Annotated in this window: 49 protein-coding genes and 2 pseudogenes (2 of these 51 only partly in view); 21 read left to right on the forward strand and 30 right to left on the reverse strand. The window is 55.6% G+C overall.

Features of this window, described 5'->3' with window-relative positions:
- Both Pla52o_RS15150 and Pla52o_RS15155 read left to right on the forward strand, forming a co-directional pair.
- On the forward strand, window positions 1-3450 hold the 3' end of the coding sequence (locus tag Pla52o_RS15150; protein WP_197169261.1) for an MBG domain-containing protein. It extends 9183 nt beyond the left edge of the window; the window shows 3450 of its 12633 coding nt (coding positions 9184-12633); the start codon falls outside the window, past its left edge; its stop codon occupies window positions 3448-3450.
- Window positions 3451-3552: 102 nt separating this feature from the next.
- Window positions 3553-4941, forward strand: a complete 1389-nt coding sequence (locus Pla52o_RS15155; RefSeq protein ID WP_197169262.1) for a tetratricopeptide repeat protein — start codon at window positions 3553-3555, stop codon at window positions 4939-4941.
- A gap of 350 nt (window positions 4942-5291) precedes the next feature.
- Here Pla52o_RS15155 and Pla52o_RS27455 read toward each other — a convergent pair whose 3' ends face one another.
- Window positions 5292-5855, reverse strand: coding sequence for a hypothetical protein (locus Pla52o_RS27455; protein WP_231612371.1), 564 nt, complete (start codon window positions 5853-5855; stop codon window positions 5292-5294).
- A 29-nt stretch (window positions 5856-5884) separates the two neighbouring features.
- On the opposite strand from Pla52o_RS27455, the gene Pla52o_RS27460 reads away from it, so the two are divergent.
- On the forward strand, window positions 5885-6031 hold the full coding sequence (locus Pla52o_RS27460; protein WP_231612372.1) for a magnesium chelatase subunit ChlI family protein: 147 nt from the start codon (window positions 5885-5887) through the stop codon (window positions 6029-6031).
- Window positions 6032-6141: 110 nt separating this feature from the next.
- Here the strand turns inward: Pla52o_RS27460 and Pla52o_RS15170 are convergent, their stop codons facing one another.
- Both Pla52o_RS15170 and Pla52o_RS27925 read right to left on the reverse strand, forming a co-directional pair.
- Window positions 6142-7311 (reverse strand): sialidase family protein, encoded by a 1170-nt coding sequence (locus Pla52o_RS15170; RefSeq protein ID WP_146595448.1) that lies wholly within the window; start codon window positions 7309-7311, stop codon window positions 6142-6144.
- Between the two features lie 121 nt (window positions 7312-7432).
- Window positions 7433-7675, reverse strand: a pseudogene (locus Pla52o_RS27925) (hypothetical protein); the annotation flags it as partial.
- Between Pla52o_RS27925 and Pla52o_RS15175 the strand changes: the two are divergent.
- A pseudogene (locus Pla52o_RS15175) lies at window positions 7565-8497 on the forward strand (nitrilase family protein); the annotation flags it as partial. The pseudogenes Pla52o_RS27925 and Pla52o_RS15175 sit on opposite strands and share 111 nt — an antisense overlap.
- A 127-nt stretch (window positions 8498-8624) precedes the next feature.
- Here the strand turns inward: Pla52o_RS15175 and rplL are convergent.
- The 3 genes from rplL to rplA form a co-directional block, all read right to left on the reverse strand.
- Window positions 8625-9035, reverse strand: coding sequence for a 50S ribosomal protein L7/L12 (gene rplL, locus Pla52o_RS15180; RefSeq protein WP_146595450.1), 411 nt, complete (start codon window positions 9033-9035; stop codon window positions 8625-8627).
- 57 nt (window positions 9036-9092) lie between these two features.
- Window positions 9093-9617, reverse strand: a complete 525-nt coding sequence (rplJ, locus tag Pla52o_RS15185; protein ID WP_146595451.1) for a 50S ribosomal protein L10 — start codon at window positions 9615-9617, stop codon at window positions 9093-9095.
- 73 nt (window positions 9618-9690) lie between these two features.
- The gene (gene rplA, locus Pla52o_RS15190; protein WP_146595452.1) at window positions 9691-10368 is read right to left on the reverse strand and encodes a 50S ribosomal protein L1; all 678 of its coding nucleotides are present in this window, start codon (window positions 10366-10368) and stop codon (window positions 9691-9693) included.
- 267 nt (window positions 10369-10635) lie between these two features.
- On the opposite strand from rplA, the gene Pla52o_RS15195 reads away from it, so the two are divergent.
- From Pla52o_RS15195 to recJ, 4 genes are all read left to right on the forward strand, one after another.
- The gene (locus Pla52o_RS15195; protein ID WP_146595453.1) at window positions 10636-11031 is read left to right on the forward strand and encodes a 4a-hydroxytetrahydrobiopterin dehydratase; all 396 of its coding nucleotides are present in this window, start codon (window positions 10636-10638) and stop codon (window positions 11029-11031) included.
- 290 nt (window positions 11032-11321) lie between these two features.
- Window positions 11322-11654, forward strand: a complete 333-nt coding sequence (locus tag Pla52o_RS15200; RefSeq protein WP_231612373.1) for a hypothetical protein — start codon at window positions 11322-11324, stop codon at window positions 11652-11654.
- A gap of 128 nt (window positions 11655-11782) precedes the next feature.
- Window positions 11783-11950 (forward strand): 50S ribosomal protein L33, encoded by a 168-nt coding sequence (gene rpmG, locus Pla52o_RS15205; protein WP_146595454.1) that lies wholly within the window; start codon window positions 11783-11785, stop codon window positions 11948-11950.
- A gap of 153 nt (window positions 11951-12103) precedes the next feature.
- On the forward strand, window positions 12104-13903 hold the full coding sequence (gene recJ / locus Pla52o_RS15210; protein ID WP_231612374.1) for a single-stranded-DNA-specific exonuclease RecJ: 1800 nt from the start codon (window positions 12104-12106) through the stop codon (window positions 13901-13903).
- Between the two features lie 541 nt (window positions 13904-14444).
- On the opposite strand, the gene Pla52o_RS15215 is transcribed toward recJ, so the two are convergent.
- From Pla52o_RS15215 to Pla52o_RS15225, 3 genes are all read right to left on the reverse strand, one after another.
- The gene (locus Pla52o_RS15215; protein ID WP_146595455.1) at window positions 14445-15290 is read right to left on the reverse strand and encodes a hypothetical protein; all 846 of its coding nucleotides are present in this window, start codon (window positions 15288-15290) and stop codon (window positions 14445-14447) included.
- A gap of 258 nt (window positions 15291-15548) precedes the next feature.
- Window positions 15549-16805: a purple acid phosphatase family protein gene (locus Pla52o_RS15220; protein WP_231612375.1), complete on the reverse strand. Its 1257-nt coding sequence runs from the start codon at window positions 16803-16805 to the stop codon at window positions 15549-15551.
- Window positions 16806-16809: 4 nt separating this feature from the next.
- Window positions 16810-17760: a hypothetical protein gene (locus Pla52o_RS15225; RefSeq protein ID WP_197169264.1), complete on the reverse strand. Its 951-nt coding sequence runs from the start codon at window positions 17758-17760 to the stop codon at window positions 16810-16812.
- Between the two features lie 598 nt (window positions 17761-18358).
- Between Pla52o_RS15225 and Pla52o_RS15230 the strand changes: the two genes are divergently transcribed.
- From Pla52o_RS15230 to Pla52o_RS15250, 5 genes are all read left to right on the forward strand, one after another.
- Window positions 18359-19699, forward strand: coding sequence for a hypothetical protein (locus tag Pla52o_RS15230; protein ID WP_231612376.1), 1341 nt, complete (start codon window positions 18359-18361; stop codon window positions 19697-19699).
- A 275-nt stretch (window positions 19700-19974) separates the two neighbouring features.
- Complete coding sequence (locus Pla52o_RS15235) at window positions 19975-20196, forward strand: small basic protein (protein WP_146595456.1); 222 nt, start codon at window positions 19975-19977, stop codon at window positions 20194-20196.
- 299 nt (window positions 20197-20495) lie between these two features.
- A complete protein-coding gene (locus Pla52o_RS15240; RefSeq protein WP_231612377.1) occupies window positions 20496-21584 on the forward strand; it encodes an acyl-CoA desaturase in 1089 nt (362 codons plus the stop codon).
- A gap of 234 nt (window positions 21585-21818) precedes the next feature.
- Complete coding sequence (locus Pla52o_RS15245) at window positions 21819-22106, forward strand: RNA-binding S4 domain-containing protein (RefSeq protein WP_231612378.1); 288 nt, start codon at window positions 21819-21821, stop codon at window positions 22104-22106.
- Between the two features lie 98 nt (window positions 22107-22204).
- On the forward strand, window positions 22205-22513 hold the full coding sequence (locus Pla52o_RS15250; protein WP_231612379.1) for a cupin domain-containing protein: 309 nt from the start codon (window positions 22205-22207) through the stop codon (window positions 22511-22513).
- A 67-nt stretch (window positions 22514-22580) separates the two neighbouring features.
- Here the strand turns inward: Pla52o_RS15250 and Pla52o_RS15255 are convergent, their stop codons facing one another.
- The 5 genes from Pla52o_RS15255 to cls form a co-directional block, all read right to left on the reverse strand.
- Window positions 22581-22913: a hypothetical protein gene (locus Pla52o_RS15255; protein ID WP_146595458.1), complete on the reverse strand. Its 333-nt coding sequence runs from the start codon at window positions 22911-22913 to the stop codon at window positions 22581-22583.
- Between the two features lie 429 nt (window positions 22914-23342).
- Entirely contained in the window at window positions 23343-23516 is a 174-nt protein-coding gene (locus tag Pla52o_RS26940; RefSeq protein WP_197169265.1) for a hypothetical protein, read from the reverse strand.
- A complete protein-coding gene (locus tag Pla52o_RS15260; RefSeq protein ID WP_146595459.1) occupies window positions 23513-24412 on the reverse strand; it encodes a universal stress protein in 900 nt (299 codons plus the stop codon). The genes Pla52o_RS26940 and Pla52o_RS15260 overlap by 4 nt, the downstream gene beginning before the upstream one ends.
- 703 nt (window positions 24413-25115) lie before the next feature.
- Window positions 25116-26117, reverse strand: coding sequence for an Acg family FMN-binding oxidoreductase (locus tag Pla52o_RS15265; protein ID WP_146595460.1), 1002 nt, complete (start codon window positions 26115-26117; stop codon window positions 25116-25118).
- Window positions 26118-26282: 165 nt separating this feature from the next.
- Entirely contained in the window at window positions 26283-27764 is a 1482-nt protein-coding gene (gene cls, locus Pla52o_RS15270) for a cardiolipin synthase (RefSeq protein ID WP_146595461.1), read from the reverse strand.
- Between the two features lie 394 nt (window positions 27765-28158).
- Here cls and Pla52o_RS15275 point away from each other — a divergent pair, with 394 nt between their 5' ends.
- Window positions 28159-28587 carry a universal stress protein gene (locus tag Pla52o_RS15275; RefSeq protein WP_146595462.1) on the forward strand — a complete coding sequence of 143 codons (429 nt, stop codon included), beginning with the start codon at window positions 28159-28161 and terminating at the stop codon, window positions 28585-28587.
- Window positions 28588-28647: 60 nt separating this feature from the next.
- On the opposite strand, the gene Pla52o_RS15280 is transcribed toward Pla52o_RS15275, so the two are convergent.
- From Pla52o_RS15280 to Pla52o_RS15315, 7 genes are all read right to left on the reverse strand, one after another.
- A complete protein-coding gene (locus Pla52o_RS15280; RefSeq protein WP_146595463.1) occupies window positions 28648-29109 on the reverse strand; it encodes a hypothetical protein in 462 nt (153 codons plus the stop codon).
- Window positions 29106-30401 (reverse strand): Ni/Fe hydrogenase subunit alpha, encoded by a 1296-nt coding sequence (locus tag Pla52o_RS15285; protein WP_146595464.1) that lies wholly within the window; start codon window positions 30399-30401, stop codon window positions 29106-29108. The genes Pla52o_RS15280 and Pla52o_RS15285 overlap by 4 nt, the downstream gene beginning before the upstream one ends.
- Window positions 30398-31213 carry an NADH-quinone oxidoreductase subunit B family protein gene (locus tag Pla52o_RS15290; protein WP_146595465.1) on the reverse strand — a complete coding sequence of 272 codons (816 nt, stop codon included), beginning with the start codon at window positions 31211-31213 and terminating at the stop codon, window positions 30398-30400. The genes Pla52o_RS15285 and Pla52o_RS15290 overlap by 4 nt, the downstream gene beginning before the upstream one ends.
- Entirely contained in the window at window positions 31210-32058 is an 849-nt protein-coding gene (locus tag Pla52o_RS15295) for an FAD/NAD(P)-binding protein (protein ID WP_146595466.1), read from the reverse strand. Before Pla52o_RS15295 ends, Pla52o_RS15290 begins: the two co-directional genes overlap by 4 nt.
- A gap of 56 nt (window positions 32059-32114) precedes the next feature.
- The gene (locus tag Pla52o_RS15300) at window positions 32115-32627 is read right to left on the reverse strand and encodes a four helix bundle protein (RefSeq protein ID WP_146595467.1); all 513 of its coding nucleotides are present in this window, start codon (window positions 32625-32627) and stop codon (window positions 32115-32117) included.
- Window positions 32628-32895: 268 nt separating this feature from the next.
- The gene (locus tag Pla52o_RS15310; protein WP_146595469.1) at window positions 32896-34029 is read right to left on the reverse strand and encodes a two-component system sensor histidine kinase NtrB; all 1134 of its coding nucleotides are present in this window, start codon (window positions 34027-34029) and stop codon (window positions 32896-32898) included.
- 24 nt (window positions 34030-34053) lie between these two features.
- Window positions 34054-35529 carry an ATP-binding protein gene (locus tag Pla52o_RS15315; protein ID WP_146595470.1) on the reverse strand — a complete coding sequence of 492 codons (1476 nt, stop codon included), beginning with the start codon at window positions 35527-35529 and terminating at the stop codon, window positions 34054-34056.
- Window positions 35530-36096: 567 nt separating this feature from the next.
- Here Pla52o_RS15315 and Pla52o_RS15320 point away from each other — a divergent pair.
- The 3 genes from Pla52o_RS15320 to Pla52o_RS15330 all read left to right on the forward strand — a co-directional run bounded on the left by Pla52o_RS15320 (window position 36097) and on the right by Pla52o_RS15330 (window position 40297).
- The gene (locus tag Pla52o_RS15320) at window positions 36097-37215 is read left to right on the forward strand and encodes a two-component system sensor histidine kinase NtrB (RefSeq protein ID WP_146595471.1); all 1119 of its coding nucleotides are present in this window, start codon (window positions 36097-36099) and stop codon (window positions 37213-37215) included.
- Window positions 37216-37410: 195 nt separating this feature from the next.
- Entirely contained in the window at window positions 37411-38814 is a 1404-nt protein-coding gene (locus Pla52o_RS15325; protein WP_146595472.1) for a sigma-54-dependent transcriptional regulator, read from the forward strand.
- A 556-nt stretch (window positions 38815-39370) separates the two neighbouring features.
- Entirely contained in the window at window positions 39371-40297 is a 927-nt protein-coding gene (locus tag Pla52o_RS15330; RefSeq protein WP_146595473.1) for a universal stress protein, read from the forward strand.
- Between the two features lie 68 nt (window positions 40298-40365).
- Here Pla52o_RS15330 and Pla52o_RS15335 read toward each other — a convergent pair whose 3' ends face one another.
- On the reverse strand, window positions 40366-40833 hold the full coding sequence (locus Pla52o_RS15335; protein ID WP_197169266.1) for a CBS domain-containing protein: 468 nt from the start codon (window positions 40831-40833) through the stop codon (window positions 40366-40368).
- Window positions 40826-41281 carry a hypothetical protein gene (locus tag Pla52o_RS15340; RefSeq protein ID WP_146595475.1) on the reverse strand — a complete coding sequence of 152 codons (456 nt, stop codon included), beginning with the start codon at window positions 41279-41281 and terminating at the stop codon, window positions 40826-40828. The genes Pla52o_RS15335 and Pla52o_RS15340 overlap by 8 nt, the downstream gene beginning before the upstream one ends.
- Before the next feature lie 462 nt (window positions 41282-41743).
- On the opposite strand from Pla52o_RS15340, the gene Pla52o_RS15345 reads away from it, so the two are divergent.
- Together Pla52o_RS15345 and Pla52o_RS15350 are read left to right on the forward strand one after the other, a co-directional pair.
- On the forward strand, window positions 41744-42214 hold the full coding sequence (locus Pla52o_RS15345) for a Crp/Fnr family transcriptional regulator (protein ID WP_146595476.1): 471 nt from the start codon (window positions 41744-41746) through the stop codon (window positions 42212-42214).
- 25 nt (window positions 42215-42239) lie between these two features.
- Entirely contained in the window at window positions 42240-43334 is a 1095-nt protein-coding gene (locus tag Pla52o_RS15350) for a 4Fe-4S dicluster domain-containing protein (protein ID WP_197169267.1), read from the forward strand.
- 258 nt (window positions 43335-43592) lie between these two features.
- On the opposite strand, the gene Pla52o_RS15355 is transcribed toward Pla52o_RS15350, so the two are convergent.
- The 6 genes from Pla52o_RS15355 to Pla52o_RS15380 form a co-directional block, all read right to left on the reverse strand.
- Window positions 43593-44615 (reverse strand): dihydroorotate dehydrogenase, encoded by a 1023-nt coding sequence (locus Pla52o_RS15355; protein ID WP_146595744.1) that lies wholly within the window; start codon window positions 44613-44615, stop codon window positions 43593-43595.
- Window positions 44616-44787: 172 nt separating this feature from the next.
- Complete coding sequence (locus Pla52o_RS15360) at window positions 44788-45738, reverse strand: universal stress protein (RefSeq protein WP_146595478.1); 951 nt, start codon at window positions 45736-45738, stop codon at window positions 44788-44790.
- Window positions 45739-45828: 90 nt separating this feature from the next.
- Window positions 45829-46857, reverse strand: a complete 1029-nt coding sequence (locus Pla52o_RS15365) for a universal stress protein (protein ID WP_231612380.1) — start codon at window positions 46855-46857, stop codon at window positions 45829-45831.
- Between the two features lie 123 nt (window positions 46858-46980).
- Window positions 46981-48735: an HDOD domain-containing protein gene (locus Pla52o_RS15370; RefSeq protein ID WP_197169268.1), complete on the reverse strand. Its 1755-nt coding sequence runs from the start codon at window positions 48733-48735 to the stop codon at window positions 46981-46983.
- Window positions 48736-48775: 40 nt separating this feature from the next.
- Complete coding sequence (locus Pla52o_RS15375; protein WP_146595480.1) at window positions 48776-49873, reverse strand: HD domain-containing phosphohydrolase; 1098 nt, start codon at window positions 49871-49873, stop codon at window positions 48776-48778.
- Entirely contained in the window at window positions 49873-53946 is a 4074-nt protein-coding gene (locus Pla52o_RS15380; RefSeq protein WP_231612381.1) for a PAS domain S-box protein, read from the reverse strand. Before Pla52o_RS15380 ends, Pla52o_RS15375 begins: the two co-directional genes overlap by 1 nt.
- Before the next feature lie 638 nt (window positions 53947-54584).
- Between Pla52o_RS15380 and Pla52o_RS15385 the strand changes: the two genes are divergently transcribed.
- Complete coding sequence (locus tag Pla52o_RS15385; protein ID WP_146595482.1) at window positions 54585-55652, forward strand: GGDEF domain-containing protein; 1068 nt, start codon at window positions 54585-54587, stop codon at window positions 55650-55652.
- Window positions 55653-55672: 20 nt separating this feature from the next.
- On the opposite strand, the gene Pla52o_RS15390 is transcribed toward Pla52o_RS15385, so the two are convergent.
- Entirely contained in the window at window positions 55673-56374 is a 702-nt protein-coding gene (locus Pla52o_RS15390; RefSeq protein WP_146595483.1) for a GntR family transcriptional regulator, read from the reverse strand.
- Window positions 56375-56607: 233 nt separating this feature from the next.
- Between Pla52o_RS15390 and Pla52o_RS15395 the strand changes: the two genes are divergently transcribed.
- Window positions 56608-57671: the 5' portion of a sialidase family protein gene (locus Pla52o_RS15395; RefSeq protein WP_231612382.1), read on the forward strand. 193 nt of this gene lie beyond the right edge of the window; the window shows 1064 of its 1257 coding nt (coding positions 1-1064); the start codon lies at window positions 56608-56610; its stop codon lies beyond the right edge, outside the window.

Consider the following 57671-nt stretch of genomic DNA (forward strand, 5'->3'; position numbering starts at 1 on the left):
GGATTCAAAGCAACTAACTACGACGTCACGTTTGTTCCGCTCACCAACGGCCTGACGATCAATCCCGCCGCATTGACGATCACCGCCAACGACCAAACCAAAACGTTTGGGGATGCCTTTGGTTTCGTGGGCGACGAGTTCACCTCCAGCGGACTGCAAAACGGCGAGACGATCGATGGGGTGACACTCGCAAGCGCCGGTGCTCCAGCCACAGCCGATGCCGGCAGCTACGGCATCACCGCTTCGGCTCCTACAGGTGGTGGCACCTTTGACGCCACCAACTACGACATCACTTTCAATGACGGAACCTTCACCGTCGACAAAGCAGCTCTATCGATCGCCGCCTTGGCGCAGGGCAAGACTTACGGTTCGAACGTTCTCGATCCAACTGCCTTCCAAGCTTCCGGGTTGCAGAACGGTAACAGCATCTCGCAGGTATCATTCGACTCCACCGGACAACCCGCAACGGCAAGCGTTGGCAGTTACGACATCGTCGCCGATGGCATTGTGCAAAGCGGAAACGGATTCAAAGCAACCAACTATGACATCGCGTTTACATCCCTCGCCAACGGCCTGACGATCAATCCGGCCGCGCTGACGATCACCGCCAACGACCTAACCAAAACGTTTGGGGATGCCTTTGGCTTCGTGGGCGATGAGTTCAGCTCCAGCGGACTGCAGAATGGCGAGACGATCGATCTGGTGACACTCGCAAGTGCTGGTGCACCAGCCGCGGCCGATGCCGGCAGCTACGGCATCACCGCTTCGGCTCCTACAGGTGGTGGAACCTTTGACGCCACCAACTACGACATCACTTTCAACGACGGAACCTTCACCGTCGACAAGGCAGCTCTATCGATCGCCGCCTTGGCGCAGGGCAAGACTTACGGTTCGAGCACTCTCGATCCAACTGCCTTCGAAGTTTTTGGGCTACAAAACGGTAACACGGTCTCGCAGGTATCGTTCGATACTGCCGGACAACCAGCAACGGCAAGCGTTGGCAGTTACGACATCGTCGCCGACGGCATTGTGCTAAGTGGCAACGGATTCAAAGCAACTAACTACGACATCGCGTTTACATCCCTCGCCAACGGCCTGACGATCAATCCGGCCGCGCTGACGATCACCGCCAACGACCTAACCAAAACGTTTGGTGATGCCTTTGGCTTCGTGGGCGATGAGTTCAGCTCAAACGGACTGCAAAACGGCGAGACGATCGATGCAGTGACACTCGCAAGTGCCGGTGCACCGGCCACAGCCGACGCCGGCAGCTACGGCATCACCGCTTCAAATCCAACGAGCGGTGGAACCTTTGACGCCGCTAACTATGACATCACTTTCAACGACGGCACGTTCACCGTCGGCAAGGCCGCTCTATCGATCGCCGCCTTGGCGCAGGGCAAGACTTACGGTTCGAGCACTCTCGATCCAACTGCCTTCGAAGCTTTTGGGTTGCAGAACGGTAACAGCGTCTCGCAGGTATCGTTCGATACTGCCGGACAACCTGCAACGGCAAGCGTTGGCAGTTACGACATCGTCGCCGATGGCATTGTGCAAAGCGGAAACGGATTCAAAGCAACCAACTATGACATCGCGTTTACATCCCTCGCCAACGGTCTGACGATCAACCCCGCTGCATTGACGATCACCGCCAACGATCAAACCAAAACGTTTGGGGATGCCTTTGGCTTCGTGGGCGATGAGTTCAGCTCCAGCGGACTGCAGAACGGCGAAACGATCGACTTGGTGACACTCGCAAGCGCCGGTGCACCAGCCACAGCCGATGCCGGCAGCTACGGCATCACCGCTTCGGCTCCTACAGGTGGTGGAACCTTTGACGCCACCAACTACGACATCACTTTCAATGACGGAACCTTCACCGTCGACAAGGCAGCTCTATCGATCGCCGCCTTGGCGCAGGGCAAGACTTACGGTTCGAGCGTTCTCGATTCAACTGCCTTCCAAGCATCCGGGTTGCAGAACGGTAACACGGTCTCGCAGGTATCGTTCGATACCACCGGACAACCTGCAACGGCAAGCGTTGGCAGTTACGACATCGTAGCCGATGGCATCCTGCAGAGTGGCAACGGATTCAAAGCAACTAACTATGACATCGCGTTTACATCCCTCGCCAACGGCCTGACGATCAACCCCGCCGCACTGACGATCACCGCCAACGACCTAACCAAGACGTTTGGGGATGCCTTTGGCTTCGTGGGCGATGAGTTCAGCTCCAGCGGACTGCAGAACGGCGAGACGATCGATCTGGTGACACTCGCAAGTGCTGGTGCTCCGGCCGCAGCCGATGCCGGCAGCTACGGCATCACCGCTTCGGCTCCTACAGGTGGTGGAACCTTTGACGCCACCAACTACGACATCACTTTCAATGACGGAACCTTCACCGTCGACAAAGCAGCTCTATCGATCGCCGCCTTGGCGCAGGGCAAGACTTACGGTTCGAACGTTCTCGATCCAACTGCCTTCCAAGCTTCCGGGTTGCAGAACGGTAACAGCATCTCGCAGGTATCATTCGACTCCACCGGACAACCCGCAACGGCAAGCGTTGGCAGTTACGACATCGTCGCCGATGGCATTGTGCAAAGCGGAAACGGATTCAAAGCAACCAACTATGACATCGCGTTTACATCCCTCGCCAACGGTCTGACGATCAACCCCGCCGCATTGACGATCACCGCCAACGACCAAACCAAAACGTTTGGGGATGCCTTTGGCTTCGTAGGCAATGAGTTTGCCGCGAGCGGACTGCAGAACGGCGAGACGATCGATGCAGTGACACTGGCAAGTGCTGGTGCTCCGGCCGCAGCCGATGCCGGCAGCTACGGCATCACCGCTTCGGCTCCTACAGGTGGTGGAACCTTTGACGCCGCTAACTATGACATCACTTTCAACGACGGAACCTTCACCGTCGGCAAGGCGGCTCTGATGATCACCGCGCTGAATCAATTCAAGCCGGTCGGCAACTCCATCACGCTCGATCCGTCGGCCATATCGACTGCGGGTTTAATGAATCACGACACGATCGATGGGGTGACGCTGGCCAGTCCTGGTAGCATCCATGACGCGCCGCTGGGTGTCTACGAGATCACACCCTCGGATCCTTTTGGTAACTTCGACGCGGACAACTACAACATCACGCTCGTGGAAGGGAAACTGATCGTCAGCGGCATCGGTTCGGGGCAATACGCCTACGACCAATTCATCCGCTACGACGACTACAACCGATCCATCGAATCATTGATTCCAAGCGTCCAGCAAGGGGCGATCACTTTCAGTTATCCGCTGATCGGCGGACAGCCCCCGATCGAGTCTGAAGCGGGCGAGAATCTTAGCGACGGTGTTGAGGATACTGAGGGTGCAAACGACGCGGGAGACCTGGAAATTTCCGAGGTCTTCATCCAACAGGAAATACGTGTCCGCAGCCAAGATTAGGCATTCTCCTTAAACCTCCAATGTTTTGTGGCATCCTGCAAACTTCGTCGTAGGATTTGGAGCCCCCCCCTTTCTTCTGGCTACCCTGACCCAATGAACGCCATGACCATTCAATCATCATTCTCGCTTCCGATTCTCTTCCTCCTCGGCACGAGTGTGCTTGTCGCTCAAGATGACTCGGAGCCCGCGGTTGCCAGTGAACCTGCCATCACGGCCGAGATTCAGAAATCGCATCCTGCTCAAGCTACTATCGGCGAGGCTCTGCAGCAGTACGGCCGCGGCAATGCGGAACAAGCTTTGAAGTTGTTGGTCGCTGCCCACAAATCCCATCCCGACCTCGCCCCTGGCGAAGTCATCTTCGCACAACTGGCCTTTGCCACCAATCAACCCGTAGCGGGTCGCAAGGCACTAGAAATGGCCGCGATCCATCATGCCGATGATCCGGAACTATGGAACATTCTGGCCGACCTAGCGCTGCGTGGTGGACGACTGGCCGAATCCGAAGTCCTTTTCCAGCATGCGTTACAGGTAGCCGAAGGCTATTCGGACAACGAGGCTCGACGAGCAAAACAATCGATCAACGCCCAAGCCGGGTTGGCATCGATCTATGAACGGCGACAGCAATGGACGTCCGCCGAAGAGCATCTGCGAAAGTGGATCGATCTGGCCCCGAAGAACTCCCAGGCTTGGCAACGACTCGCGGGCGTCTTTTTCAAGACGCAGCAATACGATATCGCGGAGCAAACGCTGGTCAATCTCAGCTCATTTGACAAGGCCCAGCCGATTCCCGAAGTCGCGATGGGATTGATGTATCAACAGGCGGGTCAACACGAAAAGGCCGAACAAGCGATGCGATCGGCACTCGAGAAGGACGCCGAAGGATTTACAACGCAACTATCGGTCGCTCGATGGGCTCTGTCGGCAGGTGATCAGGAAACATTGCAGAACTGTGCCGCCAAGGCGAAGGAATTGAACCCCGAATCGCCAGCCGTCGATGCATTGCTAGGAATGGCCCAGCGTTTCGCCGGAAATCCAGCCCAAGCGGAAGCCATTTTCAGTGAGATGCTCGACAAAAATCCGGCCAGTTTTGACGCCACCAACGGATTGGCAATGGCTCTGTTGGAACAGGATGACGAGCCAAAGCACCACAAGGCTTTGCAGCACGCCCAAATGCTCGTGAAAAGCAACCCCGATCAACGTACCACGCGGGGCCGTGCAGCGGCGGCCACGTACGCTTGGGCACTCTTTCGTCTGAATCAATCCGAAGCGGCCGCCAAGGTCATCAACAGCGTGATCACCAGCGGCGAGATCTCGCCGGAAACCAGCTACTTTGCTGCGGCTATCGCAAACCAAAATGGCGAACCACAATTAGCCCAAGAACTTCTCAAGGGCGCATTGAGCAGCCACATTGCGTTCGCTCAAAAAGCAGCTGCCGAGGAACTCTTGTTTGAGATTTCTAATCAAGGTCCCGACAGCGACAAAAAGGACTAACCTTTATCGCGGCAAACGTGCAGATTCCCCCCCATCGCGCACGCGTCAAATCCCGAATTAATGTGCGTATTGGCCGATTGGGCCGATTGGTGCCACCCACTTATCGCTCTTATCGCTTTCAACTATCGTTTTGCTAGCTTGACCTGCTCGTGCTAGCAAGATTTTGGTGGTAGCGTCAACTCCGCCACACTTGGGATCGCCCCACGAGCTCGAACCCGCTGGGGCGCGCTGAGGAACGAAAGCTTGACGAAGAAAAGGTGGCCGGTACGAATGGCACGGGCTTAGTTCCTCGAGGCACTTAAGTGCGTGGGTTTGGCAGAATGACTTTCAGGGTCGAGGCGGTTTGGTTTTTAATCATTTTGCCCTTCAATCATTTTGCCAATTTTTATTGCAGGGTCACCAAGAGGAAATCTAGGTGATTGGCACCGACTGTCACATTGCCAAGACACTTCCAACGATTTAGTAGCCCAGGCGTAGACCACTTTGGCAGCAGCAGATTCAACGGTGGGGATCGCGTTGAGCGTAGCGATCAATTGAACCGCGTCGCCATCCGCCTTGGGAACAACCCGATAGACCAACTCGATCGCGCCCCCGCGACGAGCCATTTCTGCGGATGCCAGTTGATAACTCTCGCAAAACTGCTTCAGTTCCGATTCCCAACCCTGGGTGGCGCTCAACCCAACTAGTAACGTCAATCGCCATGCCTTCGGTTTATATCCGTTGCCATATATCTCGTGACTTTCGGTTTCGGAACGATTGAACTGAGTCGCCAGTGCAACGACCAGCAATCCAAACCCGGCAACCCAATACTGTCCCGCGCCAACCGCCATACCGACAACCACCGCTGCCAATTCGAAAGCAACGTCACGTGTCGCCGGCACCGCGGTGCGGAAGCGGACGGTCGACAGCGGCAAATCTGGGTGCCTGGCACCGATTGCCCCGATTGCCCCCATTATCGGCGCGAGCGCACGACAAGATCCTGCGAGTCGCTCGAACGATCGCCGACGTTGCTGGCGATGAGTCGATCGATGAAACGCACCTCGCCGAAGCGATCGGCTACCGCAGCCTGGACCGCGACTTCTGGAGCTAACACGTAGCCCGCGTAGTAACGCGGACGCTCGATACTTTCTCGTCCATTTCGAAACGCGGATTCTCGCTGGCCAAACCAACAGAGGCCCCATCGCTGGTAACGGGATGGGATCACTCTTGACCGCTGGTCAGGGCGTCTAACTCAATCCGGGTGATCTGCGATTCGGCCAGTCCGTTGTTCTTGGTGCGGTCTCCGGCACAGTGGCCTAACAGGATTGCATCCTTGGTGAAGTCCATCGCGGTGTAACAGTACCATCCGTCGGGATTGTCAAACAGCGTGATCGATGGATGCCAGGTCTTGCCTTCATCCTCGCTGATGGCGAGCGACAGCGGAGTGCGTTTTCCGCGCAGCTCCGCTGCAATGTTCGCGTGATCATTCCATACGCAAACCAGTCGATCGCTGCCAGGAATGCGTTCGATGGTGGCGGGTGACGTGGGAGACTGGAGCGTGGAAGGAGCGAGTGCCGACCAAGTTTCCCCACCATCGGATGAATGGCTGACCAGTTGGCTGCCGGCATTCGAGCGGACAAACATCATCACGCGACCATCGCGAAGTTCGACGACGCCGGGTTCCTGCGCAAGATTCCGCTTGCCGCTGTCGGGGGCATGCGCTTGCAAGATCGACTGACTTCTTCGCCACGTGCGGCCCGCATCGTCGCTTAGGTAACAGAGGACACGTCCTACCCAATCAGGCTTTTCCCATTCAGGTGAATTGTGCAGTGCCACGGGCGCCACCAACCGTCCATCCTTCAGCTGAATCACGCGATCGTTGTTCAACACATAGTAGCCAACATCTGCATCGGGAATCATCGCCACCGGTGGGCTCCAGGTCGCAGCCTCATCCTTGCTGAAGCGAACCACGGGCCGACAATCCTCGAGTGAATGCTTGGTCAAATAGAACATCGCGATACGCCCATCGGCCAAACGCAGTAGCGACACCGACATGACATTGAACCCCGCTTCGTTCTCCAAAATCCGAGTGTCCGTCGCATCCCACGACTTGCCTCCATCCGTCGAATATCGCCCCGCCAGAAAGGCCGAGGCATGATCGTCGCCGCCACCCGTGAAATGGGTATAAACAAATAGCACACGGCCATCTTTGAGCTCGATAAAATCGCCTTCGCTGTTTCGTGGATTGGAGGCCGTCGGCGGCAGCCGTAGCGTCACCTCAGGAGTGAGAGCCGCATCCTCCGCGAGCGCGCTGTTGGCGATCGACACGAACGCCAACGACAGGATCAATTTGAGTGAAAAACAGGAGAACACAGGGGATGGGAAACGCATGGGCGGGAGACCTCGTCTGATAAAGAGCGTTTGTGGAAGGGCAAGGGCAAGGGGCGGCAGAGAAGGGTGTCCACTCGGCGGAACTGCGAGCGGGATACCCTGTGACAATCTTAATCGCTTTTCATCCGAACCGGATAAAATCCCCACTCCCCACTCCCCACTCCCCACTCCCCACTCCCCACTCCCCACTGAGCATCAAATGACAACCCCCGCCCCACCCCAAGCAGGCCCAAGAACGCTTCGTGTTGCTTCGGTTCAATTCGAGGCATCGCCAGCGGACAAGGAGGCCAACTTTGCCAAAATCGAAGCGTTCGTTCGCCAAGCCGCCGAGCGGGGCGTGCGATTGGTCGTTTTTCCGGAGTGCTGTATCACCGGCTATTGGTTCATCCGCAACGTCAGCGAAACGCAACTCGCCGAGATTGCCGAGCCGATCCCGAACGGGCCGAGCACCCAGCGGTTAATCGCCTTGGCCCACAAATACGACATCACCGTGGCGGCGGGCTTGTTCGAAGCCGGCGAGCAAGGCGAATTCTACAACAGCTATGTGGTCGCGCTGCCGGACGGAACCACCCATTGCCACCGCAAGCTACAAGCGTTCGAGCACCCCGCCATTCGCAGCGGCGCCGCGTACACCGTTTTCGACCTACCGGAGGGTTTCCGAGTGGGCGTCTTGATTTGCTACGACTGCAACCTGATCGAAAACGTCCGGATCACCGCATTGCGTGGCGCAGAAATCCTGATTGCTCCTCACCAAACGGGCGCAGTTCGCAGCAAAAATCCCCATTTGATGGGAATCATCGACCCGCAACTGTGGAACCGTCGGCATGAGGATCCCGATGCGATTGAACGCGAGTTTCGTGGCGACAAGGGGCGAGGATGGCTGATGCGATGGTTACCCAGTCGTGCGCACGACAACGGCATGTTTCTGATCTTCAGCAACGGCGTCGGCGTCGATGACGACGAAATTCGCACCGGCAACGCGATGATCCTCGATCCCTACGGCCGCATCCTCAGTGAGACATGGAAGGCTGAAGAAACCATGGTCGTCGCCGACTTGGATCACAGTCTGCTCGCCGATGCGACGGGCCGAGGTTGGATCCAGGCTCGTCGGCCTGAACTCTACACTCCGTTGACCGTTCCGACGGGGCTTGAACGCGATACGCGCGAGTTGAAATTCAAGGAATAGCCGAGAACTTCACCGAGAACGAGGAGGAGAAGAAGAACGAGGAGAAGTTGGCCAACATCCAACACGAAAAGCCCTGGTGATGAATCACCAGGGCTTTCGTTTATATAAAAAAGGGCTGAACCGCGAACTACTTGAGTTCGATCGATCCACCAGCTTCTTCGATTTCAGCCTTGATCTTGTCGCAATCTTCTTTCGAAGCTGCTTCCTTCAAGGTCGCTGGGCAGCTTTCAACCATCTTCTTGGCTTCCATCAGCGAAGCGCCGGTCAGGTTCTTAACGACCTTAACCACGTTCAGCTTCTTGTCGCCGAAACCGGTCAGGATGATGTCCCATTCGGTCTTTTCTTCGACAGCCGCACCACCACCATCGGCAGCAGCAGCCATGACGACTCCACCACCGGCAGCAGGCTCGATGCCGTGGACATCCTTCAAGTAGTCGCTTAGCTCTTTAGCTTGCTTCAGGGTCATACCGGCGATCTTGTCGCCCATTTCTTTCGCTTCGGCGCTGAACTCGGCGACCGCGGTGCCTTCATCGGACATTTCTAATACCTCAAAAACAGTTGGTGATTTGTTACGGAACGACTAACAAAAGAGCAACTACTCGTCGCCTTCTGCGATTTTCTTAATTTGACTGTTAAGCTTCTTGCCCGGACCGAGAAGTGCGGCCGACAATTGCGATCCAGGACCAAGAATTTGACCTGACAACATCGAAATTTGCTCTTCACGATTTGGCCACTTGCTGACTTCCTTCAAGCGATCCGCATCTAGCTTTTCGCCATCCATGACACCGCCAGCAGCGGTAAACTTCGCATACTTGCTGCTGTCCTTGTCAAGTCGAACAAGCTCCTTGACAAGAGAGACGAAATCAGTCGCCCCCCAGCAAACAGCGACTTGCCCTTGAGTTCCCTCAAAAGCATTTGCCAGCGAAGACCCTTCGGTCGCTCGCCGAGCAAGAGAATTCTTGACGACCAGCATGCGAATATTTTTCGCATCGAGTTCGCCACGAAGTTCGTTGGTAGTGATGGCATCCATCCCGACATAGCTCACCAGGACAGCGTCTTCAACACCATCTAGTTCGCGTTTGATGTCGCGAGTCACCAATTCTTTGACGTATTTACTCATCGGTTGGGTTCACTTAATTGCGATTTGTGCAACAGAACGTCTAGTTCAAAAGCCTGATAATCTAAAAGACTTGCTAGTACGCAACTCTCACACTGGGGCTCATCGTTGCACAGATGGCAACGCCTTTGATATAAGTGCCCTTTACGGATTGTGGTTTCATGCCAGAGACGAAATCAACGAACGCGGTAATGTTTTCAGATAGCTTCTCTGAATCGAAGCTCATCTTGCCAACCATCGCGTGAACGTTGCCGCCCTTGTCGTTACGAAACTCAACCTTACCCGCCTTGTACTCGCCAACAACCTTGGCAACATCGGGGGTAACCGTTCCGGCACGCGGGCTCGGCATCAAACCACGAGGGCCAAGGACGCGTCCGAGCGGACCCACCAAACCCATCATGTCAGGGGCGGCGATACACACGTCGAAGTCGGTCCAACCGTCTTTGATTTTCTTGGCTAGGTCTTCTTGACCCACTTCGTCGGCACCGGCTTCTTCAGCAGCCTTCGCCGCGTCGCCTTTAGCGAACACAACGACGCGTTGAGTCTTTCCGATCCCGTTTGGCAAAACAATGCTGCCACGGATGATTTGATCAGCTTGGTTAGGATCGACGCCTAACCGCATATGAACTTCGACCGTTTGATCGAACTTGGTCAAATCGTATTTCTTGAGTGCGTCGACTGCTTCGCCTAGCGGCAGCAGGTTAGCAGGCTGCTTAGCGAGTGACGCACGGTAACGCTTGGATTTCTTACCCATAGGGTCTCGACTCTCATATATGTCGGGTGGTTCGGCGAGGTCACCTGGCCCTTCCGATGCTCACGGTGACCGCTAGTTGCGATTCACAGCACGCCGGATGGCGGCAAACTCTCCCACTTATAAAACGCGATGCTCTGATCTCGCGAAGCGGAAGAATGTCGCCAATTCACTTCGGGACGTCAACGGCAAACGATGCTTCTTGCGATAGTTTTTGTAAGATTCTTATAGAAACTTGCTCGACCAAACTCTCCGGATCGTCAAATCCCCATGTCAGAATCGAACCCAAAGCCCAATTTTGGCGAAGATTCCGCTATAAACGCGGTTTCACTCTGCACATCAAAATGCGTGCCATGCGAGGGGGGTATCCCCAAACTCGATCGCGTCCAAGCCACGCAATGGTGCCGCGCCACCCCGTCCTGGACACTCAGCAGCGATGCAAATCGAATCTCGCGGACGATGAAATGCAAAAACTTTGCCGAAGCGCTGACCCATCTGAATCAAATCGCAGCCTTAGCCGAGACGGAACAACATCATCCCGACCTTCATCTGACGGGCTACCGGAACCTTGGCATTGAATTGACAACGCACGCGATCGACGGGTTAAGCATGAACGACTTCGTGTTGGCGGCAAAGATCGACCAAGCGCTGGACGCCGGCGGTTAAAATACAAACGGTGCAATCGCAGCGGTGAGGTCAAACGGGGACGCTCAAAACGGGATAGCTCGATACGGGCCGCTTAAAATGGGCCGCATAAAATGGGCCGCTTACGAAACACCCGGCCTTAACCAATCGCGGCACGGCCACCACCGCGCTCAAAAACAGCGGCTTTTTACCATAAAAGCCGCCAGATTCAGCGAGCATCCGGACGATACCCCAAGCTTCGCTCGTAGCGCAATCGTCACCCTCGGTCTACCGCTTCACACGGATCCCTAACTCCCTTTCGCGACCCGACCATGATCGAAATCGCCCGCCATCGAGCCCTTGCATTGCTTTCCGAATGCACCGGAGACGAGATTTGGAGCGTCGAGCATTGTCATTTACGGCGTGTTCCGGAGCACTGGATCGAAGAGGACGCCACCCCACTGGAGTCGGGATTTCGCTCGGACAACCAGACGATTTACGTGGGAAAACAGCGGGTAAATCAATACCACGGCGTTCGCGATGTCGATTTGGCGGTCCGAATCGGGCGTGCACTGGGACTCGATGTGGAACGAATCACGGCGAATTCCTTGAGTCGGCGTGGGATCGTTTTAGCGATCAAAGAGGCGATCATGGACGGCGAATAAGCTTTTTAGCCAAAAGCGACTTGCCGAGAAGGATAGGTTCCTGCCATAATCCCAGGCCCGAAAGACGTTTAAGCAACGATTTACTTTCGCACCCACACACATTGTGATTTAGATAAGAGAGAGCTCTGATGGCTGGTCGTAGCAAGAAAAAAGCAGATACCGTGTTCCTCGTTTGCGAAGAAACCGGAGATTACAACTACACCCTTCAGCGTAAAGCTGGCGGCGAAAAGCTTCGCTTGAAGAAGTACAGCGCCCGTTTGCGCAAGCACACTTGGCACATCGAAAAGAAGAAATAGTCTTCGCCAGCAGCCGGGGCAGAGCGAAAGTCAGTCCGATTTTCGTGTCCGCCCCCCACAACCGAGGCCAATCGTGGTCGCATGGTCGAAAGTCCGTGCGACTTTTGCTATTTGGCACCAGGACACTCACTCCTCCTATTTGCGGAGTCAAGGATGCAGCGCCGATGGCGGATCATTCCCCACGATGCTTCCCGCGTGGAGCAACTCGCAGCCTCCGCTAGGGTTCCCGCTGTGGTCGCACAGCTTCTCGTCAGCCGGGGCATCTACAACGCCCAGGACGCAGCCCAGTTTCTCAGCACGAAACTGAAGGACCTGCGAGACCCCAAGGAATTGCCCGGGATCACGGACGCCACTCGGATCATCGCCGCTGCGATCGACGAGAAATTGCCGATCACGATCTATGGTGATTACGATTGCGACGGGATGACCGGAACCGCAATCCTCGTCAACGGTTTGCGATTGCTTCGCGCCGACGTCAGCTACCATGTCCCCAATCGACTCGAGGATGGGTACGGCTTAAACGAAGCTGCGATTCGGAAACTTGCGGATCGCGGAAAGCGGTTGATCATTTCGGTCGACTGTGGGATCACGAGCCGCGAACACGCCGAACTGTGTCGCGAACTCGGTGTCCAACTGATCATCACCGACCATCACACGATCGATGGCGAACTGCCTCGCGCGGATGCGGTTGTCCACCCACGACTTCCCGGCACAAACTATCCGTTTGGCGAACTGTGCGGGGCGGGCGTCGCCTTCAAACTGGCCTGGGCCCTTTGCCAACAAGTCGCCGGTAGCGACCAAGTCACCGAACCGATGCGGCGATTCCTGAGACAATCACTTGCACTGGCGGCAATCGGCACCGTCGCCGACGTTGTCCCGCTGCTGGACGAAAACCGCGTCTTGGTTGAACACGGGCTGAAAACACTCCGCGCCCAACCGTTGCCCGGGCTCGCCGAACTGATGAAGGTCACCAAGCTTGACCAAGCATCCTCGGTCACGTCCGACAGCATCGCGTTTACGATTGCCCCCCGACTGAACGCCGCAGGCCGACTTGGACAAGCCCAGTTAGCGGTGGAACTGTTAACGACCCCCGGCGGCGAGCGTGCCGTTGCCCTAGCCGACTACATCCACCAACTCAATAACGATCGCGACACGCTACAGCGGAGCGTTTATCTTGCCGCACAAAAACAAGCAAAAGATGAATTCGATACCGAAGCGGACGCGGCTCTCGTCCTCGCCGGAGTCGGATGGCACCCCGGGGTGATCGGAGTCGTGGCTGGGCGTTTGGCCGAAAAACACGCCAAACCGGTACTGATTCTCTCCATGGACGCGACGGGCAAGGCCCAAGCGGTGGGCTCAGGCCGAGTCGGAGGAACGGGAATTGATTTACACGAAGCGCTAAGCGAATGCAGCGAGCGATTGCTCAAATTCGGAGGCCACCAAGCGGCCGCGGGATTGACCATCGCGGAAGACCAAATCGCGGCATTTCGAGGTGACTTCTGTGAAGCGGTCGCTCGCCAATGGTCCGAGCGCGAGATTGTCCCAGAGATCGTCATCGACGCCGAAGCCTCGTTTGGTCAACTTAATCTCGAAACGGTCAAACAGATCGAGACGCTGGCACCATTCGGAGCCGGCAATCCCCGCCCAACCTTGTTTTGCGGCAACATCGAACTCGATGAACCGGCCCGGCGGATGGGCGGCGGCGATCGGCACTTGACCGTCAAACTTCGCCAGGGCACCAAAACGATTCGGGGCGTTGCCTTTAGCGCGGGCGATTGGTGCGATCCGCTAAACGCCGTCGACGGACCGATTGAAATTGCCTATCGCCCGGTGATTAACGAGTTCCGTGGATTCCGCAAAGTGGAAATCCACCTGGTCGATTGGCGACTCGCCAACCAGCACGGAAGCACGGACCCGCAAGCGACAAACACCGACAGTCTAGTCGACGCTTAAGTCCGCACCGTTTCAGCGGAAACGTCTGGCGCTGGACGCCGCTGATTCTTGGCCTCGCGAACGATCACCCCCGCCTGCCGACGCGCAAGCTTTGAAGTTGCGTTTTTCGATGTGCTCAGGGCTGCTTGATGTGCTCAGGGCTGCTTGATGTGCTCAGCGCTGCTCGATGCGCTCAGGGCCGAAGGCCCCCAGCGATTCACTGAGTTCCCCGAACCCCGCTGGGCTCGGCTCGGCTGGGCTGGGCTGGGCTGGGCTGGGCTGGACAAACTTCCGGCGCCTTACCCTAAATCGAAGAACGGCCCCTAGATACAAAAACGCAAATCCAAAGCTTGCGACTCGGGTTAGGTTTCAGCTAAGCCGGGTACGTTCGCACGTGCCGCGACAGGCGAAAACAACAGGTCGCTTTGAGACGAAACGAAAGCGGGGCAGACCCTTTACCAGAGCCTGCCCCTTTCGGCGCGACGGAGCGCTTCGCCGGCAACCGAAGCTTACGTTTCTTGACAGCTCCCTGGGATCCTAGACGTCCCGGAGCCGAGTGAGACTAGTTTGCGGATTCAGCCGATCGGCCACCACGACCGCCGCGATCTCCGCGATCCCCACCACGATCTCCGCCGCGACCGCGACCACCACGGTCACCGCCCACTGCGCCGCCACCGCGAGGTCCGCCACGCATGCCGCCTTGAAGCCCTTCGGGGAACTCAAACTTGGCGCCCTTCATTTTCTCGAACGCCGCTTTCTGGTCCGCAGTCAAAACAGCGAGCACTTTGCCTTCGATCTCTTCGCGAACCTCTCCGAATGCTTCTCGCATTTTGTCTCGATCGCCCGCGGCCATCAGCTCACGCATTTTCTCTCGCATTTCCGTCTGAATCGTTTCACGAGTGGTCTCAAACTCCTTCTTCTGAGCGTCGGTGATCTTGAGCGTTTCTTGAACCTCTTCGCTACTGAGCGCTGCAATCCCTTGGACTTGAATGGCGAGTTCGTTCAATCGCGAAAGCTGCTCGGGCAACAGCACCTCTTCGAGTTGTTCGCGCATCTTGCCGCTGCGTTCTTTCCGCTCGGCTTGCATCTTTTGGAAGAATTCAGCGCGTGCTTCTTCGCTGGCATTGCGGAAATCAAAGTCCGGCCGCCCTGCACGCTGACCGCCGTCTTCGCGAATTTTCTTGAGCGCCTCGACTTGCTCAGGCATCAACGCGATTTCCTCGCGAACCTTCTCATTCATCAACAGCCCCAACGTGGGATCACCTCCGCCGGGACCGCCGAAACCGCCGCCGCCGAATCCGCCACGATTACCACCGCGTCGACCTCCTTCTTGGGCCAACGAATCGCCAACTAACAATGCCGTTAACGATACCGCTACAAGGCAAGCCGCAATGTGTCTGATTTTCATTTGAATCGATCCCCGAATGCTTAAGAGAAGTAACTCTGTGGTTTTGTGAATTCATAGCGGTCCTGTTACTCACAGCCAGGATCCACCGCTACGAGCTTTGCGGGGAAACGAAGCCCGCCCCAGGGACAAGCAAGACCAACAAGGGGCAGACGATTTCTCAGAAAAGCTCTAAGACATGAAACCAACGAAGCAGCCGAAGGTTTCGGTCGTTTCAAAAAACGACCGAAAAAGCAAGAAACCAGAGCCAAGACGCGGTTTTCAGTTCGCCGCGGAGGCCGCCGCACGCCAAGGACGGCGGAAGCGATCGCGAACCTCGCCGCCCAACAGCACACATTTGCCTTCGATAGCTTCCTCACCAAACGTCAACAAAAAGACGTGGCTCCCCTTGTCCGCCATCCCCGGCGACTGCAAAAACCAGCGATCGGTCTTGGGCGTGCGCTGCCCCACGCCAAGCCCTCCTTCGCCGATATACACAACGCCACTCTCGTCGTGTTTGCCGTCACGAATGGGCACGGTCCGTTTGATGTTGTGACCATCGGCTTCGCAAACCAAATCCACGTCATACTTCTCAAACAACGGGACCCAACTTTGCAGCGCCGAACTCGGCCCTTTCACTGCGGGAAAGACCGGGGTGTGATACTGCGCGACAAGCCAGCGATACTGAGCTCGCGAGGACGCCAGCTCTTTTTCGAGCCACTGGGCCTGATCCCCCGCCGTGCTGATCTCGGTGTTGAGCGTCACGAAGCGAGCGGCCGGCGTGATGTCGATCGCGTAGTAATTCGGGTCGTCATCGGGAAACCCAAAGACCTCATTGAACGGCTTGCCTCGGTCATGATTGCCGCGCGCCGGGATCACGGGCAACAAGCGGTTGTCCTCGGTGACGGTCAATTCATGATCGGACAACCACATCGACCACTGGGCCACATTCGGCCCGCTGACGATGTAATCGCCGCCGTGAGCGAGCGCCAAAATATCATCCGCAGGATCCTCGTTGGCAAACGAGCGACTCAGCATTTGCGACATCATCTGATTCATGCTGCGGCGCTCTTTTTGATCACTTCGTGAATCACCCCCATGCATCATCGAGAAGGGACGATCGTTATCCGGAGCGGTTAAAAAGTAGAATACCGGCGACGCTTCGCCGTCGCTGGTCATTTGAACTTCATAGTTCGTCGAGGGCTTCAGATCGGTCAGCCGCACATGGTGGTAATACAACTCGACTTGCCCGCCGGTAAACCGCCCGCTGATCGCCGCCACCACCCCCTCATCCTGATCGCTTCCTTTGACTCGGTAGCGAAGGGTGTGCTGCGATCCACTCTCGGCGGTGCTCCAAGAGATTGTTGCCGATGTCGCAGGATCGGAATTCCAAGTGACGCGCCAATGCGCCGGCTTCGTCCCCTCTAGCGGAGCGTCGGCAGCAACATTGGAACTCACGCCGAAACAAAATAGGGCCCCCAACAGCGGAGCCAAGCAAAACGGCATACGAAGCAACGAAAACAAGGGCTTACGAAACATGCGATCAATCGTCTAAGTCAGAGGAAGCGAGGTCAGCAGAGAAGGTGCGATTGTACATCAAAGACTTACTCGCCGTAAAAATCAGCGGCGACAAAACCAACGCCAACGGCACCCCTCCGTTTGCCACTCGAATCAGCGATTCGGGCCAAGCGTTAAAACCAAAGGCCGTCATACGACTGAGCGCCGTGACCACCCCCCAACATGCCATATAGACTGCGATGGCACGCCAACGCGTGACCAACAATAACACGCCGGCGACAACATCGATCACGCCAATCACCAATAACCCTCGCTCCGCCGCCGATTGATCGACGCTACTGCCCAACCATTTGGCGTCCGAAAGCAGGATCAAATCGGTGAACGGCCCATAGAATTGGATCGCTTTGTAACCGTGAACCATGAAGGTCGCCGCGACAGCGAACCGCAGCACCCACAGACCGATGAAGCGGATGCGCGGGATCGAAAAGACCAGCAACGCCATCGGCAATCCATAGCGCACCGCATGCTCGCCCAACGCAAGCTCCGAAAACGCGTCTCCACGAATCATAAAAATCAAGGCGAGCAAGAACATCCACAGGAGAATCCAAGCCAGCGAGGCACGAAAAACAAATCGGCTAACCCAAGGGAGCAAAGCCCCCGACTTCGCTTCGCCCGGACAAAGCGAGAGACGCGCCGTCAACGCGACAAAAAAAGCCGCAACACAACACCCCAATGTGCCAACGTCATCGATTCGCTGTGCGACCTCCTCCGACCAAGACCAATCAAAATACAAGAGCCCGTAAACATCGCTCTCCATTTCGTTTGGCGACCAATAATAGCGTCCCGCCACCCCCACACACTGAAGCACCAACACGAGCAACAAGCAGCGATAAACCCCACTCATCGCGATACACCAAGCGGTGGACTGCTCTGACCCCGCAGGATCTGTCGACACCTCGTTTTCAAGCTGATTCACCTGACGCTGTTCCTTCGCTTCATAATGCGATGACCGGGTCGCCGGGCAACCATGCACGACGATGGTCGCCACTGGCGGATACACCACGCTTCTATCGATAGCCTTCTCTCTACCACCTTCTCTCTACCACCTTGTCTCTACCGACTTCTCTCTACCGCTCAAAAACATAAACCCTCTCAGCGCTCTTCGCTCCCCCCTCCTCTTGGCTCACTTGCAAGCGCAATCACCCATGCGATCAATCGCGACACACAGCAAGCTCCCCCCAGAATGGCAACGAGCGGTGGACGCGCTGATCGAAAAACACGCTGGTGCAACCGCGATCCAATGAGACAAGCAGTGTACTCAATTCCCTCGACACGCCCCGAGCACACGCCCAAAGCACACCACCGGCGACTACCGGCATCGAGTTCACCGCATCGAGTTCACCGCGACGAAAATGACGTGAGTCGCCCTAGCGGAGGCTCAAGCAACCGCCACCCACAAACTTACACCTTGCCGTACAGATTAAAGCTTTCTATGTTATGGGATAGCGTTTCAGCTACATCCCACCTGCCACAACCTGGCAACCTCTGCCCGCCTTCGACATTGAGAGGTCTATATGAACGTGACCAACCGACATCGAATTGACTTCGATTTTCCCTATGTTCGGTGGTGCACGATGATGGCGATCGGGCTGTTTGGGTGCGTGGTCAGTCGCGCCCAAGACGCTTCGTTTGAATCTGCTCCGATCCATTACTTGAGCGCACCGGTGCACGATCCGGTGGCCGAATTAGCGGCGAAAGTCGACGCGGGCGATGTGAGCTTGAAATACGACCCCAAGCATGGCTACTTGAAATCGGTTCTCGAGGCGCTCGAAGTTCCGGTCAGCTCACAAACGCTGGTGTTTTCCAAGACGAGTTTGCAACTGCGCCGCATCACTCCGCGCCGCCCCCGGGCGTTGTACTTCAACGACAACGTGTACGTGGGATGGTGCCAACGAGGCGATGTGATCGAGTTTGCGGCAACCGATGCGAAACAAGGGGCGATGTTTTATACGTTGAGCCAATCGCCCGATGAGACGCCAAAATTCGTGCGTGACCGAGGACAATGTTTGACCTGCCACGCCTCCAGCCGAACGCAGAACGTTCCGGGCTACCTAGTCCGCAGTGTATTTGCCGACCCCGCAGGTCATCCAATCCTTGGTAGCGGCACCTACACGACCGATCACACCAGCCCTTTCGAAGAACGCTGGGGCGGCTGGTACGTCACCGGCACCCACGGCGAGATGCGTCACATGGGCAACCAGACCTACCAACCCGAGGATCAGCAAGACGACCTAGAACGAGGAGCCAATCGCGAGTCGCTCGACGGGATCGTCTCGACGACGCCGTACTTGTCGCCCCACAGCGATTTGGTTGCGTTGATGGTGCTGGAGCATCAGACGCAGATGCATAACGCGATCGCCGCGGCGAATTACGAAACCCGTCAAGCGACCCATCAATCGTACCAAATGAACGAATTTCTTGGTCGCGAACCAGATTTTTTGAGCGAGAGTGCCCAGCGCCGAATCGCCGCGTCGGTGGACCGGGTCGTCAAGCACCTGTTGATGTGCGACGAATTTCAATTGACCTCGCCCGTTTCGGGGACGAGCGGATTCGCCGAGGAGTTTAGCGGCGGCGGGATTCGCGATTCCAAGGGACGATCGCTTCGTGAACTCGAGCTCAACACGCGACTGTTTCGCTATCCGTGCAGCTACCTGATCTACTCGGACGCGTTCGATGGATTGCCCGTTGAGGTCCGCAGCAGGATCATCACACGATTGACAGCGATCCTCAAAAACGAGGTGGACGATCCCGAGTTTGCTCATTTAACTCCCCCCTTGCGTTCGGAACTCCTGGAAATTCTGTGCGAGACAAAGCCCGGTTTTGCCGAAAACAAGGAACACGCGAGTTCCTTGTGAGCAAGAAACTAACGTCGAGGACGCTAATCCCCCCCGACGGAAGTGCATGAATATCCATTCTGAGCTGGAAAATCGGCTTAGCATGTAGCCAGGCGGGGCCGCTTTTCTCGATTTTGGAAGTAAAACGCGAAGTCAACTTGTCAAAAATCGCCAAAGCCGCTATTTTGCGATGCCCCTTTGCTAAAGTGCAAAGCCCCAACTCTTCGCTGAACCGCGAAGACCTGAATACCGTTTAACAATCTCCCTCTCTCGAATTTGACCGACTGAGCCGTAATATGACCATGGATCGCAGCCTCAAGGTGCAAGCCGGGGCAATTAAGTCGCGAAACGTGCTGACTCGGGCTGAGCGTATCGCTCGCCTGACAGAACTGGACCGTTTTGACCCAGAAGCCAGCGTCGTTGGCATGGCGAAAGTACGCGTTCCTAAAGTTTCGCTGAAGAGAAAGAAAAAAGTGAAGAAGGAAGACGATCCGAAGGATGCCAAGAAGAAGAAGTAGAGTTGGGCTTCACCCCCGATCGATTTTGGGAGGGGTGTCCACATCGCTTCGGCATCTTATTCCAGCGGTTCCTTAGCTCATTGCATCGTGAATGGCTTCGTTTTGAGACGGAGTTCAGACAAGCAACTTCGCGATTTCGAGCTTCACAATCGCCGTCTGACCCATCCTGCCTTACGCTTACAGTGAAAGCCGATCGAGTAACACCACGTGAACTCGGTCGGTTTTTTTTTGTCGATATAGAGCTCGATTTTCGGTGTCATCACTAGACCCGATGGGACAGTTGAAGAAACATGGATGGAATGAACCCTCCTCAACAAACGCTCACGGGCTCGAATCCCGATTCGCCAGAACGCGATGACATCGAGAATCCTCGTTTGGGTAAGCAAGCTCCCCTTGCTCTACCGGGCGACGAAAGCAATGTGTGCGATTCAAGCTTGCCCGAAAGCGGGATTGATCCACAACGATTGCCGCGGCCCGACGAGACTCAACCTCTGAAGATTTTGTGGCAGTACGTGATCGTACTGGGCGCGGTCCACTTGGTTGCCCTGCTGGCATTTTTGCCCTTCAGCTTCAGCTACCTGTTCACTTGGTCAGGATTGATTTTCGGCATCCTGGGGCACTTTACCTTTGGGATGCTTGGAATCACGGTGGGTTATCACCGCTTGTTGACGCATCGCGGGTTCAGCTGTCCCAAATGGCTTGAGCACACATTCGCTATCCTTGGCATGTGCAACCTACAAGACAGCCCGTCGCGTTGGGTCGCCATCCATCGCATGCATCATCAACACAGCGACCACCAACCCGATCCACACTCTCCTTTGGTGGGATTTCTATGGGGGCACATGGGTTGGGTGGTTTGTCGACACAAAGACCTCGACCGCACCAGCCACTATGAGCGATACGTTCGCGATTTGCTTCGCGACCCGTTCTATCTGAAACTTGAACGTCGTGGGGGATGGTTCTTTGTGTTCGTCGCTCATGCATTGATGATCGTGTTAGCCGGTGCGACGTTTGGTTACTTCGCCAGCGGCGGCTTGGCTTCGGAATCGCTACGCTACGCCTACAGCTGGGCGGTATGGGCGATCGCGGTCCGAACGGTCTTCGTTCTGCATGGAACCTGGGCGGTGAACTCCCTCTCTCATGTGTTTGGCTATCGCAACTACCAAACGCGTGACAACAGTCGCAACAATTGGTTGGTCGCCTTGTTTTCGCACGGCGAAGGTTGGCATAACAATCACCATGCCGAACCGCGTTCCGCCGCGCATGGCCACCGCTGGTACGAATTTGACATGTCTTGGCGCGTGATCCAATTGCTTGAAATGGTGGGATTGGCCAAGGATGTCGTTCGCCCCAAGGGCTCCGGAAAACGCAAACAACCGACGGGTTAATCGATGAACGAATTTGCTTGCGAGCGTTGCGGATCCCATGCAAACCCGCAGCCTTGCATGCTCGTTTCTGCAGCCTGCTCGCAATTGTCACTGGCTCGGAAACCGCTTCGCTCGACGTTGAGAAAGCCCCCACCACCGAGCCCTTGACTGGGACATCGCCGCGAATCACCGCAACCTCTATGATCCCATGCCTGTGACACGACGCCCGTGATCACAACGATGGAAGCGAAACAAATGACTGACTCGACACCTCCAATGCCTGCCCCCGACTCACCCCACTCGAAGCCCACGGCCGCCGATACAGCGGGGGCAATCGATCGTGGTCCAATCATCCGGCTGGATGATTTCATGAAATGCCGAGGCCTTGTTGGCACCGGGGGCGAAGCCAAAATATTGATCCAAGCGGGCGATGTTTGCCTGAACGGCGAAGTCGAAACGCGGCGGCGAAAGCAGTTGGTGATTGGGGACGTCGTGGACTTTGACGACGAAACCTTGATTGTCAACGAAACCGACTTCGACTGAGCCCTCGACTCAGCAGCCATCCTCGCTGCAGCCCCCGCCCAGTCGAGTCCTACGCGAAATCACGGAGCAGGACGATAGCGGATCAAACGCCCAAAAACTTGTTTGCGGATCTGCCCAGCGAACTCCCCGCCGAACTCGTCCATGTCCTTGTCGAAACTCCATCGATCCGGATCGAACGGATCGTTTCGACGGGGCAGCGCAGCGATGCTGGATTCTGGTACGACCAAAATGAATCGGAATGGGTCATCGTATTAAAAGGCCAAGCCGAACTTAGCTTTGCCGACGGCACGCCCCCAAAGTCAATGTGCCCAGGCGATCATGTGATGATCCCAGCGCACCAAAAGCACCGCATCGAATGGACCTCGCCGAGCGAACCCACCGTGTGGCTCGCGATCTTCTTTCCCTAGCGCAACATCGCCACGACGAAAGTCGCGTTGCCGAACAAAGGGGACACACCGGCAACGCGATGTCCGACTATTCGGCGCCCAGACTGAATAACGAATCGCTGGGGGGACGTTTTCGGCACGAAAACGACACCGCATCATAGTCGTCGATGGCGATCGCATTTGCATCCTTCGGATCCAACAACACACTTTGGCCGCGCCCAGCGTTGCCCTTGCTCTCCGCGTTTTCCGCCATTTCGGTCAGCAGCGATGCCAGAAATCGATAGGCTGCCGGAGTCCCGTCAAGTTCTAAATACTTGCGTTCGGCAGCTAACGGTTGGCCCCCTTGCTTGACCGTTTGTTGATGCGAATAGATTCGCAAACTTCCGGTGGGTAACTCCGCAAGAAGTTGGTGAATTTTCATTTGGTACCTTGAAGGTCAAAGAATGGAGAATCAGCGAGTCGTTTCGCTGATCGCAATGCGAGCCTGGGTTACATCGAGGAATCCGATCGGAACGTACCCCCACAGTCCCCCATCGACGAATGCGGTATTAGCGTCGGCATTATAGAGAGAAACGCAGCGAACGCTACGAAGGCAAAACGCCACGCTCAACAAGAGACATCACGCCCCTCGCTGGTGAATCGATTCCAGCCCTAACGCGGATCATCCGGCGTGAAACGAAGCTTCCCGCGTGACGCGGATCCCGCAAGCGAGAAAGGCTGTATTGGAAAGAAGGAACGTCCGCAGCTCGAAACGTCATCAAAGGGAGCATCACGCAAGGGCAATCGAACTGCGGACGTCATGCGACAAGTACCATTATGCGACCGGTGCCGTGATGGAGTTAGCGGGTTACTAGGTTGAGGAATTTCGCTTCATCGTTTCGATCCAATGCTTCAGCACCGACGCGTCAGATTCGAGGCAACCGACTCTTGTGCCAAGACAGCCGAGCGCCGTACGGTTGGCGTCTTTGCCTGTGGCCGCATCGATGACCCAAGCCGTTCGGGCATTTTCGAAGTCGCGTGTCATAGTGATGCCGTCTCGGGATGCGTTTTCCCGCTCGGTTTGCCTTGCATTATCCGATTGCGTGTGATCCAAACGCTACAGGGGGCATGCCGCAATACAAACCGTGAGGTGCTGCCCATCAAGACTCGCCCTAGTCGAGTTCGCGGCGTTTCGCCTACGACGACAATGTCACAACGATTTTCCTCAAGATAGCTCACCAAGCCTTCGCCAATGTGGCTGTGCACGATCGACTCAACATGCACATGCGAGGCCGTTTTGCGAAGCCACTCAGCTGCCTTGAGGGCGGTGCTTTCAGCCAAATTGCGTCGCGCTGATTCTTCAAATCCTCCCGAAAACAACACCGTGACGACACGTAAATCGGGTTCGGCTCCCCACCCCACCTCCGCGATCTCTTGGAGCGCCGCTTCCGCCGCTTCGGAATCTTCATAGGCGATCGCAATCCGTATCGGATGATTTGCCTCGCGGATCTCGGTCGGACGAACGACCAATACGCTGCACGTGGCATGGGTGGCCACGTAATCGCTAGTGCTGCCTAAAACAATTCGCTCGACCAGCGAGTGTCCGCGGGCGCCGAGGACCACAAAGTCAACACGTTCACGGTTGGCCACATCCACGATGGTCTCGGCGACGTGACCTTCTTTGATGATGTGCTTCAACGTCACATTAGCGCCGTCGAACCTCGACTCTACCTTGGCAAAGGTGGCAACGGCCCGCTCGCGCTCGCGTTCTAAAATGATTTGCACCCAATCGCCCAACAACGTCATACTTCCGGCCGTGGGCACGTACAGCACCGACAGCACTGTGATTTCGACTTTGTCCTCATGAGGCAAGTGAGCCAAGAACCAAGTCGCCTCATTCGCATGTGGCGAATCATCCGTGGCCAACAGAATTTTTCTCATCACAAAGTCTCCCAGGGAAGTTTCTTTCTGGATTGGCGAAATTGGCAAACGCTGTGCCAACTTCGATTTACTTTGCCATGATGCCCGCTTTGGGATTTCCGAGCGAAGCAATCTTTGAGCCTCCACGTGCATCATCACCATGATCCCCCGCTCACGTTACCGCGTGACGTGAGCCTGTGCAGGCGGGTGGCTTGCTTCTGAATCACCGCGAGATTGCGACCCTGTGGATCCATGCGGTGGCATGAAAGCAAGCGGCTGATCCGAACCTCGCTTTGATTCGCCACAAACGAAGGTCGGATTGCAATCGTGATGCGACCCAACCGATGGACGTCTCGCAAAACCAGCCAACGCGCGAAGCCTATCTCAACGTTAGGTTGATGCGATTGAAATCTGGCCCATGCATTTGCTCAGCGCTGATATCCCATGGAGACAAGAGCGCGAACAGGATCAATCTGTCCCCTGGGTCTCGAGGTTTGCGTGCGATTGAATCCGAGTTCACAGACCGCTGACGCTCGTTCACCGCGATCGCAATTGACACACTCGCACACATGCGACGAACCATGTCGCACAGTTGCGTCGGCCCCCTCTCGGCCAACACGCTGGGGCCCGACTCGCTGGGGTCCAACTCTACGAGATCGGCAAAGCTACGATGGAGGGGAAAAGGATTCAACGCAGCGAACCGTTGCTCAACAATCACCGTTGCTTAACAATCATTCATGATCACGTCATCGAGTCGCCGCCGGGGCGTTGGTTGCACCTCGATGCCGTACCCCAATCGCATCAAGACTTGGGGGTGTTGGTCGGATCTCATCAGCTTCGCGAGCTTGGGGCGCAACGACGGCAGTTCAATCGGCTGGTTCATAAACGAGGCATCCACCGACCATGCCGCAGCACGCAGCAGGATCTTGCCGAGGGCTTGTCCACACGCAATCCAATCGGCGGGCATATCCGTTGAGGTGCTGATCAATGCGAGCAGAGGTGAACCTTCGGCGAGTTGGCGATCTTTGGCTGCTTGTTCCGCCCCCCAATCAAACGTGCGGACCATAAAGCTATCAAAATTCGATGCAAAGTTGCTGGCGCCATGCGTGTAAGCGGGAAGTCCATCTCGCCGCCAACTGTGGTTCGAATGACTCCACTTGGCAAGTTCACGTCGAAAGTGACGATCACTCGCCTGCAACCGGTCTCCCTCGGAAACCAGATCCGCGATCGCATGTTTCCCTTGGCTGGTACTCGCAAAATGAAGCCCAACATGCTCGGCTTTCGCATCATCGATCCATTCGGCTTGCAAGGCCGGGTCGACCTCGCGAGGCTCGAATGGGAAGCGATTGGTGCGTCGTTTGGGGATCGCCTCGAAGAGCATCCGTTCGTCATCACACGTTTCGTGCGATCCGGCAACGAGTACGCGGGCGAGCCGATTGGGATTTGCGGGGTCGGGCAGGATCCGAACCAACGTCGCCAGCCCGTCAAACTTCATTGCCAACCGCAAGTGATACAGCGCCGCTCCGCAGCTGATCAGCAACTCACGCTGCTCGGGGTCGACGACGGGGCAAGCCCGCCGCCGATCCGCCATCAGCTCGACACCATCCTTCATGATGCGAAACAGCCAGGGCTGAGTGTTGTAGTTCGACGGCGCCTGGACCGCTTGCCCCACCGCATTGCGGAGTCGCCCAATCAGAGTGGTTTGTGATGTCGATTCCGTACTCATTGATTTGCCACACACTTAAATTGTTTTGTCACATACTTGGATGCGAAGGAAAGTTCGCTACGCCAACGGCGTACTCCAAAAAGGTGCAAACAGTGCGCCACGTCACGGCAATCGAAACATGCGCAGACACATTCCTCTCGCACCAGAATGATCGACAACCGCTCGCTACAGCACGGGGCTGAACAAACGTGCGATGGCGGTACCAACGCGAGCCAACCAGGGTCGGAGTGGCCCGTCCAACGCATTGCTCCACTGAGATTCGGCAAAATCTTGCTCCAGCATGTTGGCGACTTCTGTGATCAAGCTTGGTTCTGCGATCGCCACCATCAATTCAAAGTTCAAGTGCAAGGAACGATTGTCAAAGTTGGTCGACCCGATCAACACCAACTCATCATCGACCAAAACGCATTTTTGATGCAACACGCCTCCTTGATATCGATAAACCGGAATTCCAAGCTCCGCCAACTCTTGTTCGTAGTGGTACCCGGCCATGTAGACCGCCCATTGGTCGGCAACCGAGGGAATCAAGAGTCGCACATCCACCCCACGCGCCCGCGCCATCGACAACGCTACCATCAAGGCGTCATCGGGAACCAAATACGGCGTGCTAATCCACAATCGCTCTCTCGCCGCCCCCGCTACCGCCGCGAACATCATCGTAGCGCGTGGCCGTGGATCGGCAGGTCCGGTGGCACACACCGCTGCTAACCCCGAGTCGTTTTGCGGGTTGGGATCGCGATCCCATCTTGCCTCCGGCAAATCGATCCGCGCCGCCCAGTAGTAGTCACCCGCAAACACGGCTTGAACTTTTCTTGCCAATTCGCCATGGATCTCCACCGCGGTGTCGCGCCACCGCGTCACCCAACTCGCCTTGCCAAGATACTCATCCCCTAAATTCAAACCGCCCACGATGGCGACCTTGCCGTCGACGATCACCAACTTGCGATGATTGCGAAAATTGATTTGAAATCGGTTCACGAATCCTTGCCGTGTGTTAAACGCACGGACGTCGACGCCTCCCTCGGCCAAGCGATCCAAGTAGGCTTGGCTCAGCCGCAAACACCCTACTTCGTCATACAACAATCGCACCACAACCCCACGCGCTGCGGATGCGACTAAGGCCTCGGCAACTCGATTCCCCAGCTCGTCATCGCGAATGATATAGAAAGCGAGGTAGAGATACTCTTGTGCCGCTTCAATCTGGGATAGCAACGTGTCGAAGAACGCTTCGCCGTCAATCAGTAGCCGAAAGGTATTGCCCGTGCAGAGGGGCGTGTCCAAAACATCGGCCAAATACTCCAACGTCGTGTTGGCCGATGTCGTGCTGGCCGACGTTGACCGCGCGTTCACTTCGGTGACCAATTCTCGACGAACCAACTCGACCGATTGGACATACCGCTCGCCTACGGCACGAATCGCTTCTCGATAACCTTCGAAGCGGTGCCGCGCAAACACCCAATACATCGGCAATACCAGGAACGGAATTGTGATCAAACCAATCACCCACGCCACCGCCGCCTGGGATGTACGAACATGACGTAGCGAGTGAAACGCAGATGCGATTGCCAACAGTTCGATCAAAATCACGATCGCGGGAATCACCGTGATGAACCACCACTGGTCGGTAAGTGAATCAAATATCGACATAATAGAACATTGTACCGCAATTAGTTGCCTCGACTCCCAGCCGAGCGCCCCCTCAGTTCGCTCCTTTCGCGTTGCAAACCATCGAAACTACGAGCGTCACAAGCCCAAAAACTCAATTCACCGGCTCGTGGATCCACCGGAGCCTGCATCTGCGGTGCTGTGCACATTGTCTCGCGTCGCCGTTAGCAATCGGTTCTGTTTGTCACGCTCCTTCCACGCTACGTCAACCGGCCGCCCCATTTCCGCTTCGGCCCGTGGTTTGCAAGCTTGCAAGATTTGCACATGGAATACCGCTCGACCGGGGGATTACCGCGTGCAGGTGCATCGAGATGACATTTATCGTTACCACCACCCTCAAGTTTCTCATTCCTGTTTCAATCGTGGAGACCGAAACATGTCAGGATTAATAGCCAAGCGAATCGTTGTCCCCGTCGATTTCAGTAAGATGTCGCTTGATGCCGTCGACCAAGCGCTCGAAATCGTTGAAAACGAAGGTTCGATTGATGTGATCCATGTGCTCTCGACCTTGCCCGCGATGGAGTATGGCAACTTGTATGGCACGGTCACCGATGAAACTCGAATTGAACACGTCAAAAAGAATCTTCGCGAACGGCTGTCCGACGCCAAACACGCCGCGACGACCATTCATGTGAGCATCGGCGATGCGGGGCGTGAAATCACAAGTTTCGCCGAACGCGAACACGCCGATTTGATCGTCATTCCGTCTCACGGCTATGGGTTTGTCAAACATATCTTGCTGGGCTCGGTAGCCGAACGCGTGGTCCGGCTCGCCCATTGTCCGGTGCTTGTGTTACGCAACTAAGCGGTTTGCAACACCGAAGCACGCTGTCTTGAGATATCGACCTGAGCCGAAACTCCGACACTATCCAAGTTGTTTTCGCAGCGTTTCCAGACAGACATCCAACGCGGTTTGAGTGTCAACGCCGATCGCCATCTGCGGCTGGAACGCTTCCGCTCGACCTAACCAGAGTGTGACCCGTTCGATGGGTTTGCCCAACGACTGTGCCATCCGGTAAGTCGTCGAGAGCCCCCAATCATGAGTGCCATGACTGGGCAGCATCTGGATTTGATTCCGGTGCTCGGGGTTCGCCCCCTCAAGTCGCCACAAGCAAACATGCTCGGGCAACCCAATCGCCGCATCCACCACATGAACGTGAGAAGCCAAATCAAGCCAGAACAAGATGTCGATGGGATGCCTAATTTTATGGAGCTCGACAGCGATCGGCGACCGCAACAGCGCGTCGATGACGCACCAGCCAAATTGGTCATCACCGTTCAAACTGCCTAGCCCAAGCACCACTTGGCCGCTTGGATTTACGTTCATCGCGGTCCCCGATCAATGGTCACTGCGTGAGTCGAACAACTAATACAGGGATCATAGGTACGAATCAGTTTCTCGCATTCGGCGGCAATGATTTCATCCGGTTCATGAATCAGTTGCGGTAGATACAAACACAAATCGGATTCGATTTGTCGCTGGTTCTGTGACGTGGGTGGAACAATCTTTGCCTTGGTGACGAGTCCGTCATCACTGATCTCGTAGTGATGGTACATCATCCCACGCGGTGCTTCGGTCGCGGCACATCCGAAGCCGGCCTTGGCAACATGAGGCATAAAGGCTTCCTTCGTTTCACGGTACTCTTCGATGATCAAGATCGCTTGCTGCAAGCAGCTAACGACTTCGATGATCCGAGCGAGGATGGAGCGGAAACGATTTTGCATCAAGGAAGGTGGGGCGATTCGATTTGCCAGACGGAGTGCGTCTGGAACGAGCCGATGACGATTCAGCGTGAGTCGTGCCAGGGGGCCTAGCAAGTAAGACGAAGGGTGATCGCGACGAGTCGAATGCAGGGCGTTGCTGTGAGCCACCTGAGTTTCGGCGAAATCCCGCTCATACTCGCCGACATCGATTGCGGGAAATCGCGTCGACGCAATCACGCCTTCGTTCATCGCGTATTCATCGGGATGATGCAGCGCCACCCACTCGCAATCGGGCTCGAACGAGGGAAAGTCAAATCCAGCGATCCACTCCGCCGAGTCGATCGCCGCATCGAGCGCCCCACAAAGGGGTTGCAACAATGACGTCAGTTCATCCCGCGACGGCAAGCGATGAAAGCCGCCTACCCGAACGTTGACCGGATGAATCGCGCGGCCCCCGAGAATTTCGACAATGGAATTGCCTGTTTTCTTGATGCGCAATCCATCATTGATGCGTTCTGGAAACTGCTTAGCCAGTTCGATGCCGTTGGCACATCCAAAAAAGTCGGCTGCGTTGAGCATGAAGATATGTAGGGCGTGGCTTTCGATCCATTCGCCACAGTAAAGCAAACGCCGTAGTTGCCGAATCTCGGGTGTCACCGCAATGCCCAAGGCGGCCTCCAACGCATGCACCGATACCATTTGGTATGCGACCGGACAAATCCCACAAATTCTGGCCGTCATGTCGGGCACGTCTTGAATCGATCGTCCACAAAGAAAGGCTTCAAAGAACCGCGGTGGCTCATAGATACAAAGACGCACCTCTGCGATTTCGTTGCCGTCGATGCGGATGTGCAGCGCTCCCTCGCCTTCGACTCGAGTCAGTGCATTGACGGTGATCTTTCGACTACGGCTCATGGCGCAGGCCGATTCGTGGGATGCTCGGATTCGATGCGGTTGCTTTCAATCTGAAACAACTTCGCAGCGGAGTTCATGTTTCGCAGCTGATGAATCATCTGCAAGGGCGTGACCCCTACTTCGAGATAGTGCTCGGACATCGCTTTTGCATTCGCTTGGTCACAGGGGCCAAAACAGCCGTAGCATGGTCGGTGGTACGCTGGACAGATCGCTCCGCACCCGGCCTGCGTGATCGGGCCCAAACAGGGCTTCGCTTGGGTCACCGCAATGCACACCACGCCGCGCCGCTTGCAATCCAAGCAAACACTGTGTGAGGGAATATTCGGTCTGCGTTGGTTGATGAACGCCAACACGACCTCTAACAATTGAACCTTATCCACCGGGCAACCACGAAGTTCAAAATCGACTGTCACGTGATCGCTGATCGCGGTGCTGGTGGCGAGCGAATCGATGTATTCGGGATGCGCGTAGACACGTTGCAAGTATTCATCGTGATCGGCCCAATTCCGCAGCGATTGGATACCGCCCGCCGTTGCGCATGCGCCGATGGTGACCAAGACGCGTGATTGTCGTCGAATCTCGCGAATGCGATCTTCATCCTCGTGAGTCGAGATCGAGCCTTCCACGAGCGTCAAATCAAAAGGTCCCGTCTGCGTATGGCTACTGAGTTCCAAGAAATGAACGATCTCAACCTTGTCCGCCAAAGCGAGCAACTCATCCTCACAGCTGAGCAGTGAAAGTTGGCAACCGTCACAGGAGGCGAACTTAAAAACCGCCAGGCGTTTCTTTTCTTTCATTGGCAAATTCGTCATAGATCTTTGACCTCCAACAATGCCTCGATGAGATCGAAACGCAGCACCGGCCCGTCTTTACAAACGAAATGGGGCCCGAATTGACAGTGCCCACACGTGCCTACGGCGCAGTTCATGTTACGCTCGAGCGATACCCACATCCGTCGCCGCTCGAATCCTCGCGAGATCGCCATCTGAATCGTGTACATCATCATGACCTCGGGACCACACGTCATTAGCGACGCTCCGGCGGGCTTGAATCGGTTCAATCGCTCCAGCAATAGCGTCACGACACCAATGTTCCCCGTCCAAGTCGATTCCGCGCGATCCACGGTCGTTTGCACGTTGATCCCCCCGGCTTTCCAGCGAGAATATTCGTTGCGGTAGAGCAGGTCGCGGGGAGTTCGTGCACCGATCAACAGGTGCACTTCCCCAAACTCGCTACGGCGACGAATCAACTGATTTACCAACGACCGCATCGGCGCCAAACCGATCCCCCCACACACCAGCACCAAATCGGCACCGACGCATTCATCGATCGGCCAAGCCGAACCAAACGGGCCTCGCACCCCGAGTGTCGCCCCCACCGACAAACGAAACATCGCTCCGGTGACATTACCTACTTTGCGAATGGTGTGTAGCAGGAGGTCTGAGTGCAGGGCATCTCCACTGAGCGAAATCGCGGTTTCCCCCACTCCCGGCATGTACAGCATGTTGAACTGGCCCGGCTTTGCCGGCACTCGGGGTTTCGACTTCGCATCGACCCAGGCAAGCTCAAACGTGGCAACGCCCGGCGTCTCGGCCCGGATCGCGGTGACCACAGCAGCCTGGGTATGCCAAGGATTGCGGTACGCTGGTTCGCTCATGAGTGCTATCCACTGGATCCGCCGTGAGGAGTCCGAACACGCGATAATGATTGAATTCACCGAGGACGCGCGGTGGACCTTGATTTGGAGAACGACTGCGCCGTCTCCTGAGGTGCAATTCTTGATTCTGGCTGTTCTTCGTGCTCGTACTCAGCATCGCGGTACTCGTACTCGTCACCCGCATTGTACGGTGCGTTGGATTCGGAGACAGCGTCAGCGCGGGCGATCAGTCGCGTCAGCATCGAAACAATCCGTTTGAGCGTTCGTTTCAATTCGCCGTGCACTTTGTCACCAAGCCCGTCCGTAACGGCGAGTACATCCTGAATCGAAGCGCATTCTAATGCCGATCCGCGGGCAATATCGAGAAATCGATTTCGATCCTTGAGGCTGCGTTTGCCGTTGCCTTCGGCAATGTTCAGCGGAATCGATTGAGCGGCGCGAACCCATTGGTCACGGGCATGACGATGAAGACCGACTAAATCCTTTGCGACCGAAAACGACGAAGCGACGTAGTCAATCGACAGCCGGTAAACATCAAGTCGATCATGGTCGAAGATTGGTTCGGTCATCAGTGCCCCGTTTCGAGTACGAGCACGAGTACGAGCACGAGTACGAGCACGAGTACGAGCACGAACTCTTCAATGCCAGTAACGAGTCGTTCCTATGACGCTGAGCGGCAGAAGTGCATCTGTGATGCCAAGCAATGCCAGGACGCTTCGTTTACGCGAGTTGCGACCCGAACATGATCGCCAATGTGCTCTCGTGCTCATCGCGTCTGTGCTATGGGGAGCAATTTCAAGCAATCCGCTTCCAATCACCACGCGTGGAGGGGCCTATTCAGGACCGCCATTTCCGCGGCAGATGGACGGCGAAGGTGGTGCCCACGCCAAGTTGGCTTTGAGCTTCCAAGTGGCCTTGATTCTTATCCAAAATGGCAGCGGAAACGGCCAACCCCAACCCCATGCCTTGCGCCTTGGTTGAAAACAGCGGTTCGGTGATCCTGCGCAGGTGCTCGTCTTTAATCCCGGTCCCGGTATCGATGACTTCGATGACGATTTCCTCCCGCGTCACGTCGGAGCCAAGCGTGATGGTGCCGCCATCGGGCATCGCGTCCCCCGCGTTGCGGATCAGATTGTGCAACACGATCGAAATTTGATTGGGATCGACCATCGCAATGGGCTTCTCGGTCGCCACCTGGTTCAAAATTTTCACGTTCTCGGGCACCGAAACGGACTCGAGGACCTGATGCACTAAATCATTGATGTTGCACCGTGCGATGCGTGGTTCAGGCAAACGGACGAAGTCCGAAAGTGCCGTAATCACGTTTTCGATCAACGAGACTTGCCGGTCGATTCGATCGAGATGCTCTCTCGTTTTTTCGAGCGAGAGGTTCTTGGCGTTGCGAAGGTAGTAGGCTGAGGTGCGGACTGCGTTGAGTGGATTGCGGATCTCGTGCGCGATGCCACCGGAAACTTGCCCCAACGTCGCCAACTTCTCCGCTCGCAACAACTCAGCCTGCGTGGCGCGCAACTCGCCGGTGCGATCTCGCACGCGTTGTTCGAGTTGATCATTGACTTCGGACAACTGCTGCTGGGCACTTTTCAGGTCACTGATATCGCGAACGATTCCGGCAAACAGCTTCTTGTCGCCAAACGGCACCTCGCTGACAGCCAAGTGCATCGGAAAGGTGGTATCGTCTTTTCGCTTTCCCGTGACCTCGCGTCCAATGCCAATGATTTTGGCGCGGCCTGTATTCTGATAATTGCGCAGATAACCGTCATGCTCTTCACGGTATGGAGAGGGCATCAGAATCTTGACGTTCTCGCCAATCATGTCCGCCTGGGTGTAAGCGAACAATTTGGTGGTTGCCGGATTGACCGATTGAATGATCCCCCGGGTGTCAATGACGATGATCGCATCGACGGCGGTTTGCAATAATGCGGCGAGCAGCGCCTGGTCTTGTTCTTGCATCCGTCCGCAATCAAAAAAGGAAAATCAATCAAGCGACGCGAACTGCGACTGATGAGACAGGTCATGGTGCACTTCGAGAGGCAATCGAATCACGATGCTGGCGCCAATCTCGGAGGGTTCAAGATCAATGGTTCCGCCGTGCGCTTCGATAATGCGTTGACAAATCGACATTCCTAATCCGGTCCCCGATTTCTTGGTCGTGTAGAACGGTTCGAAAAGCTTTGCCTGTTGTTCTACGTTAAAGCCGGGGCCATTGTCGGTGACGCGAACTTCCACGATGTCGTCACAGTATTGGCAATCGACATGGATACGAACGGGATCATGACAAGCGGCCAACGAGTTTTCAAACAGATTTCGAAAGACTTGCTCCATCCGCACCGTATCGATCTCGATCTGCTGGTCATCGAGATCGAGCGGTTCGATCAACTCCGCGTCGCGTCCGGCGCGGGTCGCCGCGATATCACCCCAGGCGCGTTGCCAAACGTTGGCCAGCGAGGTTTCGGTACGGTGCACTTGAAACGGGGCTGCAAAGGACCGCACTTCTTCGAGCAGGCATTGCAAATCGCCGCTGGCGCGTTGAATCGCATGCAGGTCGTCCTCGGCATTCTTGTTTCCCGCAACCTCCAACGAGAGCACATCGGCTGCAGCCTTGATGCGCTGCAATGCATTGCGACTCTCATGGGACAGCGCCGTCATCGTTTGTCCGATCGCGGCCAACCGCTCGGACTGCAATGCCCGCGTTTGGGCCTCTATCAAATCGCTGACATCCACCCCCACGGCAAGCACCGCCTCGATCGTTCCGTCGCAGTTCCTCAACGGAGCGTGGGACCAACGGATCCGGTGACAACGTCCCTGTTTGTCCAAAACATCATGCAACACGCCACGGTTGCGCCGAGTACGCGAGGTGTCAACAAACATCTCTTTGACCCAAGTACGATCCGCCTCGGGGATACAGCTCAAAAACCAATCCCGCCCGACCAAGTCGGCAGCGGTCCAACCCGTCAATTTTTCAAAATAGGGATTCAAGCGAATCACGTGCCCCTGCATATCGAGCACCAAGACAATCGACTCGGCGGTCTTTAGCACTTGATCGGCAAAATAATGCTCTTCGACTAAAGCCGCTTGCAAACGTTGTTTCTCCGCAATGCGATTGACGATGCTGCGGATGTCGTCGGGAATGATCGGCTTGATGACGTAGTCGCTCACGCCCAAGCGAAGCGCCGAAATCGTACTTTGCATGTCGCCATAACCGGTCACGACAATGATTTCGGCCCCCGCCGAATTCGCTTTGACCTGCGGCAGAAACTCTTCAATCATCCCCTCAGGCAATCGGCGGTCAGTAATCACCAAGCCGATATTGTTCCCGCTGGCAACCGCTTGGGAATCGGTGAAACAAGAGGCCATAAAGACCTCGTGCCCGTCGAGCTCCAGAATGTCGCGCAGATTCGCCCGCGTATCGGGATTATCCTCGATGACCAGGATACGAAACGGTTGATCCATCGAATGGCGATCATGAAATGATGATGTTTAGCACGACCCGTTGTCGTTGCCCGTTCCACAATCATACCGAAATGATGCATCGATGGTCCAGCAGCTATTTTGATGCAAATTCGCGTCCCCTTTGCTCATGTGGCGATATTTCACTCCCTGCGCTTAGGCGGGTTCGGAAAGACGAAGTGGAGATCGTGCTCGATCGTTTTTTGACAACGCTCGAGGAACGCAGCCCACACCTCGGCCGCCCCCACGCAAATGGTGACCCGTCGGCGAACTCGCAATTGTATCGGAGGCCCGACCGATTCCTGCTCCGGTGACAATCCGTCGCAACAAAAATCCCCACAAGTGGAAAACGCAGAAACGCGTTGCCGGAGGTTCGCAATTATAGCCCTCGATTCAGGGTTCCTTCCATGCGGATCGGCTGATCCATCCTCCGCATGAGCATCGCTACCAGGCGAACGGCGTCCCCAAGTCGCGGCGATAATGCGACGAAGTTTTCTGTCAACGATCCGATTCGGCATCCGGGTTGCTCCATGCTCGAATCGGCCGATCATCGAGCAAGAGTAATTAATAATGAACACCAAGACCCAGCCGTTTTCCGACGCCCCGTTAGCGCGCCGCATGCTAGAAATTTCCCCCGCCGCCGCTGCGGTGATCGATCCGGATGGGACGATCCTCTTTGTCAATGAAAAGCTGACTGAATTGCTTGGCTATACGAGCGAAGAACTCGTAGGGCGTCCCTCCGAACTCTTTTTTCCAAGCGGCGTCAATTGGTTCCAGGAAGCACAATTGGCGCGCTGTGTGTCACAATCGGATTCAAATCAGCGGGAAAACGAGCAATCCGTCGTTGCCCGCGATAAAAATGGACACGAGCTTCACGTCACGATTAGCGTGCACCAAATAGCGAATCAGCGTGAATCCCCCTTGCTCGCGCACCTTGTTCGCGGTGACCAGCCCTCGGTCGACCACGATCTGTTACAGTCCGAGCGACTCGCGGCGATTGCACAAATGGTCAGTGGTTTAGCACACGAAAGCCGAAATGCGTTGCAGCGTGCGGTGGCCTGTTTGGACCTGCTCGAACTCGATCTCAAGAATAATCCTGAACAAATGATCCTTTCTCAACGGATACGTGATTCGTTGGGGGATCTGATCGAAAACTATGACGAGGTGCGGCGCTATGCCGAACCGATCACGCTCAAACCACAACGCGTGAACCTGCTACACCTTTGCCAAGTTGCGTTTGACGAAATCGCCGTCGAGCACGATTTCTTCCCTCATCAGCTGGAATTTTCACGCGTCAGCGATCGAGATGTCATCGCTCAGCTTGACCGCGAAAAAATGAAACAGGTCTTCCTGGCGATTCTGGAGAACGCAATTGATGCCGCCGACGAGATTGCCCGAATCGAGGTTGCCTGTAAACGGATCCGCTGGCAAGACAACGAAGCGGTGAAGTTGACAATCCACGATCATGGACATGGATTTCAGTGCGAATCGCTTCCCAAAGTCTTTGAGCCGTTCTACACCACGAAACAGCATGGCACGGGACTCGGCCTAGCTATCTGTCGGCGCATTGTCGAAGCCCACCGCGGCGAGATTCGCGCCGCAAACCACGCCGATGGAGGAGGCATCATCGAAATGACCCTCTCGGTCCATCCGCAACCGCTCAGCCTTCCTCGCCAATCGCCCTACTAACCGCCGCCCGCGGAAACGCGACTCTCTACTGTCTCCAAATGTGCCTTAACGCACGTTATCTTGAGACAATACGCACACTTTTGATGCATCCCCCCCGATTTCATTGGAAAACGGAAGTTGGAACACGTTTCGCTCATCTGGAGCAGCATGCCCCATCCTGAATATGCATCACCGCCCCCGAACGAGCCACTCGCGATGACAAACTCACCTATCAAATTGCTCTTGGTCGATGACGAGGATGATTATCGCCGGAGTTGCATGAAATACATGCAGCGCAAAGGGCATGATGTCCAAGAAGCAGGAAGTGGCGCTCAAGCGATGATGCTGTTGGAACGAGGGTCCTTTGACGTCGCGGTGTTGGACATCGACATGCCCGGAATGACGGGGCTGGAGTTAATGCAGCGGATTTACGAAGCCAAGATGGATCTGGAAGTGGTCTTTCTGACCGGTCACGGCAGCATTGAAACCGCCGTCTCCGCGATGAAGTTAGGCGCCTGCGACTATCTCACCAAACCCTGTTCACTGGGAGACCTCGAGCACCGTTGCCTGCTCGCACGCGATCGCAACCAACTTCGCAAAGAGAACCTGCAGCTCAAAGCCCTGGTTTCTCGTTCGACGCCGAAGCAAAAGTTGGTCGGTGAATCGGCCGCGATGAAGGAGGTCGTGCGGATGATCGAGAAGGTCGCACCGACGGGGAAACCGGTGTTGATCGAAGGGGAGAGCGGGACGGGCAAGGAGGTCGTTGCTCGATCGATTCAAGAGCGTAGTGAGCTCGCCAACAAGCCATTCGTCACCATTAATTGTGCCGCGTTACCCGAACAACTGGTCGAGAGTGAACTTTTCGGCCATCAAAAAGGATCCTTCACCGGTGCCACGTCCGATAAATTGGGGCTGTTTGAAATCGCCGATGGTGGCACGTTGTTCATTGACGAAATCGGCGAATTGCCACTCGCGCTCCAGCCCAAGTTGTTGCGTGTTCTCGAAGACGGATCGCTTCGCCGCATTGGTTGCCATCGCGAGCGGAAAGTCAAAGTGCGGATTATCGCCGCGACCAACCGCGATCTGACCCAAGCCGTCAAAGATGGCCACTTTCGCGAAGACCTCTTTTACCGTGTCAATGTGCTGTCGCTGACACTGCCGCCTCTACGCCATCGCGAGGGCGACGTCGAGCGTTTGATCGATCACTTGCTGCCCAAGGGATGGTCAATCGATTCCGATGCGAAGGAGGCACTGATGCATCATCCGTGGCCCGGCAACGTGCGTCAGTTAATCAACGTTATTGAACGGGCCACGATCTTGGCGGATCATCACGACATTACGCTGGACGATCTGCCTAGCGAAATCGCCCATCCTGTGGACATGCACACCCCGATCTTCAACGGTGACGCCTCCCATGGGTCGGCTTCGCTGCCGCCTCAATTTGTGGTCGGATCCCCTGATTTGAAAGTCGACGACTTGGTCAGAACCCACGTGCTTGAAGTGCTCGCCAAGGAGAAGGGAAACAAGGCACGGACGGCACGAAAACTCGGCATCCATCGCCGCAAATTGTATCGCTTGCTCGAACGCTATGCACAGTCTGCGACGGCCGCAGCGGTCTGACCCTCCCTCACACTTGGCTGGCTTGTCTCGAGTCGATCCCTCGCGATTGATTGCCCGCGACTAACTGCCCGCGATCTTCGTTGCGAACAGCAGTATCGACGCAATGGCGGTCGCGATGACCACTCCCCAGAAAATCTTTTCGTGTGGGGTGTCTTTCCATTTGATTCGGCTCATCGGTTTGCCTCGGCAGGATGGGGTCACAGCGGATCCTAAGCAGGGAGGCAGGAATGATTGGGTGAAATCCCATTAGCCGCTTTGGCGTTAGCCACGGTTCAACCGGGGCTAACGCCAAAACGGCTAATCTACCGAAAGACTCCTGCCTACCTGCTTAACATCAAAATCAAAACGCACTTCTTGTGCCGATTCCGACGGGCCGCTTGACCGCAGTGATCGGGGAGTCGCCGACGCCCGACGTTTCACGAAGGCCCGTCTCGACGTTGCGACGTAGCTCGTCCTTGCTCATTTTCACTCGAACAGATCAAACCGTTGCACGAGGCACAGCGTTTGCGTTGCGTTGACCTGCACCTCAACGTCGTTCTTTGTCAGGAGAAGTGGTATGCGTGTGTTAGCGGCGGTCGATCAATCGGAGTACGCCTCCTTCGCATTGGATTGTCTGAAGCGACTGCCGTGCCACGACGAAGTTGACCTTTCACTCCTCAGCGTTGCTCCGATGGTCCCCGAGTATGATCTCAGCGGCACCGCGTTCGCCATGGATGCCTCGGTGATCATGAAACGCGAGATCGAGTTGATGCGAAAATCACTCAACGCGATGGTCGCGTTTGCTCACGATGAATTCCGATCGATTGAGACAAGCACTCCGATCGGGTCACCCGCTACGGAGATCATCCGGTTCGCAAAAGAAAAGCGAGCCGACCTTGTGCTCTTAGGGGCAACAGGCCATTCCGCGATTGCACGCGTTTTGCTGGGCAGCGTCTCTGACACCGTGGCCACCCACGTCGAATGCTCGGCATTGGTGGTCCGTCCACAGGGCGAACAGAAGCCTGAGCAACACGCGGCAAGCCCCGCGCCTCGACGTATCTTGATCGCGATTGGCGATGCCGCCAGCGACGCGAGTCTGACCACATGGGTCACTCGTTTTCGCCTTCCGACGACGACCCAGATTCACTTGGTTCACGTCAAACCGATCCTGCAATTCTACGACGAAGATCTGTTTCAATACGCATCAAAGTTTCGCGAACCGACCCCATCGATCTCCGAAGAAACCATTGCAACACTCAAGTCGCAACTTCAGTCGCAAGGTTTTGCCACGCGATCGAAATTAATCCCTGCAAAGCACATCGGGCAAACCTTGCTGGAGTACGCTCAAAGTGAAAAATGCGATCTAATCATCACGGGTGACCAACACGAGACATTGATCCACCGGATATTCTTAGGCAGTAATTCACGGCATGTTTTGCGACACGCCGAATGTAGCGTGCTGATTTCCCGCGACGTCCCGCCCTCGGCTAACGATCCAAGTTAGGCCGGTCACAGCGAGCGTCAACGAGGTCGCCGCATGTGCTTCCGGATAACACCGCATTGGCAATGGGACTATCCCATGCTCGCGACCAAACGCATAAAGTCGCTTGAGGACAACATGCCTAACAATTTTCCGTTCTTCGTAACGGCGAGGTGATGGATCCCCAATTCGGTCATCTGTTTTGCCGCTTCCCACATCGATCGCCCTGGTTCGATCGATGCCACGCTCTCACTCATCACCTCGGTCACTTTGTCGCTTCCCAATCGTCGTTGAATCAAGTCCACGGCCCACAAACAATCTTCGTAGTGGGGATAGTCACTGTCGAGCAATTGGTCCGTGGAAAGGACCACACTTGCGAGGTCACGCTGGGTCACGATCCCGATGACGAGCCCCTGAGGATCCACCACGGGGACCGAAGTGATCTGCTTGCCCTTCATCAACTCTAAAACATCGCGAACCGTCCCCTCGCGCTGCACCGAGTTCGTGGGGATCGACATCCATTGCTGGACGGAGTCTTCATGGCTGCCGAACTTAGTCATTGCTGACTCCTGTTTTGGAGGCATCCGGCGCACGCGTCTCGGAAGCATTGGCATCCGAACTGCGCAGCAATTTGTGACAACTGACACAACTAAGGGTCAAGTGATTGAACGCCAAAGTCGCTCCCTCTAGATTGCCTTTGTCGGATTGGCGAATCAGCTCGTCACAAATTCGCTCAAAGGCATGCAATTGCACCTGGTATTCAGGGTTCCCACGGCGAACGAACCCTTCCACCTTGCTCAGCAAACGCATTTGACGAGCGTTCTCAGCCATGCCTTTGAAGTCCGCCATCGCAAGTCCTCGCAAAACATCTTGCGAGTATTCCATTTTCTTTTGCATCCAGAAACTAGTCGGTTTCCCATCCGACTCGGCTTGCGATTCCTTGGGGGAATCCGCAAGCAGGGTCATGGAAAAAACGGTGGCCAAAACGACGGTGGCGATCATACGCATGGGTAAGTCCTCAGGTGACGGTGCTAAACGTTGCAAAACAATCCAACGGCAAAGCCTGTACCACTTCGATATCGAATCCGCATCGACATCGGTTTCAGCACGACGCGAAGCAAGTTGGTTTGGTAAACGATGGGCGCAAGAGCACACTCATGTGTCACATGGCACACATTGAGTGCTGCTCACTCGCTGGCAACGCAGGTCAATACAGACCACGGATCGATCACCGCCACCAGGAGCCATCCCGGTTCGTTCCCATTTCCCGTCCACAGGATCAAGTGACTCGTTCGCTATGGCGGTTGGCACTCGTTTTGCGTGATGCACTCGCGTTGCATTCGCTTGCGAATCGCAGTTGAGATCTGAAGCGTTCCGTATCGGCCGCGTTGCGATTCACCGTCCCACCCTCCGAAACCCAAATCAGACCGACCCCTCGATGAGTCTGAGACAGAAAAGGAATCAACGCGGATGAGTCTCGACGAACTCGAAACGCTGAGTCTCGCCAGCGAGCTTTCGCCAACGTCGCGTACCCGTCTCGCCAATTTAGCCACGATCGTCGCGTGGCCACCGCAATCCCTTTTGTTTCGCGAGGGAGAGTGTCACCGTTACATTTATTGGATCCAACAAGGACGCGTCCGATTAGAGATGTCGGGAACCGGCGGCGGTGCGATGGCAATGTTGACGGTCGGCCCAGGCGATTTGTTGGGTTGGTCTGCATTGCTCGGAGACCAACGTATGACGGCAACCGCGATCACCGCGACAGCGACGACGTTGATTGCGTTGGATGCCGATGCACTGCAGCAACTCTGTGACGAGAACCATGAGATCGGCTACAAGGTCATGCAAATGATCGCCAAGTCGATTTCCAAGCGTTTGCTGGCGACTCGCTTGCAATTGCTCGACCTGTTTCAGCCCCCAATGGCCTCTGTGGATGAATGACGCATCGAATCGATCGAATCCGCCGATGAAGTGGTTACCGCGTCAGGAACTGCAACGGTTAATCGACGTCTTACAGCAGCGTGGCTATCAGGTGATTGGCCCGACGAAGCGTGACACGGCGATCGTTTATGAACCGATCGACCAAGCCGCACAATTACCAGCGGGTTGGACGGACGATCAATCCCCGGCAACCTACCGAATTCGCGAAACGAAAAACGACCGCCAATTCTACTTTAACTCCAGTCCCGATTCTTGGAAAAAGTATCTCTATCCCGCTCGCCAAGAGCTCACCGGCGCCACGTTGACCAAGGACGGTTGGAAATTCGCCAGCAAAATTGCCGATCCTCCGCGACGGGCTTTGCTCGGCATACGCGCCTGCGACTTGGCGGCAATCCGGATCCAGGATCGTGTATTCAGCGAAGGTGACTACGTGGATCCGGTGTACACCCGCCGCCGTGAAGCGGTGCTCCTGATCGCGGTTCAATGCTCCACCGCCGCACCCACTTGTTTTTGCACCTCGATGGACACCGGGCCCAAATGCCATGCGGGTTTCGATATCGCATTGACCGAGACGGACGAGGGGTTCTGTGTTGAAACCGATAGTGAAATGGGTGCGAGCATCGTGGCCGAGTTGCAGTTGGCCCCTACCGATAGCGAACAAACAGCCTTAGCTGCTAACGAAACCAATAACGCGATCCGCGCAATCACAAAGCGGCTTGATACGACCGACATTCACGACCTGTTGTTGGAGCATCTTGAACATCCGCATTGGAGCGAGGTTGCCCAGCGATGCCTTTCCTGTACGAACTGTACGATGGTTTGTCCGACTTGTTTTTGCGCGACCGTCAACGAGTTGAGTGATCTGGACCAGACCGAGGTGACTCGTGTTCGCCAATGGGACTCCTGTTTCAATCTCGACTTTAGCTACACGGCGGGTGGAACCGTTCGCAACGATGTTCGCAGCCGTTATCGACAATGGCTGACGCATAAGCTTGCGACTTGGCACGACCAATTCGACACCAGCGGGTGTACGGGTTGCGGTCGCTGTATCACTTGGTGTCCGGTTGGCATCGATTTGACCGAAGAGGTCGCGGCGATTCGAGAAAACCCGGCAAGGTAAACGAAGGATGCCGCCAACGATTCGTGAGACAGCATTGACCGAACGATCGTCGATGGCTTGGATGGGAACCGCCGCGACGGCGTTTTCGACGGCGTTTTCGACGGCGTTTTCGTGGCGGTGGCCCCCGAAGGATTGTCTGCCGACGTCACCGCGTCCCTCACACGGGGCGTTCGTGCAATGGTATGCCACAAAACGCCGCTGCGCCGATTGCCAGCGGCCGAAGGGGTGAAGTGGGCGATAGACGGCGGCATTGGAGAATCACGGCCGAGGACTCACCGAATCCGCAGGGGAGGCGACGTTGAGCCGGGCCGACAACGCGGCGATGTAGTGCACCCGTTCTTGGTCATTGGCAAATTCGAGCGGGCGATGCAACTGCAAATCCCGGAGCGATTTAAAATGGTGCCGCTGTAGAAATGCGACCAAGCCGTCGATCAACGTGCGAATCGTGGTAGGCCCCGAGCGATACAATTCGGACGTGATCATGGCCACGTCGGCTCCCGCCAACAACACTTTAATGACGTCTTCGCAACTGGCAATTCCTCCGCTTGCCGCAATCGACATCGCGGGACAGGTTGCATGAACTCGCATGATGGGGTTGAGCAGTTGAATCGCCGACCCCGGAGCAGTCAAACTCCAGAATGACTTTAACTTCAAACTTTCGAGACAGATATCCGTATCGGGACCACGTCCGTACACCACAAAGCCATTGGCTCCGGAACATACCCGGCGGGCAAGATGCGGCAGACTAACGCCGACGCGTTCGAACTTGATAAACAAAGGGATCGAGATGGCTTCATTCACCTCCCCCACTGCGGCAACGATCGAGTCTTCGATCTCGCCCGATCCACGATAATCGCTCACCGGTGCATGATAGACATTCAGCTCAACCCCGGCGGCGCCCGCCTGTTCTAATTCTCCCGCGAAATCAAGCCACCCGTTCGCCGAATAGCCATTCAAGCTTGCGATCACGGGAATGGAGAGCTGCGAACTCGCACGCTCGACCAATGCCAAATAGTCTTCGGCACCTTCGCCTGCGGAACGGATTCGAAATCGTTCGCTGCGGGCCAACAATGCCTGTTCACGCTCGGTGATGGGGCGTCCCATCTTTTGTGTCCAGCGGATCACCTGTTCTTCAAAAACCGATGGCAACACGACAGCCCCCGCACCGGCCGCCTCGAGACTTGAGCGTGTTTGTTCGTCGCTCACCATCGGCGAGGCCCCCACGACAATTGGGGAATCAAGAATCAAGCCACCGTACGCGGTCGAGAGATCAATCTTCATCATAGTGCTCAGAGAAAAGACCCACCTCGCCGTCGAGGAGGAAATGCAATCGAAAAGAAGGAACACCCAAGGCCGCGAAACAGACTCCCCCCCAAGAAATTCGAGAGAGGGAGGTCAGCGGTACGCATCGCGAACGGCGAGAACCTCGGCTATTCCATGTTCAAGTAACGACTCAACGGCCGACCTCTTTACCAGCGACCTCGATCGGCGAGAGGAAGCCTGTGGGTTTGAGCGCGAGCATCGAACACGTTAGCTCCGAAATGATGGAATCGGCGGTGTTGCCAATCAAGAACCCAGGAACTCCGGTGCGACAAACCGTGCCCATGACGATCAAGTCGGCTTCGATTTGGTCCGCAACCGCCCGAATGACTTCGGCCGGATCGCCTCGTTCCAAGTGGACATGAACGTGGGTGTCCTCCGCCCAGGGAGCTTGCAACAAATCATCGAGTGCCTGTCGCACCTTCGCTTCCTGCATTCCGACCAGACGATCGACCGTATCGTCCCCCATTCGCTTTCGCAAAGGCTCTTCCATCCACAGCCCCCAAACGCTAACGAGATGCAGTTGAGCGTCTTCTCGTGCGGCAATGGAGAATGCAAGCTCAAGAATATTGCGATTGAGGTTTTGATGAACCTTGTCTTCGGTATCCAAGTCGATCGCAGCCAGCACTTGGTCGAACGGCCCGTGAACTTCGGGTTTGAGCAGCCAGACAGGACAGGGGCACATCCGCAACAGCGATCTCGCGACACTCCCAAAAAGCCGTCCTGTGGTCGAAAAACCGTCTGCCGTTTTGATCACCAAGTCGATGTCTTCAGCAATCACCCTGCGGATAATCTCCGTCGCGGGATCACCGCTAGCGACCACCAATTCGAGCGAAACCGCCGTATCGGCGTACTCCGACATGCGATCCAACAACCGCTGTTCACGATCCTTGACGACCAAGTTCTGGAGGTCATTGGAGGGAAATGCTTTGGTGATCAAGCCGACCGCTTTAGGAATGGGCTTGATCACATCCATGACCGTCAAGGCGGCACCGTTCGTGATCGCCAAGCCGACCGCGCGTGAGATCGCGGTCTCATCGGAACCGGTACCGGCATAACATAGGATTCGCTTGAAACGTTGCATCGTCCTCTCGCTCCGGTGGATGATTCCTCTGTTGCACGACACGCCTTATTCATCAACGCCTTACTCAATAACGGCTTACTCAACAACGGCTTACTCAACAACGGCCTGCTCGGCAGACGCCACAGGATCGGCGCCCTGAAACAAGCGATTGCGAGTGATCCAAACGCTGCAACGAGCATGCCGAAGGGCATAACGCGATGTGCTGCCTAGCAAAAACCGACTCAAGCCATAGCGTGGCGTCTCGCCCAACACCAACAGGTCAATGTCGTTCTGCTCGGCAAACATCACAATGCCTTCTCCCACATGCTCGCTTTCGAGCAAATGAGTCTGGGCTTGAGGCGCCACGCCCAACAGTTGTTCTTGGGCTTGTTTCAAGTACGCGTTGTATTGCGAAGCCGCATCGGAATCCTCTCGGAGCTCGCCAAAAAAGTTATAGAGATACGAAGCAACGCAGAGCACATGAAACTCGGTATCGTGACGCCAAGCGATCTCGGCAATCTCCTTCAGTGCGGCTTGGGATGGGACGCGACCGTCGTACGTCAAACAAACTCGGCTCCCCCTCTCGGTAACCTCACGGTCGCTCGGTCGCACCACCCAAACGCTACAATGGGCATGTGTTGCCACATGATCGCTGACACTGCCTAGCAACACACGACTGATCTGCGAGCGTCCTTTCGCGCCGACCACAATCAGATCGGCGCCAATCTCGTCGGCCGTTTCGATAATCGTTTCATTGACGCTCCCGTTTTCGATCCGCTGCCCGATCGACACATTGGCGCCGTCAAAGATCGCCGAAATTTTTCCATAGTGCTCCACTGCAAATTCGCGGTCTTGATCACAAGCCTTTTCAAAGGCCTCGACCACCCCATCGCTGTCGAGCCGATAGGGTCGCTGTACGACGGTCAGCACGGTTACATCCCAACGATCGTGATGAGCCAAACAAGCGACCTGATACGCAGCCTCGTCCGACGCCGCGGAGCCATCAACGGCGAGCAACACCTTGTGCATCTCCGAATCTCCTTGGAGGAATTCCAAGAAAAAGAAAGCAAACGGAGTGCCATTGATCGAAAACAACACTTTTCGCGCATGCCAGACGCTGGAGTGTGCAGATTGTCGCAACCCCCAGAGTCGACGCGGACACCTGAGGGCTATTTGGGCTGGGCGCAGGGGCTACGGGCGGCACGACCGATGGTCAACTTCGATCGACCACCAGCGAAGCAAACGTTCACCGCTGGAGGGCGGTCAACGGTCAGACGTCTTTCGTGTTTCAGAAACTCTCCACGATTGGGTCGATTCGGTGAACTTCCCGAAGGTACAAGGCAGCAAGAGCAGCGAGGCGCCGCGCTGGAGCCCTTCGTCTTCCCCGTTTCTTCCTAAGATCAGATTCTCTCGCTGCTCTAGCGACGCAGCGAACCGCTGAACCTGTCCTGACGAGGCGTCGATGCAATTGACGATCGTGCCCGGTTGATCCTTTCCAGCGTCCGCATCCGTCGTCAAGCCAAGCGACGGCAACAGGGGACGGATAAAATCGACATCGCGTTCCCCCAGGCAACGGTAAATGCAATGACCTGCGTTCGCATCCGCAGCAAGCGACGGCAGCGTCTCTCCGAGATCAGCTAGCATCTCGACCAATCCCGCACGCGTGTGGTGGACCAGGTCGCTTGGCGAGGAATTGCAATGGCGCCGAAAAACGCTGGGGGATGGAATTTCAACCGCATCCCACGAATCCCATTTACCGACCGCAAGCCAGCCGATTAAGACGGCAATTTTGACTAATTCCGCGTCCTCGCGGTCGAGCCGGTCGAGCGATACCAATTGTTCGTAGGAGGTATCGAAGTGCCGTAGCGGTCCGATGACATCATCAGGAACCTGCCAATTGCTCAATAGTCGTGCGAGTATCTCCGACTGACTCGCCGAGAACGTTCGCCGCTCCAAGACCGTCAACGACTCACCCGTTTGCTCCGCCAACTCGGTCAAGGTGGCCATGTCGTCTGGGAATTTTTTCGCAAGGACCATGCGACCGAGAAGATGCATCGCCGCACTGAGCATCAGCCCGGCACTACGCTGGGCACTCGTTCTCTGAGAGAGGATCTGTTTAATTGCCACATGCGCCGCAAGACTGCGATGCCATGCGAGCTTTACATCCAAGGAAGGAACAATCATGTCACGCATGGACGAGCATGCATTGAGCGCAAGCGCCAGTTCTCCGATATGACGTCGTCCGATACGAACGATGATCTCTTCCATGCTCAACATGGTGCGGCCGGATCGATTGTAAAAACTACTGTTTCCTAACCGCAGCAGTTCGGCCATCAATGTAGGCTCGAGCTCAATTGCCTCGGCGATCTCATCCGCCTCCGAATCGTCGTCGCACGCCAGCCGGCAAACGTCGAGAGCCGCCTGAGAAAAGGGCAACGACTCGACCCCCAATGAGTCGATGGACTTGATTGCCGAAGCCTTGTCCTCCGCCGGAGGCGGTGTTTTTTTGTCACCCACTTGGCTCTCGGGAACGTCCGCCGTCGATGGGTCCACAGCGGGATCCGCCGAGCCCAGCACCGGTTCCGCCGTCGCAACGTTCGCGGGCGTCGAGCGTGGTGAGTCGCTTGCCGACGACTTGAGACGACGATCGACAATCCCTCGAATTTTCGCGGCAAAAGCAGCGTAATCGGTGGGCTTGAAGATAATGTCATCCACCCCCCGGTTCATTAAATCCTTGGTAATCTTGGGTTCCACGATCGCGGTGTGAACCGCAATCGTGGGGCGATTCGGTCGAGCTAACAACTCAACCGCGAGCGCATGACCATTTTTGTGCGGCATCGCCAAATCGGTGACCACGAGATGGTATTCGCGCGATTCAATCAACTGCATCGCTTCCTCCCCATCACTGGCCGCATGACACACGAAGCCTTCCTGGCGCAACGCAAACGCCATCATCTTTCTTACGATACCTTCGTCATCGACGACGATCGCAAATCGCTCTGTCGTTTGATCACTCATGTCATTGCCCCTAATGGAGATGCCCCCCGTACTAACTTTTTTACCACCCATGCCCACAGGACTGCGTCTCAACCGGGCTCCAAGTCACGCTCGGCGAACCTACAAGTCCTGAACTCTCTTCGCAAGATTCCACTTCCAACCGATCTGCGAAACGCGAGCGAATCGTCTGAAAATTGCTCTCCAGTTCTAAAAATGCATCGACGACTCGCGGGTCAAAGTGCTGCCCGGCGCCCTCGACAATGATCGCCTTTGCGACGTCGTGAGAATACGCGTCCTTGTAGACTCGCTTCGAAGTCAACGCATCATACACATCGGCCACGGCAACGATCCGTCCACATAGCGGTATCGCTTCACCAGCGAGCCCATGGGGATACCCCGTACCGTCAAATTTCTCGTGATGTGATATCGCGATGTCGCGAGCCATCTGCAGAAATCTTGCGTTGGGGTATTGATCCAATGCAGCCTGGAGCGTTTTGGCCCCTTCGACCGTATGCCCGCTCATGATACCAAACTCTGCATCGGATAGCTTCCCCGGTTTCAACAATATATTGTCGGGAATCGCAACTTTGCCAATATCATGTAACGGGCTCGTCTCGTAAATCAAATCAATGAAGCACTGATCCAACTCCGATGCGAATTCCTGCTTCTTATACAACTGCTGGGCGAGGGACCTCGCATAATTGCGAACGCGTTCGAGATGCTCTCCCGAATCGGGATCGCGGGACTCCGCTAGTTTCGCCATCATGAAGACAGCCAAATCGCGAGTTTCCAGTGCGACAATCCTGCGTCCCGTGTTCACACGCATCAGCAACTCACCAGGATTGAACGGCTTCGCGATGTAATCATCAGCTCCGGCGCCCAAGCCTTGAATCATATCTTTTGGACTATCGTGGCTGGTCAGCATTAAAAAATAGACGTAGCCGCCTGTCCGACGTTGACGCACGGCGTGACACAACTCGATGCCATCCATCAACGGCATTTCGCGATCGCAGACGACCAATTGGCAGTGCCCGCTCTCAATCACTTCGAGCGCTTCGATCCCATTGCATGCCGTGCTGACCTCCCACCCGGCGTTTCGGAGCACATGAGCCACCGCGTTACGTGCGACCGCTTCGTCGTCTACAACTAAAACATTCATTATTTACCGCCCCCGTTCTGCGCTGATTGATTCGCTTGTTCCCGCACCATGGGGACATAGCCCAAGCATTCATCGACGACCTCACGCAGATCATCGATCAGGCTACGCAAGACCTCTATTTTGCCCGCTTTTCCTGCGGATTCGACCTTTGCGGAGACCGACTGCACATCGTGCGCTGCAACAATTCCCGCAATTCCTTTCAAGCCATGAGCCACCGCTCCCGCGGCAACGGCGTCCCCTCGTTTCGCATGAGCACAAATCTCATCGAAGCGATCACGACCATCCTCCATAAACGAATCGAGCAACGACGACGCGAATTCCATGTCGCCCATACAGCGATTAAAGAATGTCTCGCTATCAATTGGTGTCAGAATGCGAGGTTCAACCGCGTGCCCCCGGTCGGCATTTTCCAGCGATTCAAACGGCTGGTCCACGTCCTGACGCAGGAATCGATTGATCGCATCGGTGAGCTGATCGGGATGAAACGGTTTGGAGATGTAATCATCCATGCCGGCGTCCAAACAGCGTTCATGGTCCCCCTTCACCGCATTGGCGGTCAGAGCAAGAATGGGCAGACGTCCCACCAATCGCCCGTCCGCTTCCCGCTCTCGAATCTGGCGAGTGGCATCATAACCATCCACTTCAGGCATCTGACAATCCATTAGGATCATGTCGTAATCCACGTTCACGGCCGCCTCGACCGCCTCTCGACCGTTGCCCACAAAATCGCAAGGCCAATCCTGACTCCTCAAGATTTCATGGACAAAAAGTTGATTGGTGGCGTTATCTTCCGCAACCAAAATACGGATATCCGAATGCGTCACAGGAGTCTCAATCCCATCGCCACCCACCGTCGAGACATCGCGCGAGGCCAACAAGGGTGGTTGCTTGCAACAACAATCGACAATCGTGCTCAACAGCACCGATTGGCCGAGCGGCTTTCGCACATGGCGATCAAACACCGCGTTTGACGCGGCAGGGATCTCTTGCTCGATCGGCGCCATCAAAATAAGCAACATCTCTTTGCACGCCACGTCCGCTCGCAGACGTTGCCCTAATTGACAACCGTTCATGTCGGGAAGAGTCATATTAATCAGCGCCAGATCAAACGGCGTTCCCTGCGATTGTGACTTGCGAAGTTGCTCCAGGGCATCTTCCGCGTTGCCGGCCGAGACCACACTCATCTCCCAACCCTGCATCATACTGACCAGCGTTTTCCGAGATTCCTCGTTGTCTTCTACGACCAACACACGCAGCTGGTGCAATTCGTCGTACTCGATTCGCTCACGTAATTTCGGTACATCGGATCGTTCGAAGGAGAGCGTGAACCAAAACTGCGAGCCCACGCCGACTTCGCTTTTCACACCAATCGCCCCCCCCATCGCTTCGACAAGTCCTTTGCTAATCGAGAGCCCGAGACCGGAACCGCCGTATTGGCGACTCGTCGAACTATCCATTTGCGAGAACGAACGAAACAGTCGGTCCAAGCGATCTCGCGGGATCCCGATGCCGGTATCAGCAATCGTGAATCGAATGGTCGCCTCGCGCTCGGAAAGCTGCAACGGTTCGGCGAGCAGCGTCACTTCGCCCTCCGCGGTGAACTTGATCGCGTTACCGATCAAGTTGAACAGGATTTGACGCAACCGATTGCTATCTCCTACCAGCGATAGTGTGGAGGGATGATCCAAATGATAGAGCACTTCGACATTCTTGCCGTCGAGCCGTAGCGGCATGGACGTCATCACATCATCGAGCAGCTCCAACAGATCGAAGGGATGCTCGTCCAACTCGAGGCGCCCCGCCTCGATTTTGGAAAAATCGAGAATGTCATTGATCAACGTCATCAGCGCCTTCCCGCTCGATTGACATGCGTTCAAGAATCGCTGTTGGCGAGCGTCGAGTCCCGTTTCGGACAACAACTCCGTCATTCCGATCACCCCATTGAGCGGAGTGCGCAGTTCGTGACTCATCGCGGCAAGAAATTCACTTTTGGCCATACTGGCCTTTTCCGCCGCGTGTTTCGCCCCCATTAGTTTTGCTTCTGACGCTTTCTGTAACGAGGCATCCAACACGAAGCACAAAATCAAATCGTCTTCATCGTCGAGCAGCGTGGCACCAAGGAAAACGGGTACACGGGATCCATCTTTGCAAATGAGCTCTTTTCCATACGGTTTGACAGCCCCGGTCATGGTAAGTTCTTGAATCGCTTCTTCGTCCATGGGCAGCAGCTCGGCGGGGGTGAGTTCTCGCCAGTTAAGATGTCCCTGGTCAAGCTCCTGTTGAGAGTAACCAATCATCCGCAACATCTCATCGTTTGCCTGTTCCACCTCTCCACTCAAACGACACATCGTGATGCCCACGATATCCGACCGCAGCAACCGGGCAAATCGATTCTGCTGTTTCCGCAATTCCAATTCCGCATTCTTTCGCTCCGTGATATCCACTTGCGTTCCAATGAACTGCGTCAACTCTCCCTGCTCGTTGAAGACGGGATCAATTTTCAAATCCACCCAGTACCGGCAACCTGATTTTCGATAGTTCACAATTTCTACCGCGACGCTTTCCCTGCGCATCACAGACGCTTCGATCAAGGCAACCGTAGCAGGATCGGTATCAGACCCTCGCAGTCGAGCCCCCGCGTATTCCCCGACGACTTCATCCAAGCGGTAACCGGTCAATTGCGTAAATGCATCGTTGACCCACTCGATGCGACCTTCCGCGTCGCTGATCACGACGGAGTGCTTTGTTTTGCTCGCCACCAGCGAAAGCTTTTGAATTTGCTCGGTGTATTGCAGCAACTTTGCCTCCGCATCCTTTCGCCCCTGAACATTCTCGATCAATGAAATAAAGTGCTTGGGTTCTCCGCTCGCGTCACGCACCAACGAAACGGTTAAGTTGCCCCAAACGTGCGTGCCATCTTTACACAGGTAGCGTTTTTCCATCGAGTACGAATCAATCTTGCCGCTCAATAACTCATTCGTCTTGTGGAGATCCGCGTCCAAGTCATCGGGATGCGTGATCTGTTGGAATGTACAGCGGAGCAACTCCGACTCAGTGTACCCGATGATGTCACACAACCCCTTGTTGACTCGCAACCATGTGCCATCCGGAGCGACATGCGCGATCCCCATCGCGACCTGCTCAAAGGTGGTTCGGAAGTTGTTTTCGCTTTCCAAAATTGCGTCATCCAACAATTGCTTTTTTGTGAAATCGAGACAAACCCCGGTAAAGGTTTCCGCCTTGCCATCTTCTCCGAACAGCACCTTGCCTTGTCCTCGAATGTGGCGAACCGATCCGTCGCGATGGAGAAAGCGATACTGCATATCAAAAGCCGTTCCCTGCTGAAGACTCGCATTCAACGCCCGTTGCACACGTTCTCGATCGTCGGGGTGAATCCCTGCGATGATCCGCTCCATGTTGACCTCGGTTTCCAGATCGATATCGAAAATCTGACAACACGTCTTGTCCCAAGAAATCACATGAGTGGAGAGGTCTACCTCCCAAACGCCAATTTCCCCCGCTTCCAAGGCAAAGCGAAGACGCTCCTTGTCCTTTTTTATCTGCTTCGAAAGCAGCGCGGCGGAGGGAAGATTCAGTGCTTCGGGCAACACGCGAGCGAGCATCAGCACCGTCATCCAAGAGACGATCGCAGTAACCGCCTTGACCAGCCCCGAAAGCCGGTAGACCGGCCACCAAAATATCGCAGCCTCGATTAAGTGCGTCAGCCCACAAGAAAGAATGAAGGCGGCAAAGAGCCAAACCACGCGCGGAAAGGGGAGGTCTCGCCGGCGCAACAAAAAACAGAGCAGGACGAACGGGATTGCCGCATAGGCTGCAAAAATCGCGACATCCGACGCAACGTGCAACCAACCCACATCGGACGACCACACACCACAGTACCAACGGGCTGGAAAATCGGCGGTGTCGACCAACTTCGAAAAGAAGGTGACGGGACCTTCGGCGTGAAATTCGCGTCCCAAAGCGGCAGTCGTAGCAGCACCCTGAGTAACGCAACAAACGCTTCCCGGTACGCTGGCGTCGGCTGCGGCGGCTTGTTGTACGCAAGCCACCATCCCTACGACCATCCCAAGCATCCCAACAGGAACCCTAAGGGTGCCGTAGCTTCCCAGATTTTTAATGGACCCGAATCGAAAACAACCACCCACAGATTTGCCCCCCGCGAGATCTTCAAATTGCCACCGTGTGCTAAAACACAAAGTGCATAAAGACATTAGGGAAGCGTAGGTCACCTACTAACCGCAGCGATAAAAACAAGCCATTTTTCCCGAATTCGGCCCTTCAGCGACTGCGGAAGCAAAATTCGGGGGGACAACCAACCATCCGAATAATCCGGGAAATACTTCCTCTGCGGCAAGCAAGCTTGCCTAAACGAGTTCCCGCAGCTTAAAAAAGGTTGTCATCGAAGTGAGTGAATACCGATATTACTAAAACCTCCAAACCACCCAGAAGCCATCCTCCTTTGTGGCGGAGGGCATCGCGTAAGGACGGCCAGCCAGTCGACATTAAGACGACGGCTTCCCATCCTCGGTTGTGGTGGAAGGAACACCGTCAGCACGGATAAACAGGAAGCAAGTCTGATAGTGAACGAGGGATCATCGGTCATCCGTTGTACAAGCGGGGCATCCCGGGCGGCTTGATGATTGACTCGGAGCATTTTACGAATCGATCAAAACTTAACTAGGATTTTTGCGTGGCTGTGGACCCCTTGAACGCCTCGTCCCCCGACTTTGACGAAGCGATCGCGATCGCGAAAAAGGCTCTCCTGTTTATTGGGAAGTTTAAAACCCCTCCGACACCTGCTGTCTATGAGGTTTGGTATCGATTCGCCGCAGGTGCCGACACGGCGATTGGCGAACAACTCTCCCATGCGGTTCATGAAGCCAAATCGGTTACCACGCAGCAACTTGAGGACCTGCATCAACAATTCTGCCTTGCTGCAGATCCGCAGCTCAACAGCAAGATCCGCGACGGCCTCGAGCATGAGATGCATGGCTTGCAGCTCGCGATCGAACGCCAAGTGAATGCGGGCGAAGAGCTTGGACATTCAATCGATCATACCAACCGCAATTTGACATCTCCCAACCTCACGCCTCAGACAGTCGAGTCCTGCGTTGCCGAGATGATCGTAAGCAACGAAAAGATGCGATCACAACTCGAGAGCATGAAAACGCAACTGCAGCAGTCCCAAGCTCAAATCAGTTTACTAAAGCAAGATCTTCTCGACTCTCAGAAAGCGACTCTGATCGATCCGCTAACCGGAGTTGGCAACCGTCGTTGTTTTGACAAATTGATGGAGACCGCGATTCGAGATCGAGATTCGGCCGCAGGGACCATCACGGCGCTGATCCTGGTTGACCTCGACGAATTCAAACACATCAATGACAGCCAAGGTCATGCCGTAGGCGATAGTCTGCTAAAGTTCACCGCCGCGAAGATCCAGGAACTCCCGGGCAACGCCACGGTCACCCGCTATGGAGGCGATGAATTTGGTGCTTTCTTGCGCGTGACCCAATCGGGCGATGCCTTGCGTTTTGCGGAAGCGATCTGCAATACGCTGGCAACGAATCGTTTTACGCACAAGCAAAGTGGCCAATCGCTACACCGGGTGACCGCATCGATCGGCGTGGCAATCTTGCGTCCCATCGATACCCCAGAGAGTTGGTTTCATCGCGCTGACAAGATGCTTTACTGTGCGAAGCAAGATGGACGCAACTGTGCCCGCGTCGAACGTCAACTCGATTGCACGATTCCTGAGTGACCGCGATCGATTCGCCTGTGTTAGACTCGCCGTCGTTTCTTGCGTGTCAAAAATTCCGTGACCAGCTTGCGACCTCGCTGGATATGGTCACTCATCAATTGACGCGCACGATTCGCATCGCGATCACGCAACGCTTCCACCAACTCGGCTTTGGATTGCCAAGTGGTTTCGGCAACCTCGGCGGTTAATATTTGCGGCTCAGATCGCTGTGCCGAAAAGACCGCACAAACCGCTCGGTTATCATTGGCAACCTTCGCCAGCAAGGGGTTCCGCGACGCTTCGATGATGAGACCATGAAACTGCTCTTCATCATCAAGCCATTGGTTCCACTGTTTTTTTGTGCTATGCCCTTTGGCTTGACGAGCGATGTGCTGAGCGGTTTGTTTAAATTGCCCCACTATCACGTCAAATTCTTCGAGTTGATCTTCCGTAATGTACTTGGCCGCTTCGGCTGCAGCGCAACTCTCTAACGCGTCTCGCAGCACGTACATGTTGTCAAGATCCTGACGATTGGCACGACGCACAAACGCCCCTGCGTTGGGCACGTGGTCGACCAAACCTTCGCTTGCGAGCCGAATAATTGCCTCGCGGACCGGGATCACACTGACCCCAATCTCTTCCGCCAGCGTTCGATTGACCAATCGCTTTCCAGCCGAGAACTCGCCGCTCTCCAATTTGTCACGGATGTATTGGTATGACGTTGTAACGAGACTTTGATCCATGGCAGTCGTCCTGGTTCGGTTTTCATACGGAATCGCTCCGCCGGCCGCCTAACGCTGCGGAACTCGCAGCCGCGTTTACGCAAACGGAACTCCTGCTGACGCGAACAATGCAGAACCTTAAAACACCGTTCTCTCAATGGGTCGTGTCAAACCGCTCACGTTAGAACATGTTATAACATCAACCATGACTACCGGAAATCCTCTCACTGTGCCCCGTAAAAAGTGAAGCCTCAATGATGCCGTTCCGCTACCAGCCGTTCCGCTACCCAACGCTGATCATGATCGTCTTTCTGCTTTCTGGGGGCCTGCTTTCTGGAGGATTGCTCAGCCCAAGCCACGCAATGAACCCGCCTAACGATTCCGCACCCGCCAAGTCGAGTGCGAACGCGGATACGGCGATGGTGGACGTCTTCGTCCCCAAGCAAGACGGATACCCGGCGATTCGCATTCCCGCACTGGTGACCACCAAGCAAGGCACATTGCTGGCGTTTGCCGAAGCGCGGCAAGGAGGCGATCACTCTCAAAACGACATTGTTTTGAAACGCTCGACCGACCACGGAACGAGCTGGGGCCCCATACAGGTCGTTCATGGGGCAGGGGAGTTGGCATTGAACAATCCTCAACCGGTCGTGCTGGGATCGGGACGAGTGTTGTTGATGTACCAGCGCAGCACATTAGGGGAACGCAACGCAAAAGCCGGCTTTGGTCCCGATGCGTTTTTCACATTCACTCAATTCAGCGATGATGATGGAAAATCATGGTCCGATCCCGTCGATGTCTCACGGCAGGTCAAACGCGCCGAACATGTCACCAGCGTCGCTTCGGGTCCCGGCATTGGCATCGTACTCGAACGAGGAAAATATCGCGGGCGCATCGTCATGCCTTTCAACCAAGGACCGTATGGTGAGTGGCAAGTCTATGCCGCGTATAGCGACGACGAGGGCCAGAGCTGGAAAATGGGCGATCTGGCACCCGGAGATGGCAAAGGGCACGGCAACGAGGTTCAGATGGTCGAACTTCAGGATGGCCGCGTGATGCTAAACGCACGCACCCAAGGCCGCGGTGGAACCAAACATCGCAAAGTGGCCTGGAGCGAAGATGGCGGACAAACCTGGACGCCACTCCAAGTCGACGTGAACTTGATCGATCCGGTGTGCCAAGCTTCGATCCTGCGTTATTCGTGGTCCGAGGATGGAGCGGCCGAAAATGGAGCGGCCGAGGATAGCGCCAGCCGCATCCTGTTTTCCAATCCCGCTTCGCAAAGCGGCCGGCAAAACGGAATCCTACGGCTGAGCGA

It is taken from the genome of Novipirellula galeiformis (assembly GCF_007860095.1).
Taxonomy (GTDB): domain Bacteria; phylum Planctomycetota; class Planctomycetia; order Pirellulales; family Pirellulaceae; genus Novipirellula; species Novipirellula galeiformis.

What these genes read in the sequence shown, in the direction of transcription:
- Pla52o_RS15155 (WP_197169262.1), top strand. Translation starts at nt 3,553, where the DNA reads ATGACCATTCAATCATCATTCTCGCTTCCGATTCTCTTCCTCCTCGGC.
- Pla52o_RS15170 (WP_146595448.1), bottom strand. Translation starts at nt 7,311, where the DNA reads ATGCGTTTCCCATCCCCTGTGTTCTCCTGTTTTTCACTCAAATTGATC.
- rplL (WP_146595450.1), bottom strand. Translation starts at nt 9,035, where the DNA reads ATGTCCGATGAAGGCACCGCGGTCGCCGAGTTCAGCGCCGAAGCGAAA.
- rplJ (WP_146595451.1), bottom strand. Translation starts at nt 9,617, where the DNA reads ATGAGTAAATACGTCAAAGAATTGGTGACTCGCGACATCAAACGCGAA.
- rplA (WP_146595452.1), bottom strand. Translation starts at nt 10,368, where the DNA reads ATGGGTAAGAAATCCAAGCGTTACCGTGCGTCACTCGCTAAGCAGCCT.
- Pla52o_RS15195 (WP_146595453.1), top strand. Translation starts at nt 10,636, where the DNA reads ATGTCAGAATCGAACCCAAAGCCCAATTTTGGCGAAGATTCCGCTATA.
- Pla52o_RS15200 (WP_231612373.1), top strand. Translation starts at nt 11,322, where the DNA reads ATGATCGAAATCGCCCGCCATCGAGCCCTTGCATTGCTTTCCGAATGC.
- rpmG (WP_146595454.1), top strand. Translation starts at nt 11,783, where the DNA reads ATGGCTGGTCGTAGCAAGAAAAAAGCAGATACCGTGTTCCTCGTTTGC.
- recJ (WP_231612374.1), top strand. Translation starts at nt 12,104, where the DNA reads ATGCAGCGCCGATGGCGGATCATTCCCCACGATGCTTCCCGCGTGGAG.
- Pla52o_RS15215 (WP_146595455.1), bottom strand. Translation starts at nt 15,290, where the DNA reads ATGAAAATCAGACACATTGCGGCTTGCCTTGTAGCGGTATCGTTAACG.
- Pla52o_RS15220 (WP_231612375.1), bottom strand. Translation starts at nt 16,805, where the DNA reads ATGTTTCGTAAGCCCTTGTTTTCGTTGCTTCGTATGCCGTTTTGCTTG.
- Pla52o_RS15230 (WP_231612376.1), top strand. Translation starts at nt 18,359, where the DNA reads ATGAACGTGACCAACCGACATCGAATTGACTTCGATTTTCCCTATGTT.
- Pla52o_RS15235 (WP_146595456.1), top strand. Translation starts at nt 19,975, where the DNA reads ATGACCATGGATCGCAGCCTCAAGGTGCAAGCCGGGGCAATTAAGTCG.
- Pla52o_RS15240 (WP_231612377.1), top strand. Translation starts at nt 20,496, where the DNA reads ATGAACCCTCCTCAACAAACGCTCACGGGCTCGAATCCCGATTCGCCA.
- Pla52o_RS15245 (WP_231612378.1), top strand. Translation starts at nt 21,819, where the DNA reads ATGACTGACTCGACACCTCCAATGCCTGCCCCCGACTCACCCCACTCG.
- Pla52o_RS15255 (WP_146595458.1), bottom strand. Translation starts at nt 22,913, where the DNA reads ATGAAAATTCACCAACTTCTTGCGGAGTTACCCACCGGAAGTTTGCGA.
- Pla52o_RS26940 (WP_197169265.1), bottom strand. Translation starts at nt 23,516, where the DNA reads ATGACACGCGACTTCGAAAATGCCCGAACGGCTTGGGTCATCGATGCG.
- Pla52o_RS15260 (WP_146595459.1), bottom strand. Translation starts at nt 24,412, where the DNA reads ATGAGAAAAATTCTGTTGGCCACGGATGATTCGCCACATGCGAATGAG.
- Pla52o_RS15265 (WP_146595460.1), bottom strand. Translation starts at nt 26,117, where the DNA reads ATGAGTACGGAATCGACATCACAAACCACTCTGATTGGGCGACTCCGC.
- cls (WP_146595461.1), bottom strand. Translation starts at nt 27,764, where the DNA reads ATGTCGATATTTGATTCACTTACCGACCAGTGGTGGTTCATCACGGTG.
- Pla52o_RS15275 (WP_146595462.1), top strand. Translation starts at nt 28,159, where the DNA reads ATGTCAGGATTAATAGCCAAGCGAATCGTTGTCCCCGTCGATTTCAGT.
- Pla52o_RS15280 (WP_146595463.1), bottom strand. Translation starts at nt 29,109, where the DNA reads ATGAACGTAAATCCAAGCGGCCAAGTGGTGCTTGGGCTAGGCAGTTTG.
- Pla52o_RS15285 (WP_146595464.1), bottom strand. Translation starts at nt 30,401, where the DNA reads ATGAGCCGTAGTCGAAAGATCACCGTCAATGCACTGACTCGAGTCGAA.
- Pla52o_RS15290 (WP_146595465.1), bottom strand. Translation starts at nt 31,213, where the DNA reads ATGACGAATTTGCCAATGAAAGAAAAGAAACGCCTGGCGGTTTTTAAG.
- Pla52o_RS15295 (WP_146595466.1), bottom strand. Translation starts at nt 32,058, where the DNA reads ATGAGCGAACCAGCGTACCGCAATCCTTGGCATACCCAGGCTGCTGTG.
- Pla52o_RS15300 (WP_146595467.1), bottom strand. Translation starts at nt 32,627, where the DNA reads ATGACCGAACCAATCTTCGACCATGATCGACTTGATGTTTACCGGCTG.
- Pla52o_RS15310 (WP_146595469.1), bottom strand. Translation starts at nt 34,029, where the DNA reads ATGCAAGAACAAGACCAGGCGCTGCTCGCCGCATTATTGCAAACCGCC.
- Pla52o_RS15315 (WP_146595470.1), bottom strand. Translation starts at nt 35,529, where the DNA reads ATGGATCAACCGTTTCGTATCCTGGTCATCGAGGATAATCCCGATACG.
- Pla52o_RS15320 (WP_146595471.1), top strand. Translation starts at nt 36,097, where the DNA reads ATGAACACCAAGACCCAGCCGTTTTCCGACGCCCCGTTAGCGCGCCGC.
- Pla52o_RS15325 (WP_146595472.1), top strand. Translation starts at nt 37,411, where the DNA reads ATGACAAACTCACCTATCAAATTGCTCTTGGTCGATGACGAGGATGAT.
- Pla52o_RS15330 (WP_146595473.1), top strand. Translation starts at nt 39,371, where the DNA reads ATGCGTGTGTTAGCGGCGGTCGATCAATCGGAGTACGCCTCCTTCGCA.
- Pla52o_RS15335 (WP_197169266.1), bottom strand. Translation starts at nt 40,833, where the DNA reads ATGACTAAGTTCGGCAGCCATGAAGACTCCGTCCAGCAATGGATGTCG.
- Pla52o_RS15340 (WP_146595475.1), bottom strand. Translation starts at nt 41,281, where the DNA reads ATGCGTATGATCGCCACCGTCGTTTTGGCCACCGTTTTTTCCATGACC.
- Pla52o_RS15345 (WP_146595476.1), top strand. Translation starts at nt 41,744, where the DNA reads ATGAGTCTCGACGAACTCGAAACGCTGAGTCTCGCCAGCGAGCTTTCG.
- Pla52o_RS15350 (WP_197169267.1), top strand. Translation starts at nt 42,240, where the DNA reads ATGAAGTGGTTACCGCGTCAGGAACTGCAACGGTTAATCGACGTCTTA.
- Pla52o_RS15355 (WP_146595744.1), bottom strand. Translation starts at nt 44,615, where the DNA reads ATGAAGATTGATCTCTCGACCGCGTACGGTGGCTTGATTCTTGATTCC.
- Pla52o_RS15360 (WP_146595478.1), bottom strand. Translation starts at nt 45,738, where the DNA reads ATGCAACGTTTCAAGCGAATCCTATGTTATGCCGGTACCGGTTCCGAT.
- Pla52o_RS15370 (WP_197169268.1), bottom strand. Translation starts at nt 48,735, where the DNA reads ATGAGTGATCAAACGACAGAGCGATTTGCGATCGTCGTCGATGACGAA.
- Pla52o_RS15375 (WP_146595480.1), bottom strand. Translation starts at nt 49,873, where the DNA reads ATGAATGTTTTAGTTGTAGACGACGAAGCGGTCGCACGTAACGCGGTG.
- Pla52o_RS15380 (WP_231612381.1), bottom strand. Translation starts at nt 53,946, where the DNA reads ATGGTGGCTTGCGTACAACAAGCCGCCGCAGCCGACGCCAGCGTACCG.
- Pla52o_RS15390 (WP_146595483.1), bottom strand. Translation starts at nt 56,374, where the DNA reads ATGGATCAAAGTCTCGTTACAACGTCATACCAATACATCCGTGACAAA.